The sequence below is a fragment of the Micromonospora sp. WMMC273 genome (assembly GCF_027460285.1).
Lineage (GTDB): Bacteria > Actinomycetota > Actinomycetes > Mycobacteriales > Micromonosporaceae > Micromonospora > Micromonospora aurantiaca.
On sequence record NZ_JAPZBE010000001.1, the window covers coordinates 1076408 to 1134078 of the forward strand.

Here is a 57671-nt window from a genome sequence, read left to right on the forward strand (position 1 = left end):
AGCGGCGTCGACCGGCGTACGGCGCATCTCCATCTCGCGTACCTGATCGGGAGGGCGGCGCGGGCCGCCGGCCGGTGGGGCTGCCGGTCCGTCAACCTGGTCTCCGCTGACGACCTGTTCATTCCCGATCTGGCGGTGCTGCGACACCCGGCCGGTGGTCTCCGCGCCGTCACAATCGAGGACGCGCTGCTGGTGGGGGAGATCGCGCCGTCAGGCGTGATCGACAGGCCGCGGGAGTACGCGACCGCCGGTGTGCCGTACTTCCTCCGGGTCGACCTGCGTAACCGGGTGCCGGCGCTTGCCCTCTACGAACTGGTCGACGGCGAGTACCGGCCGCTTGCGGCCGCGGCCGCCGGTACGACGTTCGTGATGCGGCAGCCGTTCGAGTTCAGCGTCGACCCGGCCGACCTGCTCGACGAGGAGGCGCCGCAGGCGTGATTGACACCAGTTCGCCGAAGTGGTGGCATCGCGGCGCCTGGGATGCCGCCACCTCGGCGAAGTGGAGTCGATCATGTCGCCGGGCACTCCGGGACGAACCGGGGTGAGGCGCTGGGGAACAATGGTCCGGTGACCACTCCCCGAGATCTCGTGCTGCTCGGCTCGACCGGCTCGATCGGCACCCAGGCCATCGACATCGTCAAGCGCAACCCGGACCGCTTCCGGGTGGTGGCCCTCGGCGCGGGTGGCGGCAACGTGGAGTTGCTCGCCGCGCAGGCGCTGGAGCTGGGCGTGGAGGCGGTCGGTGTGGCCCGCGCGTCCGCCGCGCAGGATCTTCAGCTCGCGTTCTACGCCGAGGCGAGCCGGCGCGGCTGGGCCACCGGCGACTTCAAGCTGCCGAAGATCGTGGCCGGGCCGGACGCGATGACCGAGCTGGCGCAGTGGCCGTGTGACGTGGTGCTCAACGGCGTTGTCGGCTCGCTGGGCCTGCCGCCGACGCTGGCCGCGCTGCACGCCGGTCGTACCCTCGCCCTGGCCAACAAGGAGTCCCTCGTCGCCGGCGGCCCGCTGGTCAAGGCCGCCGTCTCGCGACCGGGGCAGATCGTCCCGGTGGACTCCGAGCACTCGGCGCTGGCGCAGTGCCTGCGCGGCGGCGTCCGGGGCGAGGTACGGCGGCTGGTGGTCACCGCCAGCGGCGGCCCGTTCCGGGGGCGGCGGCGTGACGAGCTGACCGCCGTGACGCCGGAGCAGGCGCTGGCACACCCGACCTGGAACATGGGCCCGGTCGTCACGATCAACTCCGCCACGATGGTCAACAAGGCGCTGGAGGTGATCGAGGCGCACGAGTTGTTCGACGTGCCGTACGCCGACATCGAGGTGATGGTCCACCCGCAGTCGGTGATCCACTCGATGGTCGAGTTCACCGACGGCTCCACCCTGGCCCAGGCCAGCCCGCCGGACATGAGGCTGCCCATCGCGCTCGGTATCGGCTGGCCGGACCGCGTGCCCGGCGCCGCCGCGGCTGTCGACTGGACCACTGCCCACACCTGGGAGTTCTTCCCGCTCGACGACGCGGCGTTCCCGGCTGTCGCGCTGGCCAAGGCGGCGGGCGAGGCCGGGCGCTGCCGCCCGGCGATCTACAACGCGGCGAACGAGGAGTGCGTGGCCGCGTTCGTCGCGGGCCGGCTGCCGTTCCTCGGCATCGTCGACACCCTCCAGCGGGTGCTGGAGGACGCACCCGATTTCGACGAACCAGGTACCGTCGAGGACGTGCTCGCCGCCGAGTCGTGGGCACGGGCGCACGCCCAGGAGATCATCGTCGGGTCGGTGGAAGGAGCTCGATGAGCTATCTGCTCGGGGTGGTGCTGTTCGCCCTGGCGATCCTCATCTCGGTGAGCCTGCACGAGGCGGGGCACATGCTGACCGCCAAGGCGTTCGGGATGAAGGTCACCCGCTACTTCGTCGGCTTCGGCCCGACCCTGTGGTCGTTCAAGCGGGGCGAGACCGAGTACGGCGTCAAGGGCATCCCGCTCGGCGGCTTCTGCAAGATCGTCGGAATGACGCCGCAGGACGACGACGTCGAGCCGGGGGACGAGAAGCGCGCCATGTGGCGCTACCCGGTGTGGAAGCGGACGATCGTGATGTCCGCGGGCTCGATCACCCACTTCGCCCTGGCCCTGATCGCGCTCTGGATCATCGCGGTGTCGGTGGGGCTGCCGAATCCGAAGTTCCCCAGCACCGAGGCCGGCTTCCGGGCCGAGCCGGCGGTGATCGCCATCGCGCCGTGCGTGGTGGTGGAGAACGCGGCCCGCGCCTGCGAGTCCGGCGACCCGGCCAGCCCGGCCGAGAAGGCCCAGCTCAAGGACGGCGACCGGATCACCGCGGTGAACGGCAAGCCGGTCTCGACCTGGGGCGACATGCTCGACGTGGTCCGGGCCACTCCGCCCGGCACGGCCACCGTCGCCTTCGTGCGCGACGGCAAGCCGGACGAGGCGCGGGTCGACCTGGCCTCGGTGCAGCGTCCGCCGCTGGACGACCCGAAGGGCGCCGCCTCGGCGGTCTCCGCGCTCGGCGTGGCGCTCTCGCCCACCACCCCGACCCGGGTCGAGTACGGCCCGGTCGCCGCGTTCGGCGCCACCGCCGACTTCACCGGCACGATGGCCGTGCAGACCGCGCACGCCATGCAGCGCATCCCGCAGAAGGTGCCGGCGTTGTGGAACGCGATCACCGGCGGCGAGCGCGACGTGGACACCCCGATCAGCGTGGTCGGCGCCAGCCGGCTCGGCGGCGAGGCCGTGGAGAACAACGCCTGGCTGGTGTTCTTCATGCTGTTCGTGTCGCTGAACTTCTTCATCGGCGTGTTCAACCTGCTGCCGCTGCTCCCGCTGGACGGCGGCCACATCGCCATCGCCTGGTTCGAACGGGCGCGGTCCTGGCTCTACGCGCGCATCGGCCGTGCCGATCCGGGGCGCGTCGACTACCTCAAACTCATGCCGTTCACGTACGCGGTGATCCTGATCGGTGGCGCGTTCACGCTGCTGACGGTCACCGCCGATGTCATCAACCCCATCACGCTCTTCTCAAGGTGAGTGCCTGAAGTGACCGCTGTCAGTCTCGGTATGCCCCCCGTACCGCCGCCGCCGCTGGCCCCGCGCCGGGCCAGCCGCCAGATCATGGTCGGTTCGGTGCCGGTCGGTGGTGGCGCGCCGGTCTCGGTGCAGTCCATGACCACCACCCTCACCGCCGACGTCAACGCCACGCTTCAGCAGATCGCCGAGCTGACCGCGTCCGGCTGCCAGATCGTCCGGGTCGCCGTGCCGTCGCAGGACGACGTGGAGGCGCTGCCGGCGATCGCCAAGAAGTCGCAGATCCCGGTGATCGCCGACATCCACTTCCAGCCGAAGTACGTCTTCGCGGCGATCGACGCCGGCTGTGCCGCGGTGCGGGTGAACCCGGGCAACATCCGGCAGTTCGACGACAAGGTCAAGGAGATCGCGCGGGCCGCCGGCGACGCGGGCGTGCCGATCCGGATCGGCGTGAACGCGGGCTCGCTGGACAAGCGCCTGCTGGCCAAGTACGGCAAGGCCACCGCCGAGGCGCTGGTGGAGTCGGCGCTGTGGGAGTGCTCGCTGTTCGAGGAGCACGGCTTCCGGGACATCAAGATCTCGGTGAAGCACAACGACCCGGTGGTGATGATCCGCGCCTACCGGCTGCTGGCCGAGAAGTGCGACTACCCGCTGCACCTCGGCGTCACCGAGGCGGGCCCGGCGTTCCAGGGGACGATCAAGTCGGCGGTGGCGTTCGGCGCGCTGCTGGCCGAGGGGATCGGCGACACCATCCGGGTCTCGCTGTCCGCCCCGCCGGTCGAGGAGATCAAGGTCGGCAACGCGATCCTGGAGTCGCTGGGCCTGCGCGAGCGTGGCCTGGAGATCGTCTCCTGCCCGTCCTGCGGCCGGGCGCAGGTCGACGTCTACAAGCTGGCCGAGGAGGTCACCGCCGGGCTGGAGGGCCTGCCGGTGCCGCTGCGCGTCGCGGTCATGGGTTGCGTGGTGAACGGTCCGGGTGAGGCCCGCGAGGCCGACCTGGGTGTGGCCTCGGGCAACGGCAAGGGCCAGATCTTCGTCAAGGGCAAGGTCGTCAAGACCGTGCCGGAGGCGCAGATCGTGGAGACGCTGATCGAGGAGGCGCTGCGGATCGCCGACGAGATGGGCGCCGAGATCCCCGAGGAGCTGCGCGACCTGGTGCCGGGCGGTGCCACCGTCACCGTGCACTGATCCACTTCCGCGTTGTCGTGCGGCCGTCCCCGGCAGGGGGCGGTCGCACGCGGCGTCTCAGGGCCGGGGCACGGCGGCGAAGGGGGAGAGGGTGAACCAGCCGGGCGCGGCGCGCCGCAACGTCTCCGGTCCGGTGACCTCCACCGTGCCGCCGCGCAGCGCCGCGGCCCACTCCAGGTCGCCCATCCAGACCTGGACCAGGGCGCGCAGGTCCGCCGTGACGGTCACCGTCACGTCGTGCCCCGGGTCGATGTCGCAGACGTCGGCTTCGCCCCCGGCGATCACCATCCACCAGTCGCGCTGCGCCGTGGGCACGTCCCGGAAGCGGAACCGTACGACGGTACGCCCCGGCGGGACCGCGTCGTGGTCGACGTGCCGGTGCATGTCCCACAGCAGCAGCTTCGGGTCCAGGTCGGCGTCGCCCAGTTCGCCGATCCAGCGCACGCCCCAGGCACCGAGTGCCTCCAGCACGGGCCGCAGCTCGCGCCCGGCGGCGGTCGGGACGTAGCGCACGTCGACGCCATCGACCCGCCGCTCCACCACCCCGGCGCGGACGAGCTGGTGCAGCCGGCGGGACAGCAGCGTGGGTGACATCCGGGGCAGGCCCCGGCGCAGCTCGTTGAAGCGTTCCGAGCCGCTGACCAACTCCCGGACCACGAGCAGCGTCCACCGCTCGTCGAGCAGTTCCATGGCCTTCGCCACGGGGCAGAACTGGTGGTAGGAGGCCCCCATGGCGGGCACGCTACGCCCGGCCCGGCGGCCCGGCCAGGCGCCTGTCGGGAGCGGTACAGATCTCGTACTGGGGGCCGGGTCGTCCGCTGCCTAGCGTCCTGTGCAGGGACGACTGTGAGGAGCGACAGATGATCGAGGAACGGGAACAGGACGCCGCGGTGAAGGCCCGGCACCGCGCGATGTGGGCGATGGGCGACTACGCCGCCGTGGCCGCGCAGGTGATCCCGGAGCTGGGGGCGACGCTGGTCCGGGCCGCCGGGGTGGCGCCGGGCATGCGGGTGCTGGACGTGGCGGCCGGGACCGGCAACGCGGCTCTGCCGGCGGCCCGGGCCGGCGCGGAGGTGGTGGCGGGCGACCTCACCCCGGAGTTGCTGGCGATCGGGCGGGCGGAGGCTGAGCGGGAGGGCTTGGCGCTGACCTGGGAGGAGGCGGACGCGGAGGCGCTGCCGTACGCGGACGGCGCGTTCGACGCGGTGCTGTCCTGTGTGGGTGTGATGTTCGCGCCCCGGCACCGGGCCGCCGCCGACGAGGTGCTGCGGGTGTGCCGGCCGGGCGGGACGATCGGCCTGGTCAACTGGACCCCGGAGGGCTTCGTGGGCCAGTTGTTCGCGGCCATGCGGCCGTTCGCGCCGCCACCGCCGCCGGGCGCGCAGCCGCCCCCGCTCTGGGGCGACGAGGACCATGTCCGGGAGTTGTTCGGCGACCGTGTCGACGCGCTCCGGCTGGGGCGCGACGACGTGGTGGTGAACCGGTTCGCCACGCCGGAACAGTTCCGGGACTTCTTCGCCACCCACTACGGGCCCACAGTGGCGGTCTACCGGGCGAACGCGGGCGATCCGGAGCGTACGGCGGGGCTCGACCGCGCGCTGACCGACCTGGCGGCCCGGCACCTGGACGGCGGCGTGATGCGCTGGGAGTACCTGCTCGTCACCGCTCGCCGCGCCTGACGGCACGCCGGTCGTCGTCCGGCCGGCGTGCCGTCGCGGCGGCGGTGCTCACTCGGACTCGGCGAGGATGGCGTAGAGCTTGCGCCGGGTCTCGTCGAGCACCTGGGCGGCCCGGGCGCGCTGGTCGTCGGTGCCGGTGGTCATGACCTGCCGCAGCGCCTGCATGGCCTGCGCTCCGGCGTCGCGGATGTCGTGCCAGCTGTTGACTGTCTGCTCGGCGAACTCCGCCCAGGGCGGGGTCTGCGCCGCGTCGGCCGCCTCGGCCTGCCCCGCCTCGGTCAGCGCGAACCGCTTGCGCCCGCCCTCGGAGTCGGCGGCCGTGGCGATGACGCCCTCGTCCTCCAGCAGTTGCAGTGTCGGGTAGATCGAGCCGGGGCTGGGCCGCCAGGCCCCGCCGGTGCGGGAGTCGATCTCCTGGATCATCTCGTAGCCGTGCATCGGCCGCTCGGTGAGCAGGGCCAGCACGGCGCCGCGGACGTTCGGCCGCCGTCCGCGTCCCCGGCCGCCGCGCCCTCGCCCGCGACCGTGCGGTCCGGGGGAGAAGGGCGGCGGACCCGGGGGTACGGGCGGGAAGCCGAAGCCGCCGTGGCGGCGCATCTCGTCGTGCATGGCGTGCATGCGTCGATGGAAACCCATCAGTGGTTCTCCTTCTGTAGTCGCATCACTGATGCATCAACGATATATCGGCAATGCATCGCCGACAAGACGTCGCGAAAACCGGACTGAAAACCGTACGTACGTATTGTTAGGCTGCCGGTGTGCGCCTGCTTCCCGAACCGGGCCCGTCCCGGACCCTCGCCCTCTCCACGCTCGTCAACACCGTCGGGCGGGGCACCTGGCTCACCGCCAGCGCGCTGTTCCTCACCCGGTCGGTCGGGCTCACGGTGGCCCAGGTCGGCGTGGCGCTCACGCTCACCGCGCTGGTCAGCCTGGTGGCGAGCACCCCGATGGGCTATCTCGCCGACCGCCTCGGCCCGCGCGGGCTCCAGATGGCCGCGCTGCTCGCCTCGGCCGCGTGCACGACCGCCCTGGTCTCGGTGCGCTCGTTCACCGGCTTCCTGGTCGTCGGCATGCTGATGGCGGTCGCGGACGCGGGCACCCGGGGCGCCCGCGGGGCGCTGATCGCCGGCGCCGTACCGCCCGACCAGCGGGTCCGCACCCGCGCCTACCTGCGCGCCGTCACCAACGTCGGGATCTCGGTGGGCACCGTGCTGGCCGGGTTCGCGCTCGCCGCCGACACCCGCAGCGCGTACGTCACGCTGATCCTGCTCGACGCCGCCACGTACGTGCTGGCGGCGGCGGTGCTGCTGCGGCTCCCGCCGGTGCCGCCGATGCCCGCCCCGGCGCACGGGCCACGGCTGATCGCGCTACGGGACCGCCCGTTCCTCGCCTTCACCGTGCTGGACGGGCTCATGTCCATGCACTTCTCGCTGATCAACATCGCCCTGCCGCTGTGGATCGCCGGGCACACCAGCGCACCGAACTGGCTGATCTCCGTCTGCCTGCTCGTCAACACGGTGGTGGTGATCCTGTTCCAGGTCCGCGCCTCGCGGGGCACCGAAGACCTGACCGGCGCGGGCCGGGCCGCCCGCCGGGCCGGTGTCCTGCTCGCCGCCGCCTGCGCGCTGTTCGCCGCGGGTGGCGGCGTCCCGGTGGCGGTTGCGGTGCCGCTGCTGCTGGCCGGCGCGCTGGTGCACGTCGTGGGCGAGCTGTGGCACGCCGCGGCCGGCTGGGGCATCTCCTTCGGCCTGGCTCCGGCGCACGCGCACGGGCAGTACCAGGGCGCGTACGGGATGGGCATGCAACTCGGCTCGATGGTCGCCCCGGTGGTGGTGACCACGCTCGCGATCGGCTGGGGCGTACCCGGCTGGCTGGTGCTCGGCGTGGTGTTCCTGCTGCTCGGCGCGTTGGTGCCGCCTGTGGTGCGGTGGGCCGCCCGGACCCGGCCGCCCGCGCCCGAACCGGTGCCGGCGGCGGCCGGCTGAGGGCCGTGCGGCAGGTGCCCGGTCGGCCCGCGCGCGCCGGGGTGGATCTGGCAGGCTGGTAGTCGTGCTCACGGTGCCGGTACGCCAACTCGGGGAGTCGGAGCGCCGCGCGGTCGAGCGGCTGCTCGACCTCGACCCGTACGCCGGCGCGCAGGTCGCCGAGCGGGTGGCGGCACGCGGTCTGGCCTGGTGGCGGGCCGAGGCGCGGATCCTCGGGTACGGCTCCCGCCGGCACCTGGAGTCGATCTGCTGGCTGGGCGGCAATCTGACCCCGGTGCTCGCGTCCGAGTCGGCGGTGACCGCGTTCGCCGACCAGTTGAGCGCCGAGGAGCGGCTCTGTTCCTCGATCGTGGGCCGGGCCGACGCGGTGCTCGGGCTCTGGGACCGCCTCTCCGCGCACTGGGGGCCGGCTCGGGACGTACGCCCGAACCAGCCGTTGCTGGCGACGGACGCGCTGCCCGCCGTGGCGCCCGACCCGCACGTGCGGCGGGTGCGCGGTAACGAGGTCGACCGGCTGTTCCCGGCGGCGGTGGCGATGTACACCGAGGAGGTCGGGGTGTCGCCGCTGGCCGAGGACGGCGGGCGCGGCTACCGGCGGCGGGTGACCGAGCTGGTGCGCGCCGGCCGTGCCTACGCCCGCTTCGTCGACGGGCGGGTGGTCTTCAAGGCGGAGCTGGCAGTGGTGACCCGCCGGACCGCGCAGGTGCAGGGCGTCTGGGTGGCGCCCGAGTGGCGCGGCCGGGGCATCGCCACCGCCGCGATGGCCGCAGTGGTCCGCGACGCGCTGGAACGGGTCGCGCCCACTGTGAGCCTCTACGTAAACGACTTCAACCTGCCCGCCCGCCGGGTCTACGAGCGCTGCGGCTTCCGCCCGGTCGGCACGCTCGCCACAGTGCTGTTCTGAGGATCACTCCCGCCAGGCGTCCCGAACCGGACACCCGGCGCTATGCTGGGCATGTTTTTATACTGACTAGTCAGTTCGGAATTCGGGAGCGGAATGAACATCGTCGAGGCCGTCGGCCTGGGCCTGCGCACCCGCCGCGGCTGGGTCTACCGGGACGTCGACCTCACCGCCGCGAGCGGTGAGCTGCACGCCGTGACCGGCCCGCCCGGCAGCGGGCGCACCTCGCTGCTGCTCGCCCTGGCCGGGCGCTTCCCGCACAACCACGGCGAGCTACGCCGCCGCGGACCGGCCGCGCTCGGCCAGGTGGCGGGCGTGCACGAACCCGACCCGACGCTCACCGTCGCCGAGCACATCACCGAACGCCTGCTGCTGCTCGGCCCGGTGCCCCGCCGCCGGCGCCGCCTCGTGCCGGTGGCAGCGGTCCGAGCCCGCCGGGCCTACCGCCGCGACGCCTACGCCGCCGCCGTCGCCGGCGCCGGACTCACCGACGCGCCCCTGGACCCCGACCGGTACGGCCGCGACCTCACCCCGGTCGAACGGCAGGTGCTCGGGCTGGTGCTCGCCAGCCTCGGCGGCCCCAGCCTGATCGTCGCCGACGACGTGGACGCCGGCGCCGACCGCCCCGAGCGGGAGTGGATGTGGGGCGCGCTGGAACGCCTCGCCGACCAGGGGTACGCCGTGGTCGCCAGCGCCCGCGCCGTCGAACCCGGCGTGGCCGCCACCGTGCACCGCATCGGCGACCCGGTCCCGCCCGTCCCCGCCCTCACCGTTCCCGCCGAGCCCGCCGAGGTGCCCGCATGAGCGTCCTGCGACTGGCCCTGTTCGAGCTGCGCCGGATGACCCGGGGCCGGCTGCCGCGCGCCGCCCTCGCCGTGCTCACCATCGTCCCGCTGCTCTATGGCGCCCTCTACCTGTACGCGTTCTGGGATCCCTACGGGAAGATGGACCGGATCCCGGTCGCCGTGGTCAACGCCGACCGTCCGGCCACCGCCGGTGACGGCAGCGAGGTGCACGCCGGCCGTGACCTCACCGACAAGCTGCTCGATCGCAAGGTGTTCGGCTGGACCGTCACCGACCAGGCCGACGCCACGAAAGGGCTGCGCGACGGGCGCTACCACCTCGTCTTCTCCATCCCGGAGGACTTCTCCGCCACCCTCGCCGCCGGCCCGGAACCGGACCGCCCGGCCCGGCAGGGCGAGCTGAAGGTCGTCAACGACGACGCCACCAACTACCTCTCCGGCCTGCTCGCCCGGTCGGCGTTCAGCGAGATCCGGGCCGCAGCCGCGCAGAGCACCGCCGCCACGTACTTCGACAAGATGCTGATCGGCTTCACCGACGCCAAGGCCGAGACCGGACGCGCCGCCGACGGCGCCGGGAGGATCGCCGACGGGCTCGGCAGCTCCCAGCAGGGCGCGGGAAAGATCGCCGACGGGCTCGGTGACGCCGAGGACGGTGCCGGGCAGCTCGCCGGCGGGCTCAACCAGTCGGTCCAGGGCGCGGACAAGCTCGCCAAGGGCCTCGACCAGCTGCGGACCGGCGCCGCCCAGCTCGCCGACGGCGCCGGCCGCGCCGCCACCGAGACCAAGGCCGCAGCGGCCACCGTGAACGCCGCCGCCGACAAGTACGAGCCGGTGCTGCGCCGCAACGCCGACAAGATCGAGAAGGCGGCCACGCTCGTCGCCGACGGCGCGCAGCAGCTCGCCGCCGGGCTGGACGCGCTGCCGGGCAAGGCCGCCGAGGTGGTCGCTACCGCCGAGGAGATCCGCGACCGGCTCGACGCGGTCGCGAAGGAACACCCCGAGCTGGCCGACAACAGGGACTTCGCCGCCGCCCGCAAGGCCGCCGACCAGGCCGTCACGCAGGCCCGTTCCGTGGTGGCCGCGCTGGACAAGACCGACATGGCCACGCTGCGCAAGCAGATGACAGACGTGTCGAAGACCGCCCGCGAGGTGGCCGCCGCCGCGCCGCACCTGGCCGACGACGTCGCCTCCGCCCGCGCGAAGGTCAACGAGCTGGCCGGCGGGCTCGCCACGCTGGCCCAGGGCAGCGCCAAGCTCCGCGACGGGCTGGGCGACGCGTCGACCGGCGCGAACGAGCTGCGCGGCGGCCTCTACCGGCTCGCCTCGGGCGCCCGCCAGCTCGACGGCGGCCTGGCCCAGCTCGGCAGCGGCAGCAACCGCCTGGTCGACGGGCTGACCCGGCTGGAGGGCGGTGCCGGCGACCTCGCCGACGGGCTCGCCGCCGGGGAGCGGAAACTGCCCGGGTACGACGACGCGGCCACTCGCGCCGGCGTGCTCGGTGACCCGGTCGGCCTGATCCGCGACTCGCAGAACCCGGCCGGCTCGTACGGCGTCGGCTTCGCCCCGTACTTCCTCTCGCTGGCGCTCTGGGTCGGCGCGATGATCACGTACATGCTGTTGCGGCCGGTCAACCGGCGGCACGTGATGTCCGGCGCGCCCGGCTGGCGGGTCGTGCTCGCCGGGTGGCTCCCGGCCGCCGGTATCGGCCTGGCCCAGGTCACTGTGCTCTACACGGTGGTGACGCTCGGGCTCGGGCTCGACCCGAGGCACGGGGCGGCCACGTTCGGGCTGCTCGCGCTCACCTCGCTGGCGTTCACCGCGATCATGCAACTGCTCGGCGTGGCGCTCGGCCCGGCCGGCCGGCTGGCCGCGCTGGCGCTGCTGATGCTCCAGCTCACCTCGTCCGGCGGCACCTACCCGGTGCAGACCTCGCCCGGCTTCTTCCAGGCCGTCCACCCCTGGCTGCCGATGACGTACGTGGTGGACGGCCTGCGGCACAGCATCAACGGCGGTACGACCGCCCCGGTGGTCACCGCCGCGCTGGTGCTGCTCGCGTTCGGGCTGGGCGCGACGGCGCTCACCGTCGGCGCGGCCCGCCGGTCCCGCCGGCTCACCCCGTCGAAGCTGCACCCCGAACTGACCATGTGAGGATGAGCCGGTGACGGACGGACGGACACGCCGGCGCGAGGACACCCGCCAGCGCCTCTTCGTGGCGGCGGTGGACCTCATCGCCGAGCAGGGCTTCTCGGCCACCACTGTGGACGACATCGCGGCCCGCGCCGGTGTGGCGAAGGGGACCGTCTACTACAACTTCGAGTCCAAGACCGTCCTGTTCGAGGAACTGCTGCGGCACGGCATCGGCCTGCTCACCGCCGAGTTCCGGGCCGCCGTCGACGGGCTGCCGCCGCTGGAGGCGCTCGGCGCGCTGGTCCGCGCCCAGCTGGAGTACATCCGCCGCTACCGCGCCTTCGCCCAGCTCCTGCTCTCGGAGATGTGGCGGACCAACAGGGAGTGGCAGCAGACGCTGCGGCTGCTGCGCGGCGAGGCCATCGCGGTGATCGCCGACACCGTGCAGGCCGGCGTGGACAGCGGCGACCTCCCGGCCGACCTGGACGTGCGTACCGCGAGTTCGGCGCTGTTCGGCGTCGGTCTGGTGGTGGCAGTGGACTGGCTGGTCTTCTCGCCGGAGCGGCCGATCGACGAGGTGCAGGAGTCGCTGCTCGGCATCGTCCGGCGGGTCGCCCGGACCTGACCAAGGGCCGGTAATTCGGTTGAATCCGGGCCGCCGTGAGGACGAGGCTGGGGACACCGCCCCCACCGAGCCGAGTCCGGAGGACCTTCCATGCGCCTGCTCCGAGATCTCTGGGCCACGGCGCCCCGGCGGATGACGGCGGTCCTGCTGCTGATCGTGCTCGGCGCCGCCGGCCAGGCGGCCGCCGCCGCGCTGGCCGGGCCGGTGCTTGTGCACCGCTCGTCCGGCTGGTTCGTCGCGCTCGCGGTGGCACTCGTCGCCGCTGTCGTCACCGACCTGCTGATCGGCCTGATCATGGCCCGGCTCACCGCCGACTGGTCGGCCGACGTGCGGCGACGGCTCTGCCGGGTCGCGCTCGGCCAGGACCTGCCCACCCTGGAGACCACACCGGTCGGCGAACTGCTCGACCGGATCGACAACGACGTCTACCAGGTCGCCGCCGAGATGCGGAACACCGGCGTACGGCTGGCGCAGGGCCTCGCGGTCTGCGTACTCGCGACGGTGAGCGCGCTGATCGTCTGGTGGCCCGCGGGCATCGGCATGATCCTGCTCATCGCGCTGCTCGTGGTGACGCTGCGCCGTCCGACCGCCCGGATCGCCCCGGCCCGGATGGCCGAGGAGGAGGCGTGGTCCGACCTCGCGGCGGTGATGGAGGAGGCGGTGCACGGGCAGGACGACGTGCGCACCAGCCTCGCCCGGCCGTACGTGCTGCGCCTCTACGCGCGCCGCGCGGCCGAGGTGATCGCCCGGTGCGTCCGGGTGTTCCGGCTCTCCGCGCGGGTCACCGCCACCGCCGCGGGCGCGGTCGGGCTCGGCGTCGCGGGCGTGGTGCTGGGCGGCGCGTGGGCGCTGGCCACCGGCCGGGTGGACGCCGCCCGGCTCACCGCGATCTGGCTGCTGGTGATCGCGTTCGGCGCGACCGTCGAGCAGATCGCGCGCTGGGTGCCGCACCTGCAACAGGCGTTCGGCGCGTGGGGCCGGGTGCAGCTGCTCGCCGGGTCGCCGCAGGAGCCGGACGGCGGCGCCACCCCGGTCGACGGCGACCTGACCGTGCGCGGTCTCACCTACCGCTATCCGGCCGGCGGGGACGACCGCGGTCCGGCGCTGCGCGACGTGCACCTGGACTTCGTCCGCGGGCGCTCGTACGCGCTCGTCGGGCGTACCGGCTCGGGCAAGTCGACGCTGGCGAAGGTGCTCACCCGGGCGGTGGACGTGCCGCGCGGCACGGTGTTCCTCGGCGGCACCGACCTGGCCGACCTGGACGTGGAGGAGTTGCGCCGGTGGATCGCCGTGGTGCCGCAGCGCACCGAGATCCTGGCCGGCACGCTGGCCGAGAACGTGGCGCTGTTCGACCCGGAGCTGCTGGACGCCGCCGAGCGGGCGCTGGCCGAGCTGGGCCTGGCCGGCTGGATCGCCGAGCTGCCCGACGGCGTGCACACCCGGCTCGGCGACGGCGGGTACGTGCTCTCCGCCGGGCAGGAACAGCTCGTCGCGTTCGCCCGCATCCTGGTCCGGGACCCGCACGTGGTGATCCTCGACGAGGCCACCGCACGGCTCGACCCGGTCACCGAGAACCGGGTACGCGAGGCCACCGAACGGCTGCTCACCGACCGGATCGGCATCGTCATCGCGCACCGGCTCTCCTCGGTGCGCCGCTGCGACGAGGTGGTGGTGATGGCCGACGGCGCGGTACTGGAGGCCGGTCCGCTGCGCGAGTCGGCCCGCTTCGCCGAACTGCTCGCCACCAGCCACGCCGGGGCGTACGCCGGAGTGGGCGCCCGGGGCGGCGGCGTGAACCTGCTCGACGCGCCCGCCTGGGACGACGCCCCGGCCACGCCGACCGCACCCGCGACCCGGCCGGCCGCCGTGCCGCGCGCCGACCCACCACCCGCGCCGCCCTTGCCGCCCGCGCGGACCATGCGGGAGATCTTCCGGCTGGGCACCAACGACACCCGGTACGGCCTGCTCTCGGTCGGCCTGTTCATCGTGATGACGGTGCTCGGCATGGACGGCGCGGTGCTGCCCTGGCTCTGGGCCGACCTGATCGGCGGAGGCGACCCGTGGCTGCCGGCGCTGGGCATCGTGGCCGCGCTGCTCGTGGTGCTGCCGCTGCCGTACCTGACCAATTTGTGGTTCCCGCAGTGGTGGATCCGGCAGATGCTGCGGATCAGCGCCCGGCTGGTGCACGGGCAGACCGGCGCGCGCCGGGTCAGCGGGCACACCCCGGCCGAGGTGGTGGCCCAGGGCGGCGACACCGACCGGGTGGTGCACCTGGCCGACAACCTGATGGACCAGTTCATCTCGCTGGTCATCGTGGTCGCCATGACGCTGGTGACGGGCAGTCTCGTACCGGCGATGTTCTTCGTCGGCACGATGGTGGTCTCCGGGCTGGCGGCGACGCTGTTCGCGCCCCGGCTGGAACGCACCGCGGCCGGCACGGTGAAGGCGCGCGCCGCGTTCGCCACCGCGCTGGTCTCCGCGCTGTCCGCCGCCCGTACGGTCAAGCTGGCCGGCGCGACCCGCCCGGTGCTGCGCCACCTCGCCCGGCTGGACGAGGTGCGCAGCGAGCGGCAGCGACGCGAGATCGCCATGCAGGTGTGGGCCCGGTCCACTCCGTCGGTCGCCAGCGGCCTGCTGCCGATCGGCGCGTGGGCGCTCTACCTGGCCGGGGAGCTGTCGGCGGGTGCCACGCTGGTGGCCGTGTCCACCCTGGCCGCGGCCCGCTGGTTCGCGTGGACCACCGCGTCGCTGGTCTCGCAGTACCCGTCGGCGCGGGTGTGGACGAAGCGGACGGTGGCGATGACCGGCGAGGCCGTGTACGCGGCGCCGGTGCCCGGCCTGGACCTGGTCGCCGGCACCGCGCCCGCGCCCGAGCCGCCGCCCCGGCACCCGCTGCGCCGCCTGGAGCTGGCCGGCTTCGGTGCGCTGCACTCCGACGGCACGCTCGCCGTCCGCGACGTGGACCTGGTGGTCGAGCGCGGGCAGTTGGTGCTGGTCGTCGGCCCGGTCGGGTCCGGCAAGTCGTCGCTGCTGCGCGCGCTCGCCGGGATCGTGCACCACGTCGGCGAGCTGCGCTGGAACGGTGACCCGGTGACCGAGCCGGAGATGTTCCTGCGTCCCAACCAGGTCGGGTACGTGGGCCAGATGCCCCGGGTGCTCTCCGGCACGGTGGCCGACAACATCGCGCTCGGCCACCAGGTGGACGCCGCCGGGGCGGTCACCACCGCCCAGCTCGAACACGACCTGGCCGCGGCCGGGGGCGGGCTCGGGTTGCTGATCGGGCACAAGGGCACCCGGCTGTCCGGCGGTCAGCTCCAGCGGCTGGCGCTGGCCCGGGCGCTCGCCCCGCGTACCGAGCTGCTGGTGGCCGATGACGTGTCGTCGGCGCTGGACGTGAGCACGGAGCTGGCTCTGTGGGCGGCGTTGCGCGAGCACGGGGTCACTGTGGTCGGCTCGACCGCGAAGCGGGCCGCGCTGGTCCGGGCGGACCACGTGGTGGTGCTGATCGACGGCACGGTGGCCGACCAGGGCACCTGGACCGACCTGGAACCCCGCTGGAACCACCTGGCCGGCTGACCGCGTTTTCCCGGGCTTCCCCGCCCCGTTGATCATGAAGTTGGCGGCGACAAATCGGACGCAGAACGCCGCCAACTTCATGATCGACGCGCACGGGCGGGGCGGATGGTCAGAAGGCTCGGGTGTACTGGTTGGGCCAAGTTGGGGTGGCGTCCAGCTTGGCGGCGGCGCGGTGCGGCCAGTACGGGTCGCGCAGCAGCTCCCGGCCCAGCAGCACCAGGTCCGCCTCGCCGCCGGCCACGATCTGCTCGGCCTGCTCGGGCTCGACGATCAGGCCCACCGCGCCGGTCGGCACCCCGGCTTCGCGGCGGATCCGGGCGGCCAGCGGCACCTGGTAGCCGGGTCCGACCGGGATGGACGCCCGGACCGCCGCGCCGCCGGAGGACGTGTCGACCAGGTCGACTCCGGCGGCGGCCAGCTCACCGGCGAGCACCACGCTGTCCTCGACGGTCCAGCCGCCGTCGGCCCAGTCGGTGGCGGAGATCCGGGTCAGCACCGGCACCGACTCGCCGACGGCGGCGCGTACCGCGCGGGCCACGTCGAGGGTGAGCCGCATCCGGGCGGCCCGGTCACCGCCCCAGCCGTCGGTGCGCCGGTTGGTCAGCGGGGACAGGAACTCGTGCAGCAGGTAGCCGTGCGCGGCGTGGATCTCCACGGCGGCGAACCCGGCGTCCAGCGCCCGCCCGGCGGCGGTCGCGAAGGCGTCCACCACCGCCGCGATGCCCGACTCGTCCAGCGCGGTCGGCGTGCGGTACTCCGGAACGAACGGCTGGTCACCGGGGCCGACCGGGGTCCAGCCGCCCTCGGCGTCCGGCACGCCGCCGCGCGCCGGCGCCCACGGCCGGTACGTGGACGCCTTGAACCCGGCGTGCGCGAGCTGCACGGCCGGCACCGCACCCTGACCGGCGACGAACGCGGTGATCGGCCGCCACGCGTCGACGTGCGCGCCGGACCACAGGCCGGTGTCCTGCGGGCTGATCCGGCCCTCGGGCACCACTGCCGTCGCCTCGGTGATGACGAGCCCGGCCCCGCCGACGGCGCGGGAACCGAGGTGGACGCGGTGCCAGTCGGTGGGCAGGCCGTCCGGTCCGGCGCTGTACTGGCACATGGGCGCCAGCGCGATCCGGTTGGGCACTGTGACGCCGCGCAGGGCGAGCGGGGTGAACAGGGCGCTCATTGGCGAGGATCCTCCGGTCATGACTTCGGGTGCGCCCCGTTGCGCGGGACGCACCCGAAGAGGTGTGGATCAGGCGGGTACGGGGTCGAGCCGCTCGGTCTCGACCGGCTCGATCAGGTCGCGCTTGCCGGCCGAGTCGTACGCGGCCCGGTCGAGCGTGCCCTCCCGGGCGGCCACGATGGTCGGCACCACGGCCTGCCCGGCCACGTTCGTGGCGGTACGGATCATGTCCAGGATCGGGTCGATGGCCAGCAGCAGACCGGCCCCGGCCAGCGGCAGGCCCAGCGTGCTCAGGGTCAGCGTGAGCATGACGATCGCACCGGTCAGGCCGGCGGTCGCGGCCGAACCGACCACCGAGACGAGCGCGATGAGCAGGTAGTCGGTGACGCCCAGGTTCACGCCGAACACCTGCGCCACGAAGATCGCGGCGAGCGCCGGGTAGATGGCGGCGCAGCCGTCCATCTTCGTGGTGGCGCCGAACGGCACCGCGAAGGAGGCGTACTCGCGGGGGACGCCGAGGCGCTCCACCGAGCGCTGGGTCACCGGCATGGTGCCCACCGAGGAGCGGGAGACGAAGGCCAGCTCGATGGCAGGCCAGGCGCCGGCGAAGAAGCGCAGCGGATTGAGCCTGCCGGCCACGGCGAGCAGCACCGGGTAGACCACGAACAGCACCAGCGCGCAGCCGACGTAGACGGCCGTGGTGAACTTCGCGAGCGGGGCGAGCAGGTCCCAGCCGTACGAGGCGACGGCGTTGCCGATCAGGCCGAGCGTGCCGATCGGGGCGAGCCGGATGACCCACCAGAGCGCCTTCTGCACGATCGACAGCAGCGAGCGGTTGAGCGACACGAACGGCTCGGCGGCGTCGCCGACGAGCAGCGCGGCGGCGCCCACCACCAGGGCGAGGAAGACGATCTGCAGGACGTTGCCCTCGACGAACGCGCCGACCGGGTTGGTCGGGACGATGCCGGTGAGGAAGTCGATCCAGGAGCCGGTGGTCTTCGGTGCGGTGGCGCCGGCCGGGTCCAGGTCGACGCCCCGCCCGGGGTCGGTGAGCAGGCCGATGCCGATGCCGATGCTCACCGCGATGAGGGCGGTGACGGCGAACCAGAGCAGTGTCTTGACGGCGAGCCGGGCGGCGTTGGCGACGCCGCGCAGGCTCACCACGCTGACCACGATGGCGGTGAAGACAAGCGGCGGCACGGCGAGCTTGAGCAGCTGGACGAAGAGGCCGCCGACGGTGTCGAGCGTGCTGGTCAGCCAGGCGAGGTCGGCGGCGCGGGCGAGGAAACCGAGCGCCATGCCGAGCACGAGGCCGAGCAGGATCTGGACGGAGAAGGGAATTCTGCGCAGGGCGGAAGTCATGGGGACGGATCCAAGGTCTGGAGAGGGAAGGCGGGCGTCGGGGGCGTGGAGCTACGCCGGACAGACGCCGCTGGCCTGCCGTCGGAGATCGACGTACAGGCGCTCGGTGAGGCACCAGACATTGGTCATCGTCGCGACACGTTACTCCCGTCCCGGGTCGGAACGGAAGGACCGTCGCCGGTGAGGCTCCTTACAGCCAGGTGGCCGGAGGTGATCAGTCCCCAGGCGGCCACCACGACCAGCAGCACCCGTTCCGACACCCCGAGCAGCGCGCTGCGGCCGACCAGCAGCAGCGCCGCCGCGACCACGACGGCCACCGGCAGCGCCAGTGCCGCGCCGACCGCCGCGATCCGCCGCAGCCCCCGGTCCGCGGCCGGGGAGAACAGCACCACGAGCATGGCGAGCACCACAGCGGCCGTCGCCGCGATGCTGGCCCCGCCGTGCACCAGGTCGGCCACCGTGGGCGCCTCGAACGGCGGCAGCGGGCAGCCCTCGCTGCACGTGACAGCGCCGGAGAGCACAGTGGCGACCGCGCCGACGCCGAGCAGCCCGGCCGCCCCGCGCAACCCCGGCGGCAGCGCCCCGGCGAGCAGCAGCAGCGACGCGGCCACCGAGAAGATCCCGATCCGGTACGCCCCGGCATACCCGCTGTCGGTGATGCCCGCCTCACTCACGTACCCGGCGGGGCCCGGACCGGGACCGGCGACCACCGCAACGGTCACCGCGGCGACGCCTGCGGCCAGGCAGACGCCGGCGAACGCGGCGGCGATCCGGCGGGCCGTGTCCTCAGCCACGTCCGTGCGGGGTGGTCCAGCCGGACAGATCGGGGCCGAGCGGCACGATCCGGGTCGGGTTGATCATGTCGTGGGTGGCGTAGTAGTGCCGCTTGATGTGGTCGAAGTCCACCGTCTCGCCGAAGCCCGGCGTCTGGAACAGGTCCCGCGCGTACGCCCACAGCACCGGCATCTCGGTGAGCTTGCGCTCGTTGCACTTGAAGTGGCCGTGGTACGCCACGTCGAAGCGCACCAGCGTGGTGAACAGGCGCACGTCCGCCTCGGTGATCGCGTCGCCCATCAGGTAGCGCCGACCGGACAGCCGCTCGCTCAGCGCGTCCAGGCGGGCGAACAGCGCGGTGAACGCCTCGTCGTACGCCTCCTGGGAGGTGGCGAAGCCGCACCGGTAGACGCCGTTGTTGACGTCCCGGTGGATCTCCGCCATCAGCGCGTCCATCTCCGGGCGCAGCTCGACCGGGTAGAGATCGGGCGCGTCCGGCGCGTGGAACCGCCGCCACTCGGTCGAGAAGTCCAGCGTGAGCTGCGGATAGTCGTTCGTCACCACCCGCCCGGTGAGCGTGTCCACGAGCGCCGGCACGGTGACCCGGCCGGTGTAGTCCCTGTCGGTGGACAGGTACGCCTCGGACAGGAAACCGATGCCGAGCACCGGGTCGAAGCCGTCCGGGTCGAGCGCGAACCGCCAGCCCCGCTCGTCCCGGATCGGGTCGACGGTGCCCAGCGAGATCACCTCGTCCAGGCCGAGCAGGCCGCGCACGATCCGGGCCCGGTGCGCCCACGGGCAGGCCCGGCACCAGATCAGCCGGTAGCGGCCCGCCTCCAGCGGCCAGCGCCCCGCCTCGTCCGGCCCGCCGCCCTCGGGTGACGTGGAGTGCGGGGTGACCCGGCCGGTGAACCGGTTGGGCTGGCGGACGAACGCGCCGCCGCCGCTTGTCTCTGCGCTGAACTGGGCCCCGGACATGCGGCAAACCTATCCGCTCCGGTCACGGATATCCTGGCGCCGGGTACCCCCACCGACCCCTTCCCACCCCCGAAGGACGTACGCGCGATGACAGTGGCCTATCTCGTTGCCGGAGTCCGTACCCCGATCGGCCGGTACGCCGGCGCCCTGGCCGGGGTCCGCCCGGACGACCTGGCCGCGCACGTCGTCCGCGAGCTGGTGGCCCGCCACCCGTCTGTCGACTGGGCCCGCACCGACGACGTGATCCTGGGCTGCGCCAACCAGGCCGGTGAGGACAACCGCAACGTGGCCCGGATGGCGGCGCTGCTCGGCGGCCTGCCGGAGGAGGTGCCGGGCAGCACCGTCAACCGGCTCTGCGGCTCCGGCCTCGACGCGCTCGCCTCCGCCGCCCGCGCGATCGTCGCCGGGGAGGCCGACCTGGTGGTGGCCGGTGGCGTGGAGAGCATGAGCCGGGCGCCGTTCGTCATGCCGAAGGCGGCCACGCCGTTCGCCCGCACCGCCGAGGTGTACGACACCACGATCGGCTGGCGGCTGGTCAACCCGCTGATGCGCAAGGGCTGGGGCGTCGACTCGATGCCGGAGACGGCGGAGAACGTGGCGGCCGAGTTCGGCGTGGACCGGGCCGCGCAGGACGCCTTCGCGTACCGGTCGCAGCAGCGGGCCGCCAAGGCGCAGGCCGACGGTCGGCTGGCCGAGGAGATCGTCCCGGTGACGGTGCCCGCCGGCAAGCGGGAGTCGAAGCTGGTCGAGGCCGACGAGCACCCGCGCGAGACGACGCTTGCGAAGCTCGCCACGCTGCCCACCCCGTTCCGCGAGGGCGGCACCGTCACCGCAGGCAACTCCTCCGGCGTCAACGACGGCGCCGTCGCGCTGCTCGTCGCCTCCGCGGCCGCCGTCGAACGCTATGGCCTCACCCCGCTGGCCCGGGTACGCGGCGCCGCGTCCGCCGGCGTACCGCCGCGGATCATGGGCATCGGCCCGGTCCCGGCGACCCGCAAGCTGCTCGACCGGACGGGCCTGTCGCTCGTCGACGTGGACGTGATCGAGCTGAACGAGGCGTTCGCCGCGCAGTCCGTGGCGGTGCTGCGTGAGCTGGGCCTGCCGGAGGACGCCGAGCACGTCAACCCCGGCGGCGGTGCCATCGCGTTGGGTCACCCGCTCGGTGCCAGCGGCGCCCGGCTGGCGTTGACCGCCGCGCTGGAACTACGCCGGCGGGGCGGCCGGCGGGCGCTCGCCACCATGTGCATCGGCGTCGGCCAGGGCATCTCGCTGCTGCTGGAATCGGCCGGCTGAACCGGGCCGCCGGCATCGCCCGCTGTGGATCTCCCGAACCCCGCCGTACCGGCCTAGAGTGGTCTGGACCACATGATCCGCCATCGACGGCGGACGACGACCTGGGGGACCGAGCGATGCAGACGCCGGAGAGCCTGCCCACCGAGATCGACCTGAGCCGGCCGAGCGCCGCTCGGGTCTACGACTACTTCCTCGGTGGGGCGCACAACTTCGAGATCGACCGGCAGCTCGCCGAACAGATCGCGGCCATGACGCCGAACCTGGCCGCCACCATGCGCGCCGGGCGGGAGTTCCTGCGCCGGGCCGTACGGGTGCTGCTCGACGCCGGCATCGACCAGTTCCTCGACATCGGCTCCGGCATCCCCACCGTCGGCAACGTGCACGAGGTCGCCCAGGCCGCCAACGCGGACGCCCGGATCGTGTACGTCGACATCGACCCGGTCGCCGTGGCGCACAGCCACGAACTGCTCGCCGGCAACGACCGGGCCACCGCGGTCCTGGCCGACCTGCGCGAGCCGAAGCTGATCCTGGACCACGCCGCCGCCAGCGGCCTGATCGACTTCGACCGGCCGCTGGGCATCCTGCTCGCCGGCGTGGTGCACTTCGTACCCGACGCCGACCGCCCGGCCGACATCCTGGCCACCCTGCGCGCCGCCGCCGCGCCCGGCAGCTACCTGGTCATCTCCCACTCCACGTTCGAGGACCAGCCGCAGGAGATGCTGGACGCGCAGCGGCTGTCGGCGCGTACCGCCACCGAGATCACGCTGCGCTCGCGGGCCGAGATCACCGGCTTCTTCGGCGACTGGACGATCCTCGAACCGGGCGTGGTGCACATGCCGCTGTGGCGGCCCGACTCCCCGTCGGACGTGGACGAGCACCCGGAGCGGTTCGGGGCCTTCGGCGGCGTCGCCCGGCACGACCGCGCCGCCGGCTGAACCCCATGCGCGCCCCGGACAGCGACGGGGGAGACGTCAGCCGGCCCGGCGCCGCCGCGTACGCCGCCGAGTGGGCTCGCGCGGTGCGTCGCATCGGGTTCGTGCCGCTGAGCGCGGCCGAGACCGAGCGCCTGCTGGTGCCGCTCACCGAGCGGCTCGGCGAGGCCCTGCTCGCCCCCACCTTCTCCGCCGGCCCGGCGGAGGAGGTGGGGCGTGCCCTGGTCCAGGCGCACCTCACCGAGCCGGGCGTGCTCGACTGGTCGGTGCAGGCGCTCGGTGACCGGTTCCTGCCCTGGGTGCTGCCGTCACGCACCGAGTCGCCGGAGCTGCGCGAGCGGGTGGCGCTGCTGCAGGGCGCGTTCGCTGCCGGGTTCGCCCGCGCGCTGCGCGACCGGGTCTTCAGCCAGCAGGAGCGGATCGCCCGGTCGGCGTGGCAGGCCCGGGACACCGTCGAGCAGGCGCTGCGCGACAGCGAGGCCCGCTTCCGGGCGGTCTTCACCGGCGCCGTCATCGGCATCGGCATCGCCGGGGTGGACGGGCAGATCATCGAGGTCAACCAGGCGTTCGCGGACATGCTCGGCTACACCGTCGCGGAGATGCGGCGGATGAACGTGTCGGCGCTGGCCTATGCCGACGACGCGGCCGGGATGTGGGAGCTGTACAAGGAGCTGATCGAGGGCAAGCGGGACAGCGCCCGGGTGGAGAAGCGCTACTACCGCAAGGACGGCAGCGTGGTCTGGACCGACCTCGCGGTCTCGCTGATCCGGCACGACGACGGCCGGCCCCGGTTCACCGTCGCGATGGTGGAGGACATCACCCAGCGGTACGAGCTGCAGCAGCGGCTGCGCTTCCAGGCGCTGCACGACCCGCTGACCGGCCTGCCCAACCGGACGCTGTTCTTCGAACAACTCGGCGAGGTCTTCGACGGCGCCGGCCCGGACCAGCGCGTCGGCCTCTGCTTCATCGACCTGGACGGCTTCAAGGCGGTGAACGACAGCCTCGGCCACGACCTGGGCGACCGGCTGCTCAAGGTGATCGCCCGCCGGCTCAGCGACTGCGTGGCCGGGCGCGGTCACCTGGTGGCCCGGATGGGCGGCGACGAGTTCGTCATCCTGGTCGACTCCGACGGCGGCATCGACGACGCGGTGGAGGTCGCCGAACTGGCCCTGGCCGCGGTGTCCGCGCCGGTGCACGTCGGCGACCAGCAGCTGGCCGTATCGGCGAGCATCGGCATCGTGGAGTGCCCGGCGGCGGAGACGAGCGTCGGTGACCTGATGAAGGCCGCCGACACCACGCTCTACTGGGCCAAGGCGGAGGGCCGGGGCCGCTGGGCGGTGTACGACCCGGAGCGCAGCGCCGCCGACATCGCCCGTTCCGCGCTGGCCGCGAACCTGCCCGCCGCGCTGGACCGGGGCGAGTTCGTGCTGCACTACCAGCCGATCGTGTCGCTGCTGGACGGCACGATGGTGGCGGTCGAGGCGCTGGTGCGCTGGCAGCACCCGGAGCTGGGACTGATCGGGCCGGACCGCTTCATCGGGCTGGCCGAGGAGACCGGCCTGATCGTCCGGCTCGGCGCCTGGGTGCTGCGTCAGGCGTGCCGCGACGCCGAGTCGTGGCGGCGTGCGTACCCGGACACCACGCCGGTGGTCAGCGTCAACCTGGCCGCCCGGCAGGCCGACGACCCGGCCATCGTGGAGACGGTGGCCGAGGCGTTGCAGCACACCGGCCTGCCGGCCGAGCTGTTGCAGCTGGAGCTGACCGAGAGCGCCGTCATGGGCAGCGCCGGTGAGCCGCTGCGGACGCTGCACCAGCTCGCCGGCCTCGGGCTGCGGCTGGCTATCGACGACTTCGGCACCGGCTACTCGAACCTGGCGTACCTGCGGCGGCTGCCGATCCACTGCGTGAAGCTGGCCGGCCCGTTCGTCGAGGGGATAAAGGGTGACGGCGGGGACGTGGCCGCCGACCACCGGGACGAGCGGATCGTGGACGCGCTGGTCCGGCTGGCGCACGCGCTGGAGCTGTCGGTGACGGCCGAGGCGGTGGAGACCGAGGTACAGGCCGAACGGCTGCGCGCGCTGCGCTGCGACACCGGGCAGGGCCGGCTGTTCGGCGCACCCGTGCCCGCCGACGGCATCCGCGCCCGCCTGGGCGGGTAGGAGAGAACTGTGAGCCTTACCGATTCGCAGGCCGTGGTGTCGGTGGTCGCCGCGCTGGCGATCGTCGCCGGCCTGGCCGGAGTGATCGTGCCGGGGCTGCCGGCTCTGCCGCTGTGCTGGGGCGGGGTGCTGGTGTGGACGCTGTTCGGCGACGCCGGGCCGGGCCGCTGGGCGGTGCTCGCCGCCGCCACCGCGATCGCCGCCGGCGGCACCGTGCTCAAGTACCTCTGGCCGGGGCGCAACCTGAAGCGGACCGGCGTGCCCACCACGTCGCTGCTGGCCGGCGGACTGCTCGGCGTGGTCGGGTTCTTCGTGATCCCGGTGATCGGGCTGCCGATCGGCTTCGTCGGCGGGATCTTCGGCGCGGAACGGCTGCGGCTGGGCGATACCCGCCTCGCCTGGCCGGCCACGGTGCAGGCACTCAAGGCGGCCGGGCTGTCGATGGTCCTGGAGTTCACCGCCGGCCTGATGATCGCCGCGCTGTGGGTCGCGGGGCTGCTGTTCGTCTAGAGGTGCGGCGGCGCGGGGCGTCCGGAGGGTACGGCAGTTCGCCGTACATCAGTGAGAGAGAGGTGGACGCCGCGCGCCGCCGCGGACCGGGCGTTGCCGAGCGCCCGGTGCCGGCCCGTCGGGTCGGGCCTGGTCACGCCCACAATGATGCCCCGGGTGGGATCGGGCGACAACGCAATTACCGGGGTACGTATTGACCACCTTGATCGGCCGGGAGCACACTGCGAGCACTCGCACGAGCATCGCCTCGAGGAGGTGTGCAGTGGCCACGACGCCCGCGCCGACCGCCGAGCAGCCGATGGACGACGACGCCCGACGACTCGCCGAACTCGGCTACAAACAGGAGCTGCGCCGCAAGTGGAGCGGCTTCTCCAACTTCGCGATCTCGTTCTCCATCATCTCGATCCTGGCCGGCTGCTTCACCACGTTCGGTCAGGCGTGGAACAACGGCGGCCCGGTGGCGATCTCCTGGGGCTGGCCGCTGATCTCGCTGTTCATCCTGATCATCGGCTTCTGCCTGGCCGAACTGGTGTCCGCGTACCCGACAGCGGGCGGGATCTACTGGTGGGCGGCGACGATGGGCCGGCCGGTGCACGGCTGGTTCACCGGCTGGCTCAACCTGATCGGGCTGGTCGCGGTGACCGCGTCGGTCGACTACGGCTGCGCCACGTTCCTCAACTTGACGCTGTCGGCGTTGTTCGACGGCTGGGCCGGCACCGGGCACCAGACGTTCGGGCTGTTCGTGGTGATCCTCGCGCTGCACGGGCTGATCAACATCTACGGGCACCGGATCATCGACGTACTCCAGAACGTCTCGGTCTGGTGGCACGTGGCCGGCGCGGCCGCCGTGGTGCTGATCCTGGTCCTGGTCCCGGACAACCACCAGAGCTTCCAGTTCGTGTTCACCGAGCGGTTCAACAACTCCGGCTTCGGGGACGGCGACACCGGCGGGCTGGCGTTCTGGTTCTACGTGCTGCCACTGGGTTTCCTGCTCACGCAGTACACGATCACCGGCTTCGACGCCTGCGCGCACGTCTCCGAGGAGACCCGGGGCGCGTCCAAGGCCGCCGCGCAGGGGCTGTGGCGGTCGATCTTCTACTCGGCGGTGGGTGGCTGGATCCTGCTGCTGGCGTTCCTGTTCGCGGCCACCGACGTGGACGCCATAAACGAGGCGGGCGGCTTCTCCGGGGCGATCTTCGAGAGCGCGCTGACGCCGTTCTTCTTCAAGGCCGTCATCATCATCTCCACCATCGGGCAGTTCTTCTGCGGCATGAGCTGCGTGACGTCGATGTCGCGGATGGCGTACGCGTTCAGCCGGGACCGCGCGGTGCCCGGCTGGAGACTCTGGTCGAAGGTGAACCGCAACGGCACGCCCGTCAACGCCATCATCGGCGCGACGCTGGCCGGGCTGGTGCTCACGCTGCCCGCGCTCTACCAGCGTGGCGGCATCCCGGTCGCGTTCTACGCGGTGGTGTCTGTCGCGGTGATCGGGCTGTACCTGTCCTTCATCATCCCGATCTTCCTGCGGCTGCGGATGGGCGACCGGTTCACCCCGGGCCCGTGGACGCTCGGCCGCCGCTACAAGCTGCTCGGCTGGATCGCGGTGGTCGAGATCGCGGTCATCTCGGTCTACTTCGTGCTGCCGATCGTCCCGGCGGGTGTACCAGGCAACCCCGACTTCAGCTGGACGGCGGTGAACTACGCGCCCATCGCCATCGGTGGCGTACTGCTCGGCGTCGCCATCTGGTGGTACGCCTCGGCCCGCAAGTGGTTCACCGGCCCGCGCCGCACCGTCGACCAGGCCGAACCCGAACCCGAGCCCGCCGAGCCGTCGTAGCTGTCGGTGGGTCCTGCCATCATCCGGTAATGGACTCGGAAGCGGTGGTACGCGCGTTGTGGGAGCGCATGCAGGCCCGGGACTGGGCCGGCGTCGGCGAGCTGCTGGCCGACGACGTGGTGGTGGAGTGGCCGGCCAGCGCCGAGCGGATCGTGGGCCGCGACAACTACGTGAAGATCAACGCCGAGTACCCGGAGGGCTGGTCGATCCGGGTACTGCGGGTGGTGGCGGCGGGCGAGACGGTCGTGTCCGAAGTGGAGGTGCCGCACGAGGGGATGGGCGTGCACCGGGTCGCGTCGTTCTGGACCGTGCGCGACGGGCGGATCGTCGACGGTCGGGAGTACTGGACGAGCCTCGGTGCGGACCCGTCCCCGCAGTGGCGGTCCGCCTGGGTCCGGCCGATGTGACGCGTCAGCGTCGGCACCTCGGATCGCGGCGAGTCAGTCGCGATCCGTGGAGGCGTTCGCGCGGGCTTCCAACCGCCGGAACTCCGGCGAGCTGACCGTACGCAACGTCACCGCGATCACCAGGGCACACAGCGCTGCCCCGCCCCAGAAGACCGCTCTGACGCCGATCAGTTCCGCGGTGAAGCCGGCGAGCAGAGCCCCGAGCGGCATCGATCCCCAGCTGGTCAGGCGACTCACCCCGCTGTAGCGCCCCATCATCGCATCGGGGACGACGAGCGCGCGCAGTGAGCTGTAGGTGACGTTCCAGGCGCCGCTGCCGGCGCCGCCCAGGAGGGTGGTCACGGCGATCAGCGGGGGTGACGAGGAGATCGCCGGTGCCGCCAGCAGCACGGCGAAACAGGCCATCGACGCGGTGAGGACGACCGGCCTTCCCAGCCGGCGGGTGAGCGCCGGCGCGACACCGGCGCCCAGCACGCCGCCCACTCCCAGGGCGCCGATCAGCAGTCCGTACTCCGAGCGGCTGAGGTCCAGCGGTCCGGGCGCGACCGCATAGACGACGATGACCGACATCCACGCCGCCCAGCAGCCACTCGCCGCGCCGGCTACCAGCAGCAGCGTCCGCAACACCCGCTCCCGCCACACGTACCGGACGCCCTCCCGGATGTCGGCACGAAGGCCGGACGCGCTCGGCGTCGAGCCGGGGTGGCGGTTGCTGCGATAGGGACCGGTCATGAGCGCCAAGGCGAGCAGCGCGCCGGCGTAGCCGACGCCTCCGGCGCCGAGCGCGACGGCCAGCCCGGCGGCAGCCAGCAGCCCGCCCAGAGGAGGCCCGATGAACTCGTTGGCGACGGTCTCGGTCGCGGTCAACTTGGCGTACGCGGACTCCATGCGGTTCCGGGGGACGACCATCGGCACCACCGACATCCGGGTGGTGTCGGTGAACACCTCGGCGATGCCGAGTGCCAGTGCTCCCGCGTACAGGCCGGCCAGCGGCAGCGCGTCCGCGAGGAAGCCGGCGACGAGCACGGCCAGGATCAGGGCGCGCACGACGGTCGAGGCCATGATCAGGCGTCGGCGGTCGACCCGGTCGGCGAGGACGCCGGCGGGCAGCGAGAACAACAGCCAGGGCAGGGTGTTGGCCAGAGTGGTGCCGGCGACCAGTGCGGGGGAGTCCGTCATCGACACGGCCACCAGGGGCAGGGTCAGCTTGACGACGCCGTCGGCCAGGTTGGTGATCCCGACACCGGCCCACAACGCCCTGAAGTTCCGCCCGCCCACGGTCCGCGGTTCGGTCGACTGAATGACGCTCTGCATGGCCGGCAGCTTGAGGTATCGCGCGGTGCGACCCTAGAGTTTCGACTGGAGGCGAAACGTGGCGGTGTTCCTGGTCGACGCAGAAGTGATGGCGCAGGCACGTTTCGGCACGTCACAACTCACCGAGACGTTGGGGGCGCTCAACATCCTGCGCCGAGGTCAGCCGCTTCCGTGGCACCGGGCCTGGCGGGACCAGCACGCCGACGCATTCCGAGGTTTCCTCGACGGCGACCCCGTGACCGCGGCCATCGTGGCGCACGCCATGTCGCCCTCCTGGATGGCCGACTTCATGACGGTGCCTCCCGCCCGTCCGAACATGACGCTCGACGACGAGATCGTGGCGCTGGAATCGCTGCCGGACGAGCGGATCCGAGCGGATCTGGCCCGCGTACGCTCCCCGCTGCCCCCCGAGTTGCGCGGTCCAGGGTTGGCGGGCCGGGCTGCTGCTCTGCTGCGCTGGGTCTGGCACCACACGATCGAGGCGGACTGGCCGCGCCGGCAATCGGTACTGCGCGCCGACGTGGTGTCCCGGATCTCCCGCCTGGGCAGGGACGGATGGGCCGGGGTCATCGACGACATGCGGCCGGGCATGTGCTGGCTCGGCGACGGCCGGTTGCAGGTCGAGGAACGGCCCTACCCGCCGTTCGACGTACGGGGCGGGGAGCTGACCTTCTTCGCGGCCCACTGCCGGGGAGGCTGGGTCTCCTGGAGGTTGCCCGACCGGTTCGGGATCGTCTATCCGGTGACGGGGATCTTCGCCGGGGCGCCTCTCGGCACGCCGGATCCTCTGCGGCGTCTGCTCGGTGACGCACGGAGCCGGATCCTGGTGCAGGCGGCCGAACCGATCAGCACCACCGCATTGGTCGCCGCGACCGAACTGCCACTGGGCACTGTCGGGGGTCACCTGCGCGTGCTGACGGAGGCCGGCCTGCTTCAGAAGCGCCGGTCGGGCCGCGAGGTCTTCTACTGGTGGACCGACGCGGCCCGGGCGCTCGTGGCCGGTGCCTCATCGTTCTGACGTGACTGATCCCGGGCCGCGCTGTCCGCGTACCCCCGGGTCAGCTCGTGGGGCGACGGTGGGTGAGCGGTAAACGGAGGACGCGGTCGTCGGCCGCCGTCGTGCCGCGACCGTCGAGGTTGCTCGTCGCCACCCACAGCGGGCCGCCCTGCGGCGGCTGAGCTGGGCCCCGCCTACCGCAGAAATGGGCCCGACCCGCGTGCTCGCCGGTCGGGCTCTCGTTCACGGCACGCGGCTTGGTCCGGTCACAACCGGCCGCACAGCGCGTTCTGGATCAGCGTGTCGGCGCCGCGTTGCTGCCCGAGCATGTGGTCCAGCGAGTCGCCGAGCGAGGCGGACATGGACACGACGGCGCTGCGCCGGCCGTCGTCGCTGACGCCGGTGACGGTGATGTAGCCGCCGTCGCCGCCGTCGTGGCCCCAGTAGACGCCCCCGCAGGGCAGCGGGCGGCTGACCAGGCCGAGCCCGTAGCGGCCGCCCGGCCAGATCGCGCCGATGTCCTCGTTGATCTCGACCGTGCGTCTCATCTCGGCCAGTTGTGCGGGGCGCAACAGCCGGCCGCCCAGCAGGGCCCGGAAGAACCGGTCGAGGTCTCGGGTGCTGGAGACGATGGAGTCCGGGTCGACCAGAACCTGCTCGGTGACGTCCACCAGCTCACCGGTCTCGAACAGTTGGTATGCCCGGGCGTGCGGGCGGGGCAGGGACGGCGAGGTGCCGGGCCAGGTGGTGTCGTGCAGGCCGAGCGGACTGACGATCCGGTCGGTGGCCTCCTGTCGCAGCGACCGGCCGGTGACCCGCTCGATGATCATGCCAGCCAGGACGAAGCCGGTGTTGGAGTAGTTCCAGCTCGCTCCGGGTTCGAAGTCCGGCCGGTGGTTCATCGCCCGCGCCACGAGTTGCTCGCGTGTGTAGACGTCGTACCGCTGCTGGAGGTATTCCTCGGGTGTGGTGTAGCCGGGCAGGTCGTCGTGGATGCCGCTGGTGTTCTGCAGGAGGTGACGCACGGTGATCCGGTGGCCGTCGTTGCCGTTGCCGCGGACCACGCCCGGTAGCCACCGCTCGACTGTGTCGTCGAGGGACAGCCGGTGCTCCTCGACCAGTTGTAGGAGGACGGCGGCTTCGAACGCCTTGCGGGTACTCGCGATCCGGAAGCGCCCGGTCGGTGGCACCGGGCGTCCGGTGGCCCGGTCGGCGACGCCGCTGGTGGCGACGAGGTGCCGGCCGTCGGCGGTGGTCACCCGGGCTTGGACGCCGGTCACCCCGAGGGCGTGGATCGCGTCGGTGTCCCGTTGCAGCCGCCTGTCCGGGTGACCCGGACGGGTCGCCGATCCTTCCGCGGGGCCGAGCCCGGTGACCGCGACTCCGAGGGCGACAAGTCCGGCCGCCGCACCCGACGCGACTCGTCGTAGCGAGGGAATTCTGCTGTTCGATCTCATGCCGTCGACGCTAGGAGCGGCTTCGGCGCGGGCCGATACCTCGTACCACCGCATTTCAGGTACAGCTGCCTGTAGTGCCCCGGGCGGCAGTCGCCGGGCAGACTTGGCGCCGGGCCGGGACACCGCCCCGCCGGTACGCGGAAAGGCATGCTGTGACGTCAGGACGACGATGGGTGCAGGTGTGGCGTGCTGGCGTGTTCCTGCTGGCGGCACTGGCCACCGGAATCGCGACGTTGTGTGCGCTGCCGCTGCTGTGCCATCCGAGGCTCGCCCGGCGGTGGGCGAACTGGCACCGGAGCCGAGCCGGCCGCCTGCTCGGGACGCCCTTGGCGGCACGTCCCGCCCTGCCCGTGCCGGGCCGCCGGGCCTGGGCCGATCCGGCCACGCTCCGCGACCTGCTCTGGCTGCCGGTGAACGCCCTCACCGGGACGGTGTTCGGTCTGCTCACGCTGTTGTGCGTAGGCAACCTCGTGCCCGCCGCGGTCGCCACACCGCTGTGGTGGGCGTTCGCGCCGGAAGAACGGCCCCGGCTGTTCATCGACATCCCGGTTACCGGCTGGACGTCGGCTCTCACCCTCGGCCCCCTGCAGATGCTCCTGCTCGCGGCGCTGGCGTACCTGGCCCTGCCGCCGATCGCCCGCGCGCACGCCCGGATCTGTCTGGCGGTGCTGTCGCACTCCACGACCGAACAGCTCGCCGACCGGGTCGCCGTGCTGACCCGTACCCGGGCGGACGTGCTCGACGCGCACGGCGCGGAGCTGCGCCGGATCGAGCGCGACCTGCACGACGGCACCCAGGCCCGGCTGGTGGCCATCGCCATGCGGTTGGCCGTGGCCCGACGGGCGCTGTACGACAACCCCCGGAACGAGCAGCTCCTGGAGGATCTTCTCCGGGACGCCCACGAAGGAACCGAGGAGGCGATGACCGAACTCCGTGAGGTGATCCGCACCGTCTACCCGCCGATCCTCGCCGACCGCGGCCTGACCGGGGCGTTGACCGCGGTGACGGCCCGCTGCGGCGTGCCGACCCGGCTGGACGTCGGCGACCTCGACACCGTGCCGGCGGCGGTGGAGGCCGTCGTCTACTTCGCCGTTGCCGAGGCGCTCACCAACGTCACCAAGCACAGCCGGGCGACAGCGGCCGGCATCACGGTGACCCGCAGGGCCGACCGGTTGTCGGTGGCGATCACCGACAACGGCGTCGGCGGCGCCGACGATCGGGTCGGCACCGGCCTGGCTGGAATCCGTCGCCGCGTGCTCGCGCTCGACGGGGCCGTCGACGTCGACAGCCCGGCCGGCGGGCCGACGACGATCACCTTGGAGCTGCCGTGCAGGTTGTGATCGCCGAAGACAACGTGCTGCTGGCCACCGGGCTGAAACTGCTGCTCAACAGCGTCGGATTCGACACCGTCGCCATCGCGGGCGACGCGGCGGGCTTCCTCACCGCCGTGCGGGACCACCGGCCGGACATTGTCATTGTCGATGTCCGGTTGCCGCCGTCGTTCCGCGACGAGGGCATCCGGGCCGCACTGAAGGCCCGTCGACAGCATCCCGACCTGCCGGTCCTGGTGCTGTCGCAGTACGTCGAGCAGCAGTACGCCGCAGAACTCCTCGCCACCACCGGCGGCGGTGTCGGCTACCTCCTCAAGGATCGGGTCAGCCGGGTGGACGAGTTCGTCGACGCGCTGCGCCGGGTGGCCGCCGGTGGCACCGCCATGGACACCGAGGTCGTCGCCCAACTCCTGGCCCGCCGCCGGGACCCCATCTCCGTCCTCACGCCCCGCGAACGCGAGGTGCTCGCGCTGATGGCCCAGGGACACGACAACACCGCCATCGCCGACCGGCTCGTCATCACCGACAACGGCGTACACAAGCACATCGGCAACATCTTCACCAAGCTGGGCCTCGCCGTGACCGACAGCGGCCACCGCCGCGTCCTGGCCGTTCTCACCTACCTCAACGGGGCGGGCGGGCCTCCGCCCTCGACCGATCGCGTTTGCGACGGTGGCCGCAGGGGGCATTGACGGTGATCCGGTTCTGCCAGTAGACCTTGGTGATGGAGGCGCGTCGATGAGGAAAACTCCGTTCTCGCTGGAGCAGCTGCGGGTCGCCGTCGCCGAGGGTGAGATCGACACGGTGGTGCTCGCGCTCACCGACATGCAGGGGCGCTTGCAGGGCAAGCGGTTCCACGCGCCCTACTTCCTCGACCAGGTGGTCTCGCACGGCAGCGAGGGCTGCAACTACCTGCTCGCCGTGGACGTCGACATGAACACCGTCGACGGGTACGCGATGTCGAGCTGGGAACGCGGCTACGGCGACTTCGCCATGCGCCCCGACCTGGATACGCTGCGCCGGATGCCCTGGCAGCCCGGCTCCGCGCTGCTGCTGGCCGACCTGGAGTGGCTGGACGGCTCCGGCCCGGTGGTCGCCTCGCCCCGGCAGATCCTGCGCCGCCAGCTCGACCGGCTGGCCGCGCACGGGCTGACCGCGTACGCCGGCACCGAGCTGGAGTTCGTGCTCTACCGCGACTCGTACGAGGAGGCGTGGCGGCGCGGCTACCGCGACCTGACCCCGGCCAACCAGTACAACGTGGACTACTCGCTGCTCGGCACCGCCCGGGTCGAGCCGCTGCTGCGCCGCATCCGCACCGAGATGGCCGGCGCCGGGCTCACCCCGGAGAGCGCGAAGGGCGAGTGCAACCTCGGCCAGCACGAGATCGCCTTCCGGTACGACGAGGCGGTGCGCTGCGCCGACCACCACGTCATCTACAAGAACGGCGCGAAGGAGATCGCCGCCCAGGAGGGCATGGCGATCACGTTCATGGCCAAGCCGAACGAGCGGGAGGGCAACTCCTGCCACATCCACTTCTCGCTGCGCGACGCCTCCGGCTCGTCGGCGATGCTGGGGGACGGGCCGGCGCACCTGAGCGTCACCGGGCAGCGGGTGCTGGCCGGGTTGCTCGCCACCATGCGCGAGTTCAGCCTGTTCTTCGCGCCGAACATCAACTCCTACAAGCGCTACCAGCCCGGCTCGTTCGCGCCGACCGCGTTGCGCTGGGGCACCGACAACCGCACCTGTGCGTTGCGGCTGGTCGGGCACGGGCAGGGGATGCGGGTGGAGAACCGGGTGCCGGGGGCCGACGTCAACCCGTACCTGGCGATCGCCGCGCTGGTGGCCGGCGCGGTGCACGGGATCGAGAACGAGCTGGAACTGGGCGACGAGTGCACCGGGAACGCGTACGACGACCCGGACGCCGAGCGGGTGCCCACCACGTTGCGTGACGCGCTGGACCTGTGGCAGCGCTCCGAGGTGGCCCGGGAGGCGTTCGGCGACGAGGTGGCCGCCCACTACGCCAACCAGGCGAAGGTCGAGCTGACCGCCTTCGACGCTGCGGTGACGGACTGGGAGCTGACTCGTGGCTTCGAACGCCTCTGACCCGCCGTCGCGCCCCGCTGTCCACGTCGATCTTGCACTTGCGGCCCCCGGCCGGGGTGTTGTGCGGCTTTTGCCGGGGCAGCAACTGCAAGATCGGCGGGGAGAAGGGGAGGGGCGCGCGTGGGTAAGGTGATTTCGCCTGTCGACGGGGCGGGGATCGGGGTCGTTCCGGGGTGCTCCGTCGAGGACGTGGATGCGGCGGTCGCGCGGGCTTCCGCGGCGTTCGAGACGTGGCGTCGGGTGGCGCCGGGGGATCGGGGGCGGCTGCTGCGGCGGTTCGCCGCCCGGGTCGACGCGCATCTGGATGAGCTGGCGCTCCTGGAGGTGCGCAACGCCGGGCACACCATCGGCAACGCGCGCTGGGAGGCGGGCAACGTCCGCGACGTGCTCGACTACTACGCGGGCGCGCCGGAACGGCTGACCGGGCACCAGATCCCGGTGCCCGGCGGGCTCGACGTGACCTTCCACGAGCCGCTGGGCGTGGTCGGCGTGATCGTGCCGTGGAACTTCCCCATGCCGATCGCCGGCTGGGGGTTCGCCCCGGCACTGGCCGCCGGCAACACGGTGGTGCTGAAACCGGCCGAGCTGACCCCGCTCACCGCGCTGCGCCTGGCCGAACTGGCCCGCGACGCCGGCCTGCCCGACGGCGTGTTCACCGTGCTGCCCGGTCGGGGCAGTGTGGTCGGCGAGCGGTTCGTCACCCACCCGGCGGTCCGCAAGATCTGCTTCACCGGCTCGACCGAGGTCGGCACCCGGATCATGGCCGGCTGCGCGGCCCAGGTGAAGCGGGTGACGCTGGAGCTGGGTGGCAAGTCGGCGAACATCGTCTTCGCCGACGCGGACCTGGAGAAGGCGGCGGCGACAGCGCCGTACGCCGTCTTCGACAACGCGGGCCAGGACTGCTGCGCCCGCTCCCGGATCCTGGTCCAGCGCCGGGTGTACGACAGGTTCCTGGAACTGCTCGAACCGGCCGTACGGGCGGTGCGGGTGGAGGACCCGGCCCGGGACACGGCCGAGATGGGCCCGCTGATCTCCGCCGCGCACCGGGACCGGGTCGCCGGGTACGTCGACGGGGCGGACGTCGCATTCACCGGCTCGTGCCCCGACGGTCCCGGCTTCTGGTACGCCCCGACGGTGCTGCTCGCCGGCTCCCCGGCCGATCGGCACTGGCGGGAGGAGGTGTTCGGCCCGGTCGTCTCGGTGCTGCCGTTCGACGACGAGGCGGACGCGATCCGGCTCGCCAACGACACCGAGTACGGGCTCTCCGGCTCGATCTGGACCCGGGACGTCGGGCGGGCGGTGCGGGTGGCCCGCGCCGTCGAATCGGGCAACCTCAGCGTCAACTCGCACTCCTCGGTGCGCTACTGGACCCCGTTCGGCGGGATGAAGCGTTCCGGCCTGGGCCGGGAGCTGGGTCCGGACGCGCTGCACGCCTTCACCGACGTCAAGAACGTGTTCATCGGCACCGAGGAGTGATCACAGTGCAGGGACGGCTTTCCGACCGGGTGGCGGTCGTGACCGGCGCGGGCAGCGGCATCGGGCTGGCCACCGTACGGCGTTTCGCCGCCGAGGGCGCCCGGGTGGTGTGCGTGGACATCGACGCCGACGCCGGTACCCGGGCCGCCCAGGAGGTGGGCGGCGAGTTCGTCGCCGCCGACGTGGCCGACGAGACGGCCGTGCATGACCTGTTCGACGGGGTGGTGCAGCGGCACGGCCGGGTGGACGTGTCGTTCCACAACGCGGGCATCTCGCCGCCGGACGACGACTCGATCCTGGAGACCGGCCTGGACGCCTGGGAGCGGGTGCTGCGGGTCAACACCACGAGCGTCTACCTGTGCTGCAAGTACGTCATCCCGCACATGCGGCGGCAGGGCAAGGGCTCGATCATCAACACCGCGTCGTTCGTGGCGCTGATGGGCGCGGCCACCTCGCAGATCGCGTACACGGCGAGCAAGGGCGGGGTGCTGGCGATGACCCGGGAGCTGGGCGTGCAGTTCGCCCGCGAGGGCATCCGGGTCAACGCGCTGTGTCCCGGGCCGGTGGCGACGCCGCTGCTGCTGGAGTTGTTCGCCAAGGACCCGGAGCGGGCTGCCCGGCGGCTGGTGCACGTGCCGATGGGCCGGTTCGGCGACCCGACCGAGATCGCCGCCGCGGTGGCGTTCCTCGCCAGCGACGACGCCTCGTTCATGACCGCCGCGCAGTTCGTCGTCGACGGCGGCATCACCGGCGCGTACGTCACTCCGCTATGACGCGACCTGTCATCGGCATCACCGCATACGTCGAGCCGGCCGGCTGGGCGGTGTGGCGGGACGTGCCGGCGACGCTCGTGCCGCACGCGTACGTCCGGGCGGTCACCGCGGCGGGCGGCCGGGCCGTGGTGCTGCCCCCGGACGACGCCGACGCGGACGTGCTGGGGCTGCTGGACGGGCTGCTGCTGGCCGGCGGCGCGGACGTCGGCCCGGAGCGGTACGGCGAGCCGCCGGACCCGCGCACCGAGAGCCGGCCGGAGCGCGACGCGGGGGAGACGACGCTGTTGACCGCCGCGCTCGCCGCCGACCTGCCGGTGCTGGGCGTGTGCCGGGGGATGCAGCTGCTCGCGGTGGCGTACGGCGGTCTGCTGCACCAGCACCTGCCGGACGTGGTCGGGCACGACGGGCACCGGCCCGCGCCGGGCGTGTACGGGTCGCATCCGGTGCGCTTCGCCACCGGCAGCCGGGCCGCCGAGGTGATGACCGGGGTGGACCGGGTCAACTCGTACCACCATCAGGCGGTGGCCGACCCCGGCGGCCTGGCGGTGACCGGCTGGGCCGACGACGGGGTGGTCGAGGCGGTGGAGGATCCGGCGCGGCGCTTCGTGCTCGGGGTGCAGTGGCATCCGGAGAACGAGGCCGATCCGCGGCCGGTGGCCGCGCTGGTCCGGGCCGCGATGTCGGCCAGATCACACACCCGCGTTTCGTAGGTGCGCGGACAGCCGAATCGGCGGTCCCGCCGACCCTGCGAGGTCGCCCGAGTCGCCCCGGAGCGTCGGTTACGCCAGGATGACACGGAGGTAAGCAGCGTCGAACGGTGCGGGTGCGTTACGTTGCTCGACCGTCGGGGTAGTAGGCGGGGACGGTCGGCGTGACAGCGCCGACCGTCGTGATCATGGCCGGAGCGGGAGGCTGCATGAGCTCGGCCCAGGGGGGCGGGGGCGACAGTCGTTCGTCCCCGGCGGCCGGCGAGGCGTCACTGTCGCCGCTGCTCGCCGCGGCGTTCGCGGCCGGCGGCGAGATGGGCGAGCGGCTGCGCGCCTTCGACTGGCGCGCCACCCCGCTCGGCAGCCCGGACCGCTGGCCCGCCGCGCTCAGCCACGCGATGAGCACCATGCTGTCGTCCCGCGCCCAGATGGTGGTGTTCTGGGGCGAGGAGCATCTCGCCTTCTACAACGACGCCTACCGGCCCACCATCGGCGACAAGCACCCCGCCGTGATCGGGCAGGCCGCGCACCGGCACTGGGCCGAGACCTGGGACGTGCTCGGCCCGCTGCTGGACGGGGTGCGCCGCACGGGCGTGCCCTACCGGGGTGAGAACCACCCCTTCGTGCTGAACCGGCACGGCTTCCTGGAGGACGTCTACTTCGACGTCTCGTACGACCCGATCCGCGACGTCGACGGCAGCGTCAGCGGGATCTTCTGCTTCGTCAACGAGACCACCGGGCGGGTGCTCGGCGAGCGCCGGCTGCGCGCCCTGGCCGAGCTGGGCAACGAGCTGGGCGACGTGCCGAGCATGCTCGAACTGGGCCGGGCCGTCACCCGTGTGCTCGACGCCCACCGCGCCGACGTGCCGTTCAGTGCGCTGTGGTTCCCCGACGAGCGCGGCACGCTCGTGCCGGGCGGCTGCTCCGGCGTGGATCCGGCCACCGTCGCCGATCCGCCGCCCGGCCTGCCCGAGGGCGAGCCGTTCACCGAGCCGCGCTGGATCGCCACCGCCGACCTGCCGGGCGCGATGCCGCCGGACGCCGCCGGCCAGGCGCTCCTGCTGCCGCTGACCGCGACGAACGAACCGGCCGGTGTGCTGCTGCTCGGGGTGTCCCGGCGGCTGCCGTTCACCGACGACTACCGGGACTTCGTCGACCTGGTCGCCGCGCAGGTGTCCCGGGCCGTGGGCAAGCAGCGGGCGTACGAGCAGGAACGCGCCCGCGCCGCCGAGCTGGCCGCGCTGGACCGCGCCAAGACCAGCTTCTTCGCCAACGTCAGCCACGAGTTCCGGACTCCGCTGACGCTGGTCCTCGGGCCGATGGAGGAGATGCTCGCCGACCGGGAGCTGCCCGAGCGGTACCTCGACCTGCTCACCGTCATGCACCGCAACGGGCTGCGTCTGCTCAAGCTGGTCAACACGGTGCTCGACTTCTCCCGGCTGGAGTCCGGCCGGTTGGCCGCCCGCTACCAGCCCACCGACCTGTCCGACTACACCTCCAGGCTGGCCAGCACGTTCCGCTCGGCCACCGAGCGGGCCGGGCTACGCCTGGTGGTGGACTGCCCGCCGCTGCCCGCGCCGGTCTACGTCGACCGGGACATGTGGGAGAAGATCGTCCTCAACCTGGTGTCGAACGCGGTCAAGTTCACCTTCGACGGCGAGATCCGGGTCCGGGTCCGTGCCACCGACGGCGCCGCCGTCCTGGAGGTGACAGACACCGGCGTCGGCATCGCCCCGGAGGAACTGCCGCAGGTCTTCGAGCGGTTCCACCGGGTGGCCGGTGCCCGCTCCCGTACCCACGAGGGCACCGGGATCGGGCTCGCCCTGGTCCGCGAGCTGGTCGAGATGCACGGCGGCACTGTCACCGCGCACAGCGTCGTCGACCGGGGCACCACCTTCACCGTGACCATGCCCTTCGGGTACGCGCACCTGCCCGCCGACCGGGTGGCCGCCCTGTCGCCGGTGCCGCTGAGCGAACCGGAGCAGGCCCGCCTGTACGTCGCCGAGACGGCGCTGTGGACCGACGAGGTGGCCCGCCCCACCGGGCTGCCGGAGCCGTCCGGCTCACCCGGCGGGTCCGGCCGAATCCTGTTCGCCGACGACAACCCCGACCTGCGCGAGCACGTCGTCCGGCTGCTCTCCCCGGCGTACGAGGTGGTGGCCGTGCCGGACGGCGTGGAGGCGCTGCGGCTGGCCGTGGAGACCCCGTTCGACCTGGTGCTGACCGACGTGATGATGCCCCGGCTGGACGGCTTCGGGCTGGTCGCCGCGCTGCGCGCCGAACCGGCGACCCGGCACGTGCCGATCGTGCTGCTCTCCGCGCGGGCCGGCGCCGCCGAGGAGGTCGCCGGCCTGTCCACCGGCGCGGACGACTACCTGACCAAGCCGTTCTCCAGCCAGGAGCTGGTGGCCCGGGTGCGGGCCAACGTCGAGCTGGGCCAGTTGCGCGGGCAGATCATCCGCCGCCTGCGGGCCCTCGCCGACGCCGCCGTGGAGATCAACACTGCCCGGTCCACCGCCGAGGTGGTGCGGGTGGCCGCCCGGCACGCGCTGCGCCTGGCCGAGGCCGGACGCGTCCGGGTCACCGCCACCGGGGCGCGCCACGAGGAGGACGCCGGCGGCGACCTGCCCGTCGAGCCGACAGTGGTGCTGCCGCTCACCGGCACCGCCGGCGAGCAACTCGGCGAGCTGCGGGTGTGGCGCCGCGAGGGCGGCGGCACCGAGGAGGCGGCGCTGGCCCAACTGGCCCGGCTGATCGGCGTACGGCTGGAGAACGCCCAGCTCTACGAGGCCGAGCACCACATCGCCACCACGCTCCAGCACAGCCTGCTGCCGCGTACGCTGCCGCAGTTGCCCGGCGCGGTGGTGGCCAGCCGCTACCTGCCCGGCAGCGCGGACGTGGAGGTCGGCGGCGACTGGTACGACGTGATGGCCACCGCCGACGACGACCTGGTGCTGGTCATCGGTGACGTGGTCGGCAAGGGCGTGCGGGCCGCCGCGGCGATGGGCCAGCTCCGCAACGCGCTGCGGGCGTACGTCCTGGAGGGCTACGACCCGGGTGAGGCGCTGACCCGGCTCAACCGGCTGGTCCACTCCGCCGGCAGCGGCTCCTTCGCCACTGTGGTCTGCCTCGGCTTCTCGCCGCGCACGGGCCGGATCCGGTACGCCAGCGCGGGTCATCCGTCACCCCTGCTGATCCGAGGAGACGACGTGGCGTTCCTGCACGATCGGGCCCTCGGACCGCCGATCGGGGCGATCCCCGGCGCCGTCTACCCGGCCGCCGAGGGCGAACTCGCACCGGGCAACCGGCTCCTGCTCTACACCGACGGCCTGATCGAGGACCGGTCCGCGGGCATCGACGCCGGGCTGGGCCAGTTGCGGGCCGACGCGACGGCGCGCGCCGGGCACGTGGCGGACCTGGTCGACGCCGTCATGGCCCGGGTGGCCGAGCGGTCCCGGCACGACGACGTGGCGGTGCTCGCGCTGGAGGCGGCCGAGCTGAACCGGTTCGCGCTGCGCCTGCCCGCCGACCCGACCCGGCTCAGCGTGCTCCGCAAGCGGCTGGAGGACTTCCTCGTCGCCCACCACGTCGGCGAGACCGACCTGTTCGACCTGACCGTGGCGGTCTCCGAGGCGGCGGCGAACGCGATCGAGCACCCGGTCGACCCGGTGGACCCGACGATCGAGGTCGAGGTGACTATCGCCGACCGCACGGTCACCGCGACCATCCGGGACAGCGGACGCTGGCGGGAGTCGAGCGGGTCGAGCTTCCGGGGACGCGGGCTGGCGCTGATCCAGGCGCTGGGGGAGATGGACGTGACGCGTACGGAGGCGGGCACCGAGTTGACGCTGCGCCGCCGGCTGACCGACCGGAACTGAGGGCTGTTGTCGCGTAAAGCGGATCAAATACGGCGAAGTCCCTAGGATCGCCTCATGGGGCGTGAGTCGTTCCGTCCTTCCCGCGGCAGCGGGGACGACCCGGTAGGTGCGGCGTGGACGGCGATTCGCCGCACCGGCCGGGCCACTGCGCGGGATCGGCTGCGGCGGGTGCGGTTGAGCCTGCTCGTGGCGGTGCAGTGCGGAGTGGCCGCCGCAGTCGCGTGGTGGGTCGCGAAGGATCTGATCCACAACCCGCAACCGCTGTTCGCGCCCGCCGTCGCGGTCGGCACCATCGCCAGCTCGGTGAGCCAGCGCTTCCGCCGTACGCTGCTGCTCATCGCCGGCGTGGCGGTGGGCATCGCGCTGGGCGACCTGCTGGTCTCCTGGATCGGGCAGGGATACGTCCAGATCGGCGTCATCGTCGCCGCCGCGATCCTCGTCGCCGTCCTGCTCAGCGACGAGGGGGCGTTCGTCACCCAGGTCGGCGGCAGCGCGATGGTGATCGCCGTGCTGTTCCCGGCCCGGACCGACATCGCGCTGCCCCGCTTCGTCGACGGCGTCGTCGGTGGGGCGGTCGGCATCCTGGTCGCGGTCGTGGTGCTGCCCCTGCACCCGATCCACCGGATCCGGCGGGCCGGCCGGCCCCTGCTCGACCAGATGGCCGCCGAGCTGGACCGTCTCGCCGACGCGGCCCTGGCCCGGGACGCCGAGCTGGCCCGTCAGGGTCTCGACAGGCTGCGCCGGCTCGACACCTCGGAGGTGGAGGCCGCAATGTCGGGCGCCGACGAGGTCGTCCGCATCTCGCCGTTACGGTGGCACAACCAGAGCGCGCTGCAGGGATGGCGGCACGGCGCCATCCTCATGATCCGCTCCCTGCTGCACAGCCGCGACGTCGCGCTCAACCTCGAACGCGCGATCCGTGACGACGAGCCCGTCCCGCCGTCGCTCGCCGAGGCCGCGCGGTGCCTGGCCGAGGCCGCGCGCACCGTCGGTGCGGGCTGGTCCCCGTCCGCCGGCCGGCCCTCCCGTTCCCAGCGGGCCGCGATGTCGGCCCTCCGCCTGGTTCAGGAGGCATTGCGCAGCGGCCTGCGCGTCAGCGGCATCAACGTGGCGAACGAACTCACCATCATCGCGGTGAACACGATCCGGGCGAGCGGGGTGCGCAAGCGCGACGCCGAGTCGCTGCGTCGTGATCTCGCCCCGGACACCGCGGGGGAGACGGGAGAGCGGCACCCCGCGTCGGATCGCGGGCGGCCGGAACCGGGGCCGGGCCTGTCGCCCGGGATGGGAGAGGCCTCCTAGCCGGAGGGCGCCCGAGTCGGTCAGGGCCGGGCGAGCCAGTCCTGGTCGCCGAGGCCGGAGATGTCCAGCACGCGCCGGACCTGCGGGGACGGCAGCACGGTGAGCGCGGCCGGGAACCGCTGGGCGAGCCGGACCACGGCGTGGATGGCGGCCGAATCGAAGAAGGTGACCGCCCGCAGGTCGAGCGTGAGCTGCTTGGCGGGCTCGCGGAGCGCGGTCTGGAACATGGTGTCGGCGGTCGCCATGTCGACCTCGCCGGTCACCTGGACGCGCAGTCGGTCGCCGTCGACCTGCGCCGTCACGGAGAACACGGGCGCCGCGCCCCCTTGATCCACGGAGCAACAATGGCACAGCGTTTGCGGCACGGCAACAACCTGCCCGGCGGGCCTGTGGCGGGGGGCACACCACCCCCGGCGATAGGCTTGGGCCATGACCGTCCGTGCGCCGCTGACCCCCGGCACGCTCTCCCCGTGGCGAGCGGTCCCCGCCCACATCCCGCGCCCGGAGTACGTGGGTAAGAAGCGTCCCCAGGAGTGGCGCGGATCGCACGTGCAGACGCCGGAGACCATCGAGAAGATGCGCGTGGCGGGGCGTCTCGCCGCCCAGGCCACCCAGCTCGCCGGTGAGCACTGCAAGCCCGGGGTGACCACCGACGAGATCGACAGGGTGGTGCACGAGTTCCTCTGCGACCACGGCGCCTACCCGTCGACGCTCGGCTACCGGGGCTTCCCCAAGTCGTGCTGCACGAGCCTCAACGAGGTCATCTGCCACGGCATCCCGGACACCACGGTGCTCCAGGACGGCGACATCATCAACGTCGACGTCACCGCCTTCCTGAACGGCGTGCACGGCGACACCGACGCCACGTTCTGCGTGGGCGAGGTGAGCGAGGAGGCCCGCCTGCTGGTCGAGCGGACCCACACGGCGATGATGCGCGGCATCAAGGCCATCGCGCCGGGCCGGCAGATCAACGTCATCGGCCGGGTGATCGAGTCGTACGCGAAGCGCTTCGGCTACGGCGTGGTCCGCGACTTCACCGGACACGGCATCGGCGAGGCGTTCCACAGTGGCCTCTACGTGCCGCACTACGACAGCCCGCGCCCCACCGACGTGATGGAGCCCGGCATGACGTTCACCGTCGAGCCGATGATCACGCTCGGCACCTACCAGTACGACATGTGGGACGACGGCTGGACCGTGGTCACCAAGGACCGCCGGTGGACGGCCCAGTTCGAGCACACCATCGTCGTCACCGACGACGGCTACGAGATCCTGACGCTGCCGTGACCGACACCCCTGCGGCACTGCGCGAGGCGCACCACGCGGACGTCTCCGGCGGCTGGCTGCGCCCGGCCGTCTTCGGCGCGATGGACGGACTGGTCACCAACATCGCGCTGATCGCCGGTGTGGGCGGCGGCGGGGTGTCGCCGCGCAGCGTGGTGCTCACCGGCACGGCCGGCCTGGTGGCCGGCGCCATCTCGATGGGTCTCGGCGAGTACACGAGCGTCCGGTCCGCGAACGAGCAGGTCGCCGCCGAGGTGGCCAAGGAGCGGCGCGAGCTGGAACGCCACCCGGAGGCCGAGGCCCGGGAACTCGCAGACGCCTGGGTCGCCCGTGGACTGCCCCGCGAGCTGGCGACGCAGGTCGCCGAGGCGGTACGCGCCAACCCGGAGGAGGCGCTGCGGGTACACGTACGGGAGGAGCTGGGCGTCGACCCCGACGACCAGCCGAGCCCGTGGGCCGCCGCGATCTCGTCGTTCATCTGTTTCTCGATCGGCGCGCTGGTGCCGCTGCTGCCGTACCTGCTCGGCTTCACCAGCCTCTGGCTGGCGCTCGCCGTCGGCGGCGTCGGCCTCTTCGTCGCCGGCGCGGTCGTGGCCAGGTTCACCAACCGCGCCTGGTGGCGCAGCGGTCTGCGGCAGTTGCTGCTCGGCGCGCTGGCGGCCGGCGCGACCTACCTGATCGGCGCGCTGATCGGCGTCGGCGGCGGCATCGGCTGACGGTCGGCCGTCCAGCCGGCCGTCAGCCGGACAGCAGGTCGTCGATGGTGCCGTCGACCGGCCGGCCCCGGGCGGCCAGTTCCTCGGCCTGGCGGGTCAGCGCCGCGCCCACCTCGGTCATGTCCGCACCGGCCAGCCCGGTACGCCGCACCGCGTCCCCCGGGTCGCGGAAGTAGGTGCGGCTGAACAGCCCCTGCACGGTTGCGGCAGCCAGCCGTGCCTCGCCGAGCATGAGCAGCGCCTGGTCCGTCTCGTACCACTCGGCCAGCCGCAACGCGCGGGCGTGCGCCGCGCTGCCCCGGTACCACGCCTGCCGCGCCGCGCTCGTGAACTCCGCCGGCCGGGCGCGTGCCAGGCGCGCCAGGTGCTCGTCGCGCAGCTTCCGCAGCCAGCCGGTCGGATCGTGCAGGGCGCGGGTGGTGACGTACCGGTCCGCGGCCAGCGGCCAGCGGGACGTGATCGTCGTCGCCCGGCGCAGGTAGTCGTCCGCCCCGGCCACCGTGAGGTCGACGAGTACGCCGTCCACCCGCCGGGTGGCGGGCGGCGGTCCGGCGCCGGGCCGGTAGGTGACGACCAGCAGGCCGACCTCGCGGTCCCCGCCGCCGTCGTCTTCGCCGTGCGCGAGCGGACCGTGTACGGCGACCGCCAGCACGTCGGCCGGGAACCGCCGCAGGACGGCGTCACCGACCCGCTCGGCCACCTGCCACCGTGGATCGTCCAGACGCCGCTCGGCGTCCACGTCGAGCGCCACGGTCCACCTCCGACAGATCGCCTGCGGCAACCCTAGCCAGATCGGGACCGGCAGCCCCGGTGGCACGGATGTCGGATTGTGCGCGTCTGCGGCGGGGCGCTCAGGCGTTCGGGGCCAGGCGGAACACGCGGATCTCGCGGCCACCGGCCCGCTCGACGTACGTGCGGTACGCGGGCCACTCCTGCACCAGCCGCTGGAACAGCCGTTCCCGTTCCTCGCCGGTGACCTGCTGGGCGGTGACCGGGATCCGGCGTCCCTTGACGTCCACCTCGGCGGCCGGGTTCGCCATCAGGTTGAACGTCCAGGACGGCTGGTGCTGCTGCCCCCAGTTCGAGCCGATCACCACGTAGGCGTCGCCGTCGGGGACGTACACCAGGGGGTTGCTGCGGGGCTTGCCGGAGCGGCGGCCGGTGGAGGTGAGCACCAGCGTGGGCACGAGCCCGAAGGCGACCACGCGGCCCTTCGTCATCCGGCCGACCAGCCGGTCGGCCGGGACGAGCAGGCGCATGGTGGCGCCGAACCAACGCTGGTGACCGAGACGGCGGGTGAGGGTTCCCAGGGCTGACATCCGACAAGTGTGCCGCCCACACCGCGCCCCGTCACCCCCTCGGACGGTCAGTCCGCCCCAAGGTCGACTCCATCTCCCCGAAGTGGTGGCATCCACCCCGCCGCGATGCCGCCACTCCGGCGGAATGGTGTGGATCATGCATGGGCGGCCGGCTCAGTCGAGCCGGCGTTCGATCGGCAGGCGGGACCGGGTGAGCAGCGCCGCGCCGCCCATCGCCACCAGCGGCACCACGACCAGCACGGCGAGCGTCACGCCGGGCACCGTCACCGGGTACGGCGGCTGCACCGGCCATGATTCGGCGTACCGCTGGTTGAGCGAGGCCAGGACGACCACGGCGGAGCCGAGCCCGGCGACGATGCCCAGCGCCGAACCGAGCACCGCGATCACCCCGGCCTGGCAGAGCGACAGCAGGCGGCGTACCCGGGGATCGGCGCCGACCGCCGCGAGCGTGGACAGGTCCCGGCGGCCCTCGGCCGCGGCGAGGCCGGTGGCGACCGCGGCGGCGCCGAGCGTGATCACACCGGAGGCCACCGCGAGCAGGAGCAGCATCGGGCGCTGGTCCGACGGCGGGTCGGCGGTCGCCAGCTGCGCCGACATGGGCCCGATGTCGAACAGCTCGTCGGCCAGCATCTCCATCTGCCGGTCGGTGGGGGAGCCGGCGGTGTCCAGCAGGTAGCCCATCGGCACGGCGGTCAGGCCGAGCGCGTCCGCGGCGGCGGAAGAGAGCACCAGCCGGTCGACTGTGAGACCGCCGCGCAGCGCGTACGCGGGCAGGAGACGCCCGGTGGGCGGACCGCCGGAGTTGTCGTTCACCTCCACCCGGACCTGCCCGTCCACCACCCGCCGGGCGTCGGTGACCACCACGCCACCTGCGGCGAGCGTCCGCCGCGCGGCGGCCAGTTCGTCCGCCGGCGCCCCGGTGAGCGCGGCCAGCGCGCCGCCGTCGTCCACGAGCGCCGGCAGGTAGACGTCGACCGGGTCCTGGAAGGGGCTCACGCAGCGCGGATCCCGCCGGGCCGCGTCGGGGACCGGGCCGGCGGCGTCGTACGGGCAGCGCTGCTCGGGCGGAACGAGCGCGTACGCGGTGCAGTCGTTCTTGTCCCGGACGTCGCCGACGCATCCGGGGGTCGCGACGGACACCACTGTGGCGTCGGGCAGGACCACGCGGGCCCGGCCGGCGACGACCTCGGCCGACGGCGGGTCCGCCGGGGTCTCACCGGAGTGGGTGAGCAGCACGTTCCCCGGCGGCAGGCCGGGTTGCCAGAGCTCTCGCGACCGCGTCTCGTCGCTGGCCACGTAGACGCCGAGCGCGACGCTTCCGGCCACCGCCGCCATCACCGCCGAGATGGCGGGCGCGGCCGAGGACCGGTTGCGGCTGGCGTCACGCAACGCGAGCCGGGGGGTCAGCGGCAGCAGCCGGCCGGCCCGGCCCAGCACGCCGACCAGCGACGGGGTGCAGAACACCAGCCCCAGCTCGCCCAGCGCGACACCGGCCAGCACTCCGGTCTGCGAGGTGCGGCCGGCGGCGAACGCGGCGATCGCGGTCCCGGCGACGGTGAGCGCCACCCCGACCAGCAGCCAGCGGCGGCGTGGCCGGGTCGCGTCGCGCCGGCCGGCCAGGCCGGTCGCCACGTCCTGCCGGGCCGCCGCCCAGGCCGGCGCCATCGCCGCGAGCACCCCGGCCAGCACCGCCGTCGCGGCGATCGCCACCAGCGCGGCCGGGAAGATCCGGTACGCCCCGAGGCGTTCCCCGAGCAGGTACTGCTCGACGATCGGCCGGCCCGCGAACGCCGCCCCGATGCCGAGCAGCATGCCCAGGGCGGCCCCGCCGGCACCGAGCACCACCCCGTCGGCGAGCACGATCCGGCGCAGGTGGGAGGCGTCGCCACCGGCCACCGCGACGAGTGCGAGGTCCCGCCGCCGGCGCCGGACGCTCACCGCGAAGGCCGGGCCGACAAGCAGCACCACCTCCAGCAGGCCCAGCCCGCCGACCACTCCGACGACGCCCGCCTCGTCGGCGTCCGGTACGGACATGCCGCGGCTGAACTCCTGCCGTCCCGGCAGCGGGCTGCGGACGACGACCTGGACGCCCTGCGCGTTCAGCCGGTCGGCGAGCCCCGGTTCCAGCGGGCCGGGCAGGTCCACCAACCAGGTGTCGCTGCCGGCCGTGCCGTCCGGAGTCACCCCGGGCAGCGTGATGACGTCCCGGAGGTTGTCCGGATACTCCACCACCCCGACCACCCGGTATGTGGTGCCGTCGATGGTGCGTACCGGGTCGCCGATGCGGGTCTCCAGCCGGCGCAGCGCCGTCGGGCTGACCGCGATCTCGTCGGGGCGTACCGGCGGCCGGCCGTCGCGTACCCGGGCCAGCGGCCGGGTGAGCGGGTCGGTCAGGTCGACGGCGCGCGCCTCGATCGACTCGACGTGCCGGTCCACCCGTGTCGAGAACGTCATCCACCAGCGGGTGCGAGCCAGCCGGCTGCCCTCGGGCAGCAGCGCGCGCACCTCCTCGGCGGTCGCCGGACGGGTCCGGCCGACCCACTCGCCCTCGACCGGCCAGGCCGACTCGCCCCAGGCGTCCTGCGTCACCGGCGTCAGGCTGTCCCAGCGCAGGGCGACGTCGGCGCCGCCGAGCTGGCGCTCGATGCGCTCGGCGCGGGTCAGATCACCCATGTCGTAGCTGACCGCGGCGAAGCTGAGGCCGAGAACCGGCAGCGCGATCATCACCAGCACCAGCAGCGTGCGCCGCCGGGACCGCCGGGCCTCCCGGCGGGCGATCCGCAACGCGGTCCGCCACGATCCGCGTACGGCGGCGAGGCGGCCGCCGGTCACCGGCTGCTGCCGCTGAGCAGGTGGTCGACGCCGATCAGCGGGGCGGTCGAGTCGACCATCACCCCGTCGCGCAGGAAGACCACCCGGTCCGCCCAGCCGGCGTGCCGGGCCTCGTGGGTGACGAGCACCCCGGCCGCGCCGGCGTCCACCCGGCGGCGCAGCAGGTGCAGCACCGCCTCGCCGGTCTGCGAGTCCAGCGCGCCGGTCGGCTCGTCGGCGAGGACCAGGCGGCGTTCGCCGACGAGGGCCCGGGCGATCGCCACCCGCTGCTGCTGGCCGCCGGACATCTGGTCCGGGAAGCGGTCGGCCAGGTCCTCCAGGTCGACCTCGCGCAGCGCGGCCAGCGCCGACTGGCGGGCCGCCCGTACGCCGGTGCCGTCCAGTTCCAGCGGGAGCGCCACGTTCTCCACGGCGGTCAGGCTGCCGAGCAGGTTCAGGTCCTGGAAGACGTAACCGATCCGGCGGCGCCGCAGCCGGGCCAGCTCGCGGGCGGACAGCCCGACCAGCGCCTCACCCTCGACCACCACCTCGCCGCCGGTGGGCCGGTCCAGGCCACCGGCGAGCGCCAGCAGCGTGGACTTGCCGGACCCGGAGGGGCCCATCACGGCCACGAGTTCGCCGGCCCGCACGGTCAGGCTCACGCCGCGCAGCGCGTGCACGGCGGCCTCACCGGCGCCGTGGGTCCGGCGGACGTCCCGCAGTTCCAGCACCCCGTCGATCGGGTCCATCAGCGCCTCCCGTGCCGGGTCACCGGCGGGCTTCGTCGCCGGCCCGGTCCACCGCCTCGGGGTGGTCGACCGCCCGGATCGGCGCCGGGCGGTGCCGGACCAGGCTCGTCTCGCAGTGGTCGAGCCACCGCACCTCGGCCTCGGTCTGGAAGATCATCGCGTCCAGCACCAGCCGCCAGGGTAGATCCTCCGGCTTGTCGCTCGTGTACTTCAACCGGGTGAACTCCTGGAGCGCGCGCATGGTGGCGGTGCGCTGGGTCTGCACCACCGACCGCACGTCGACGCCGGGGGTGGTCAGCGCCAGCGCCAGTTTGATGGACAGCTCGTCCCGGGGCCGGTCGGCGCGGCTGATCGGCGTGGCGAACCACAGCGCCAGGTCCGCCCGTCCGGCGTCGGTGATCTCGTACGGCCGCTGCCCGCTCTCGTTCTCCGGCAGCGGGCGGACCAGTCCGTCACGTTCCAGCCGGGCCAGCGTCGTGTAGACCTGTCCGATGTTCAGCGGCCACGTCGACCCGGTCGACTCCTCGAACGCGGCGCGCAGCTGGTAGCCGTACATCTGGCCGCGTTCGAGCAGGGCGAGCAGGCCGTGACGGATGGACATGACCGCGAGTATGCATACCTGGTATGCGCAACGCAACCGGAGGGTTCCGCCGGGTGACCGGCGCCGCGCTCAGGCCGGGCGGCCCGGGAACGGAACGGTGACCGGCGTCACTCCAGCCGTACGCCGCCAGCGGGTGGCGCGCAGCGCGCAGTCGGTGAGCGCGGCGAGCGCGGTGTTCCGGTCCGCGCCGGTGGTGTGCGGCAGCGCGGCCCGCCAGTGCCCGGCCGTCCGCTCCTCGATCTCCACCGCCAGGCGCAGCGCGCTCGCCCGGTCCGTCACCGGGTAGGGCAGCGCGTATCCGGCCCGGTCGGCGGGCACCTGCCCGGAGCCCTCGGCGAGCTGGAGCAGCAGCGCGTCGCGGCGGGACCGGTGGGCCGCCTCGGCGGCACGGGCCGCGGTGCGCGCCGCCTCGGTCAGGTGCACGCCGATCACCCCGTACGCCCAGATCGCCGCGTACTCGGCGGCGAGCGCGTCGGCGAGGGCCTGGGCGGGGCTGGGGCTCTTGGTCGGGTTCACTTGAGCGCCTCCACGTGTGTGGCCCGCGCGGCCGCGATCGACCCGAGCAGCGCGGCCCGCTCGGCCGGCGCTGCCGCGCAGGCCTTGGCCGCGTTCGTCCGGCCCTCCTGCTCGGCCCGGCGCAGCTCGGTGAGCACGGCGTCGGGCGCGCTCGCCGAGCCGGCGGCCGCCGGTGTGCCGGAGGGTGCGGGCCGCCCGATCACGCGGCGTAGCTCCTCGGCGTGCGCCCGGTGCGCGTCGGCGATCGGGGTGAGCCGGTCGGCCAGCGCCGGGTCGGCGGTGGCGGCGGCCCGGTGGCGGGCCTCCAGCGCGAGCGCCTCGGCCACCAGCGGCTCCAGCGCGTCCGGCTCCGGTGGTTCCTCGTCGCGGTCGAAAAGATCACAGCCGGTCAGCGGCGCGGTCGCGCCGCCGAGCACCACGAGCCCGCCGGCGCGCAGCAGCCAGCGCCGGGAATGCCCCGCTCTGACCTGGTCGGATGGTGTTCTGCCGATCCCCACCTGACAGAGTCAACACCATTCGCGCCGTCTCGTGGGTCAGGGTCTCGGTGCGCCGCCGGGTCCGTCGGCGGTCGTTAGCGTTACGCTCTGCGCAACCACCGGGCGCGGACGCCCCGGTGGCGCGCCGGTATGGCGGGCCGATCGCCCGCACCGGCCAGGGACAACACGGCCCGCGGGTCGTGGCAACAGCAGGAGAGGTGCGCGCAATGACGCAGCGTGGCCGTGCCACCCGGTCGACGGGGCCCGCCGGGCGGCCCCGCCGCTCCGACGGCCCCCGCGGCACGGACCGGAGCGGCGCACCCCGCGGCGATCTCGCCGCCCGCCGCAACCGGCTGCGCGAGGTGATCGAACCGGTCGTCACGGCGGCCGGTTACGACCTGGAGGATCTCTCCGTCTCCCGCGCCGGCCGCCGGCACGTGGTCCGGGTGATCGTGGACGCCGACGGCGGGATCAACCTGGACGCCGTGGCGGACGTCTCCCGCGCGGTCTCGGCGGCGCTGGACGCGGCCGAGGAGGCCGGCGGCGACATCGTGGCCGGCGAGTACCAGCTGGAGGTCAGCTCGCCCGGCGTGGACCGCCCGCTCACCCTGCCCCGGCACTGGCGGCGCAACGCCGGGCGGCTGGTCAAGGTCACCGTCCGCGGCGACGCGGGGGACCGCCAGCTCACCGGCCGGATCACTGCTGCCGACGACGAACGCGTGGTGCTGGAGACCGACGCCGGCCCCGCCGAACACCCGTACGCCGAACTCGGGCCCGGCCGGGTTCAGGTGGAGTTCAACCGCCTGGACGACCTGGCCGACGAGGACTTCGGTGACGACACCGACGACGACGAAGATCTGGAGGACGAGGAGAGGTGAACATCGACCTCGCGGCGCTGCGCGCCCTGGAGCGCGAGCGGGAGATCCCGTTCGACACGATCCTCGCGGCGATCGAGACCGCGCTGCTGACCGCCTACCGGCACACCGACGGCGCCGAGCCGCACGCCCGGGTGGAGATCGACCGTAAGAGCGGGGCCGCCTCGGTCTACGCGCAGGAACTGGACGCCGATGGCTCGGTGACCCGGGAGTGGGACGACACCCCGCACGACTTCGGGCGGATCGCCGCCATGACCGCCAAGCAGGTGATCCTCCAGCGGCTGCGGGAGGCCACCGACGAGGTGCACTTCGGCGAGTACGTCGGCCGCGACGGTGACCTGGTCACCGGTGTGGTGCAGGCGCACGAGACCCGCCGGGAGAAGGGCATCGTCAGCGTCGACCTGGGCAAGCTGGAGGGCGTCCTGCCGCAGTCCGAGCAGGTCCCCGGCGAGCGGTACGAGCACGGCGAGCGGATCCGCTGCGTGGTCGTGCACGTCGCCAAGGGAATGCGCGGCCCGCAGATCACGCTGTCCCGGTCGCACCCCGCGCTGGTGAAGAAGCTGTTCGCGCTGGAGGTGCCGGAGATCGCCGACGGCACCGTGGAGATCGGCGCGATCGCGCGTGAGGCAGGTCACCGTACGAAGATCGCCGTGCGCTCGACCACCTCCGGCGTCAACGCCAAGGGCGCCTGCATCGGCCCGATGGGCCAGCGGGTCCGGGCCGTGATGAGCGAGCTGCACGGCGAGAAGATCGACATCATCGACTGGTCGGACGACCCGGCCACCTTCGTCGGAAACGCGTTGTCGCCGGCCAAGGCGCTGCGGGTCGAGGTGGTCGACCTGGCCTCCCGTACCGCCCGGGTGACAGTGCCGGACTTCCAGCTCTCGCTCGCGATCGGCCGGGAGGGGCAGAACGCCCGCCTCGCGGCCCGCCTGACCGGTTGGCGCATCGACATCCGGTCCGACGCGGAGACCGCCGCCCCGCAGAGCCGGGGCGGAGCTGATCACGTACCGGAGCCGGGCGGCGCGATCTCGGGAAGCTAGGGGTAGACTTTCTCAGTGGTACGACGCGCGCTGCCGGAGCGCACCTGTGTGGGCTGCCGGAAGCGAGCGCCGGCCAGCGAGTTGTTGCGGGTCGTCGCGATCGGTGACGAGGCTGGTCACACCAGTCTCCGGCCCGATCCGGCCCGCAGACTGCCGGGTCGGGGAGCGAACATGCACCCTGATCCGGCCTGCTTCGCGCAGGCGTTGCGGCGTCGCGCCTTCGGGCGAGCACTGCGCCTCACCGGGGTCCCCGACCACGGTGCGCTTGCGGAGCACGTCGACGCGCAACCCCCGACGACCGGTCAAGCCCGACCGGTCGAGGGTCGCTAGCAAGGTAGGACGACCGACATGAGCACACGATGAAGTCCCTGAAATGACCAGGCTTCAAGTGCACGAGTGAGGTCGCTGCGGGTGCTGCCCGCACGACCTCGGAGTGAGGAGTGCAGTGGCAGGAAAGGCCCGCGTACACGAGCTCGCCAAGGAGCTCGGGGTCGAAAGCAAGACCGTTCTCGCCAAGCTCAAGGAAATGGGCGAGTTCGTGAAGTCCGCGTCCAGCACCGTCGAGGCGCCCGTCGCCCGGCGGCTGCGTAGCGCGTTCGTAGCCGGTTCGTCGGCGCCAGCCGGCCCGCCGGCTGCCGCGCCCAGTGGCCCGGCACCGACCCCGACGCCCACCCCGACCCCGGGTGCCCCCCGGGTCTCGGCCAAGCCGATGCCGCCCCGGCGTCCGGCCGCGCCGACCCCTGGACCGAAGCCCAAGGGCCCGGTCCCCGGCCCGCCGCAGCCGGCGACTCCGGTCGCCAAGCCGGCGAGCGCGCACGACATCGAAGTGGCGGCCGCCGAGGCGCGTGCCGCCGCGCTCAAGGCTGAGCAGGAGGCCGCGGTCAAGGCCGCCCAGGCCGCCCGCCAGCAGCAGCGCGAGACCGTACGCCGGGAGCCCCCGGCCGAGGGCGGTCCCCGCCCGGGTCCGCGTCCCGGCCCGAACGCCATGCCGCCGCGTCCGGGTTCCCCGGCCGCCGGTCGTCCCGGCGGTCCGGGTCAGGGTCAGGGCCCCGGTGCCCGGCCCGGCGGTCGTCCGCCGGCGCGCGGCGCCGGTAACAACCCGTTCGGCATCCAGGGCGGCCAGCAGCAGCGGCCCCCGGCCGCCGGTGCGGGCGGTCCCCGTCCCAGCCCGGCCGGCATGCCGCCGCGGCCCAGCCCGGCGTCGATGCCGCCGCGGCCGAGCCCGGCCTCGATGCCGAGCCAGCGTCCGACCACCGGCCGTCCCGGCGGCCCCGGTGGCGGTCGTGGCGGACCCGGCGGTGGCGCCGGTCGTCCCGGTGGCGGTGGCGGTGGCTACCGCGGTGGACCCGGTGGTGGCGGCGGTGGCGGTGGCTACCGTGGCGGTCCCGGTGGTGGCGGCGGTGGCGGTGGCTACCGTGGCGGTCCCGGTGGTGGCGGCGGTGCTCCCGGCGGTGGTTTCCGTCCGGGTGGTCCCGTCGGCGGCGGTGGCCGTCCCGGCGGCGGCGGCCGTGGTCGTGGCGGTGGCGCGGCGGGTGCCTTCGGGCGTCCCGGCGGCCGGCCGACCCGCGGTCGCAAGTCCAAGAAGCAGCGCAGACAGGAGTTCGACAACCTGTCGGCCCCGACCATGTCCTCGGGCGCGCCCCGCGGTCAGGGTCAGGTCGTCCGGTTGTCCCGTGGCGCCTCGCTGTCGGACTTCGCCGACAAGATCAACGCCAACCCGGGTTCGCTGGTCCAGGAGATGTTCAACCTGGGCGAGATGGTGACGGCGACCCAGTCGTGCTCCGACGAGACCCTGCAGCTGCTGGGTGAGCACCTCGGCTTCGACGTGCAGATCGTCAGCCCGGAGGACGAGGACCGCGAGCTGCTCGCGCAGTTCAACATCGACCTCGACGCCGAGGTCGCGGCGGACCGCCTGGTCAGCCGTGCGCCGGTAGTGACCGTCATGGGTCACGTCGACCACGGTAAGACCAAGCTGCTCGACGCGATCCGTAAGGCGAACGTGGTGGCCGGCGAGGCGGGTGGCATCACCCAGCACATCGGCGCCTACCAGGTCCACGTCCCGCACGAGGGCGAGGACCGCGCGGTGACGTTCATCGACACCCCGGGTCACGAGGCGTTCACCGCCATGCGTGCCCGTGGTGCCCAGGTCACGGACATCGTGATCCTGGTGGTCGCGGCCGACGACGGCGTCATGCCGCAGACCATCGAGGCGCTCAACCACGCCAAGGCGGCGGACGTGCCGATCGTGGTCGCGGTCAACAAGGTCGACAAGCCCGAGGCGAACCCGGACAAGGTCCGCCAGCAGCTGACCGAGTACGGCCTGGTCGCCGAGGAGTACGGCGGCGACACCATGTTCGTCAACGTGGCGGCCAAGCCCGGTATCGGCATCGAGGAACTGCTCGAGGCCGTGCTGCTGACCGCCGACGCGTCGCTGGAGCTGACCGCTCCGATCGACGGGCCGGCGCAGGGTGTCGCGATCGAGGCGCACCTGGACAAGGGCCGTGGCGCGGTGGCGACCGTGCTGGTGCAGAAGGGCACCCTGCGTGCCGGTGACTCGATCGTCGCCGGTGGGGCGCACGGCCGGGTCCGGGCCATGCTGGACGAGAACGGCAAGCCGGTCGACGAGGCCGGTCCGGCCCGTCCGGTCATGGTGCTGGGTCTGACCACGGTGCCGGGTGCGGGTGACACCTTCCTGGCCGCCGAGGACGACCGCACCGTGCGGCAGATCGCCGAGCAGCGGCAGGCACGGCGGCGGGCGGCGTCGTTCGCCAACTCCCGTGGCCGGGCCACTCTCGAGACGCTCATGGAGCAGCTCAAGGAGGGCGAGAAGACCTCGCTCAACCTGGTGCTCAAGGGCGATGTCTCCGGTTCCGTGGAGGCGCTCGAGGACGCGCTGTTCAACCTCGACATCCCGGAGGAGGTCCAGCTTCGGATCATCCACCGGGGCGTGGGCGCGATCACCGAGAGCGACGTCATGCTCGCGAGCGCCTCGTCCGAGGCGGTCACGATCATCGGCTTCAACGTGCGGGCCTCGAACAAGGTCCGCGAGATGGCCGACCGCGAGGGCGTGGAGATCCGGTACTACACCGTCATCTACCAGGCCATCGAGGAGATCGACGCCGCGCTCAAGGGTCTGCTCAAGCCGGAGTACGAGGAGGTCGAGCTGGGCACCGCGGAGATCCGCGACGTCTTCCGCTCGTCCAAGATCGGCAACATCTCCGGCTGTATCGTCCGGTCCGGCCTCATCCGCCGCAACGCCAAGGCGCGGCTGCTGCGGGACGGCGCGGTCGTGGCGGACAACCTCACGATCAGCTCCTTGAAGCGGTTCAAGGACGACGCGACCGAGGTCCGCGAGGGCTTCGAGTGTGGTCTGACGCTGGGCGGTTACAACAACGTCCAGGTCGGCGACGTCATCGAGACGTTCGAGATGCGCGAGAAGCCGCGCGCCTGACGACCACGCGTACGACCGGCCGGCGGCCGGGGCCTTCGGGCCCCGGCCGTCGCCGTTTCCCCAGGCTGCGACAATTTCCGGCGTGATCCGGTACGCACTGCTCCTCGCCCCCTCCGCCAACCGCGTCTACGCCGACGCGGCGGCCCGGCTGGCCCGCGCCGAACTGGCCGTGTTCGCCGGATCGGGCGTGCTGGACGCCGTACCGGCCGACGCGGAGGTGACGCGGATCGGCGGGGTGGAGTACCTGACGTTCACCGCCCCCGAGCCCGGGCTCGGCGAGCGGGACCTGGCCCACCTGGCGAACCTGTCGGCCGCGTACGCGCTGTTCGAGCGCGTCGGCGACGACCTGCTGCGGCCGGTGCCGCTGCGCCCGCTGGCCCGGTACGACTCCGACCTGATCACCATCCCCAAGTACGCCGGCAAGACCAACGAGCAGTTCACCCGGCTGCTGCTCAACGTCACGGTGCTCGCCTCCGCCTCCGCGCCGCGGATGCTGGACGGGCCGGTGGTGGTGCTGGACCCGCTCTGCGGCCGGGGCACCACGCTCAACCAGGCGCTGATGTACGGCTACGACGGCATCGGCATCGAGCGTGACAGTCAGGACGTGGAGGCGTACGCGGCGTTCCTGCGTACCTGGCTGCGCCGCAAGCGGCTCAAGCACACCGCCGAGTCGACGTCGGTGCGCCGGGACCGCAAGCTGGTCGCCCGCCGCTTCGAGGCCGTCGTCGCACCGTCGCGGGACGAGCACCGGGCCGGGGCCACCCAGCGGGTCACCGTGCTGAACACCGACACCACCCGGGCCCGGGAGGCGTTGCGCGCCCGCTGCGCGGACGTGATCGTCACCGACGCGCCGTACGGGGTGGCGCACGGCAGCCGTACCGGCCAGGGGTTGTCCCGCAGCCCGCTGGAGCTGCTCACCGCGGCCGTGCCGGTGTGGCGGGAGCTGCTGCGCCCCGGCGGCGCGATCGGGCTGTCCTGGAACACCCACGTGGCGCCGCGGGCGCAGGCGGAGGCGGTGCTGGCCGCCGCCGGGCTGCGGGTGCTCGACGGCCCCGGCTTCGGTGACTTCGCCCACCGGGTCGACCAGGCGATCGAGCGGGACGTGCTGGTGGCCGTCGCGCCTTAATCGCGTGCCGGGCCGGGCCGCCCGGCGTAC

At 73.2% G+C, this 57671-nt stretch carries 48 protein-coding genes and 1 pseudogene (1 of these 49 cut by a window edge); 33 read left to right on the forward strand and 16 right to left on the reverse strand.

From position 1 onward, the window contains the following. From O7611_RS05250 to ispG, 4 genes are all read left to right on the forward strand, one after another. Positions 1-438: the 3' portion of a Uma2 family endonuclease gene (locus tag O7611_RS05250; RefSeq protein ID WP_194799747.1), read on the forward strand. 351 nt of this gene lie to the left of the window's left edge; only the last 438 of its 789 coding nucleotides appear in the window; its start codon lies beyond the left edge, outside the window; its stop codon occupies positions 436-438. Positions 439-567: 129 nt separating this feature from the next. Beyond that, positions 568-1782 carry a 1-deoxy-D-xylulose-5-phosphate reductoisomerase gene (gene dxr, locus O7611_RS05255; protein WP_269696296.1) on the forward strand — a complete coding sequence of 405 codons (1215 nt, stop codon included), beginning with the start codon at positions 568-570 and terminating at the stop codon, positions 1780-1782. After that, a complete protein-coding gene (locus O7611_RS05260) occupies positions 1779-3026 on the forward strand; it encodes a M50 family metallopeptidase (RefSeq protein WP_194799749.1) in 1248 nt (415 codons plus the stop codon). The genes dxr and O7611_RS05260 overlap by 4 nt, the downstream gene beginning before the upstream one ends. 9 nt (positions 3027-3035) lie before the next feature. Further along, positions 3036-4211 carry a flavodoxin-dependent (E)-4-hydroxy-3-methylbut-2-enyl-diphosphate synthase gene (gene ispG / locus O7611_RS05265; RefSeq protein WP_013474403.1) on the forward strand — a complete coding sequence of 392 codons (1176 nt, stop codon included), beginning with the start codon at positions 3036-3038 and terminating at the stop codon, positions 4209-4211. Between the two features lie 57 nt (positions 4212-4268). Here the strand turns inward: ispG and O7611_RS05270 are convergent, their stop codons facing one another. Further along, positions 4269-4943 carry a winged helix-turn-helix transcriptional regulator gene (locus O7611_RS05270; RefSeq protein WP_194799751.1) on the reverse strand — a complete coding sequence of 225 codons (675 nt, stop codon included), beginning with the start codon at positions 4941-4943 and terminating at the stop codon, positions 4269-4271. A gap of 128 nt (positions 4944-5071) precedes the next feature. On the opposite strand from O7611_RS05270, the gene O7611_RS05275 reads away from it, so the two are divergent. After that, positions 5072-5890 (forward strand): class I SAM-dependent methyltransferase, encoded by an 819-nt coding sequence (locus O7611_RS05275; protein ID WP_194799752.1) that lies wholly within the window; start codon positions 5072-5074, stop codon positions 5888-5890. 48 nt (positions 5891-5938) lie between these two features. Here O7611_RS05275 and O7611_RS05280 read toward each other — a convergent pair whose 3' ends face one another. After that, complete coding sequence (locus O7611_RS05280; protein ID WP_194799753.1) at positions 5939-6526, reverse strand: PadR family transcriptional regulator; 588 nt, start codon at positions 6524-6526, stop codon at positions 5939-5941. 122 nt (positions 6527-6648) lie between these two features. On the opposite strand from O7611_RS05280, the gene O7611_RS05285 reads away from it, so the two are divergent. The 6 genes from O7611_RS05285 (at position 6649) to O7611_RS05310 (ending at position 15907) form a co-directional block, all read left to right on the forward strand. Next, positions 6649-7875, forward strand: coding sequence for an MFS transporter (locus O7611_RS05285; protein WP_194799754.1), 1227 nt, complete (start codon positions 6649-6651; stop codon positions 7873-7875). Positions 7876-7939: 64 nt separating this feature from the next. Further along, positions 7940-8779 carry a GNAT family N-acetyltransferase gene (locus O7611_RS05290; RefSeq protein ID WP_194799755.1) on the forward strand — a complete coding sequence of 280 codons (840 nt, stop codon included), beginning with the start codon at positions 7940-7942 and terminating at the stop codon, positions 8777-8779. Between the two features lie 93 nt (positions 8780-8872). Then, a complete protein-coding gene (locus tag O7611_RS05295) occupies positions 8873-9580 on the forward strand; it encodes an ATP-binding cassette domain-containing protein (RefSeq protein ID WP_194799756.1) in 708 nt (235 codons plus the stop codon). Continuing rightward, positions 9577-11727 carry a YhgE/Pip family protein gene (locus O7611_RS05300; protein ID WP_269696297.1) on the forward strand — a complete coding sequence of 717 codons (2151 nt, stop codon included), beginning with the start codon at positions 9577-9579 and terminating at the stop codon, positions 11725-11727. The genes O7611_RS05295 and O7611_RS05300 overlap by 4 nt, the downstream gene beginning before the upstream one ends. A gap of 10 nt (positions 11728-11737) precedes the next feature. Then, entirely contained in the window at positions 11738-12331 is a 594-nt protein-coding gene (locus O7611_RS05305; protein WP_073830318.1) for a TetR/AcrR family transcriptional regulator, read from the forward strand. A 90-nt stretch (positions 12332-12421) separates the two neighbouring features. Continuing rightward, positions 12422-15907, forward strand: coding sequence for an ABC transporter ATP-binding protein (locus tag O7611_RS05310; protein ID WP_194799758.1), 3486 nt, complete (start codon positions 12422-12424; stop codon positions 15905-15907). 109 nt (positions 15908-16016) lie between these two features. Here O7611_RS05310 and O7611_RS05315 read toward each other — a convergent pair whose 3' ends face one another. The 4 genes from O7611_RS05315 to O7611_RS05330 form a co-directional block, all read right to left on the reverse strand. Continuing rightward, on the reverse strand, positions 16017-17084 hold the full coding sequence (locus tag O7611_RS05315; protein ID WP_269696298.1) for an NADH:flavin oxidoreductase/NADH oxidase: 1068 nt from the start codon (positions 17082-17084) through the stop codon (positions 16017-16019). 69 nt (positions 17085-17153) lie between these two features. Further along, positions 17154-18434 carry a dicarboxylate/amino acid:cation symporter gene (locus O7611_RS05320; RefSeq protein ID WP_269698050.1) on the reverse strand — a complete coding sequence of 427 codons (1281 nt, stop codon included), beginning with the start codon at positions 18432-18434 and terminating at the stop codon, positions 17154-17156. Between the two features lie 137 nt (positions 18435-18571). Then, a complete protein-coding gene (locus tag O7611_RS05325; RefSeq protein ID WP_269696299.1) occupies positions 18572-19240 on the reverse strand; it encodes a DUF998 domain-containing protein in 669 nt (222 codons plus the stop codon). Continuing rightward, positions 19233-20198: a glutathione S-transferase family protein gene (locus O7611_RS05330; protein ID WP_269696300.1), complete on the reverse strand. Its 966-nt coding sequence runs from the start codon at positions 20196-20198 to the stop codon at positions 19233-19235. The genes O7611_RS05325 and O7611_RS05330 overlap by 8 nt, the downstream gene beginning before the upstream one ends. Positions 20199-20285: 87 nt before the next feature. Between O7611_RS05330 and pcaF the strand changes: the two genes are divergently transcribed. The 6 genes from pcaF (at position 20286) to O7611_RS05360 (ending at position 27336) form a co-directional block, all read left to right on the forward strand. Further along, positions 20286-21491 (forward strand): 3-oxoadipyl-CoA thiolase, encoded by a 1206-nt coding sequence (gene pcaF, locus O7611_RS05335; RefSeq protein ID WP_194799762.1) that lies wholly within the window; start codon positions 20286-20288, stop codon positions 21489-21491. Positions 21492-21607: 116 nt separating this feature from the next. After that, on the forward strand, positions 21608-22426 hold the full coding sequence (locus O7611_RS05340; protein WP_194799763.1) for an SAM-dependent methyltransferase: 819 nt from the start codon (positions 21608-21610) through the stop codon (positions 22424-22426). 5 nt (positions 22427-22431) lie between these two features. Next, positions 22432-24582, forward strand: coding sequence for a putative bifunctional diguanylate cyclase/phosphodiesterase (locus O7611_RS05345; RefSeq protein ID WP_194799764.1), 2151 nt, complete (start codon positions 22432-22434; stop codon positions 24580-24582). A 9-nt stretch (positions 24583-24591) separates the two neighbouring features. Beyond that, the gene (locus O7611_RS05350) at positions 24592-25092 is read left to right on the forward strand and encodes a DUF456 domain-containing protein (RefSeq protein WP_194799765.1); all 501 of its coding nucleotides are present in this window, start codon (positions 24592-24594) and stop codon (positions 25090-25092) included. 262 nt (positions 25093-25354) lie between these two features. Beyond that, positions 25355-26929: an amino acid permease gene (locus tag O7611_RS05355; protein WP_194799766.1), complete on the forward strand. Its 1575-nt coding sequence runs from the start codon at positions 25355-25357 to the stop codon at positions 26927-26929. A 29-nt stretch (positions 26930-26958) separates the two neighbouring features. Further along, positions 26959-27336, forward strand: a complete 378-nt coding sequence (locus O7611_RS05360; RefSeq protein WP_194799767.1) for a nuclear transport factor 2 family protein — start codon at positions 26959-26961, stop codon at positions 27334-27336. A gap of 33 nt (positions 27337-27369) precedes the next feature. Here the strand turns inward: O7611_RS05360 and O7611_RS05365 are convergent, their stop codons facing one another. Continuing rightward, positions 27370-28650: an MFS transporter gene (locus O7611_RS05365; RefSeq protein WP_194799768.1), complete on the reverse strand. Its 1281-nt coding sequence runs from the start codon at positions 28648-28650 to the stop codon at positions 27370-27372. Between the two features lie 58 nt (positions 28651-28708). Between O7611_RS05365 and O7611_RS05370 the strand changes: the two genes are divergently transcribed. Beyond that, positions 28709-29668, forward strand: coding sequence for an ArsR/SmtB family transcription factor (locus O7611_RS05370; protein ID WP_269696301.1), 960 nt, complete (start codon positions 28709-28711; stop codon positions 29666-29668). Between the two features lie 245 nt (positions 29669-29913). Here the strand turns inward: O7611_RS05370 and O7611_RS05375 are convergent, their stop codons facing one another. Further along, entirely contained in the window at positions 29914-31104 is a 1191-nt protein-coding gene (locus O7611_RS05375) for a serine hydrolase domain-containing protein (RefSeq protein WP_194799770.1), read from the reverse strand. Positions 31105-31283: 179 nt separating this feature from the next. Between O7611_RS05375 and O7611_RS05380 the strand changes: the two genes are divergently transcribed. From O7611_RS05380 to O7611_RS05415, 8 genes are all read left to right on the forward strand, one after another. Then, the gene (locus O7611_RS05380; protein WP_269696302.1) at positions 31284-32444 is read left to right on the forward strand and encodes a sensor histidine kinase; all 1161 of its coding nucleotides are present in this window, start codon (positions 31284-31286) and stop codon (positions 32442-32444) included. Next, the gene (locus O7611_RS05385; RefSeq protein ID WP_194799772.1) at positions 32432-33127 is read left to right on the forward strand and encodes a response regulator; all 696 of its coding nucleotides are present in this window, start codon (positions 32432-32434) and stop codon (positions 33125-33127) included. Before O7611_RS05380 ends, O7611_RS05385 begins: the two co-directional genes overlap by 13 nt. 46 nt (positions 33128-33173) lie before the next feature. Next, on the forward strand, positions 33174-34538 hold the full coding sequence (locus O7611_RS05390) for a glutamine synthetase family protein (RefSeq protein WP_194799773.1): 1365 nt from the start codon (positions 33174-33176) through the stop codon (positions 34536-34538). 120 nt (positions 34539-34658) lie between these two features. Then, entirely contained in the window at positions 34659-36014 is a 1356-nt protein-coding gene (locus O7611_RS05395) for an aldehyde dehydrogenase family protein (RefSeq protein ID WP_269696303.1), read from the forward strand. Between the two features lie 5 nt (positions 36015-36019). Beyond that, the gene (locus O7611_RS05400; RefSeq protein ID WP_269696304.1) at positions 36020-36787 is read left to right on the forward strand and encodes a 3-oxoacyl-ACP reductase; all 768 of its coding nucleotides are present in this window, start codon (positions 36020-36022) and stop codon (positions 36785-36787) included. After that, positions 36784-37497, forward strand: coding sequence for a gamma-glutamyl-gamma-aminobutyrate hydrolase family protein (locus tag O7611_RS05405; RefSeq protein ID WP_194799775.1), 714 nt, complete (start codon positions 36784-36786; stop codon positions 37495-37497). The genes O7611_RS05400 and O7611_RS05405 overlap by 4 nt, the downstream gene beginning before the upstream one ends. 206 nt (positions 37498-37703) lie before the next feature. Further along, positions 37704-41372 carry a SpoIIE family protein phosphatase gene (locus O7611_RS05410; protein WP_194799776.1) on the forward strand — a complete coding sequence of 1223 codons (3669 nt, stop codon included), beginning with the start codon at positions 37704-37706 and terminating at the stop codon, positions 41370-41372. Between the two features lie 168 nt (positions 41373-41540). Then, positions 41541-42674: an FUSC family protein gene (locus tag O7611_RS05415; protein WP_269696305.1), complete on the forward strand. Its 1134-nt coding sequence runs from the start codon at positions 41541-41543 to the stop codon at positions 42672-42674. Between the two features lie 20 nt (positions 42675-42694). Here the strand turns inward: O7611_RS05415 and O7611_RS05420 are convergent, their stop codons facing one another. Continuing rightward, complete coding sequence (locus tag O7611_RS05420; RefSeq protein WP_194799778.1) at positions 42695-43039, reverse strand: STAS domain-containing protein; 345 nt, start codon at positions 43037-43039, stop codon at positions 42695-42697. A 64-nt stretch (positions 43040-43103) separates the two neighbouring features. Here O7611_RS05420 and map point away from each other — a divergent pair, with 64 nt between their 5' ends. After that, positions 43104-43961 carry a type I methionyl aminopeptidase gene (gene map / locus O7611_RS05425; RefSeq protein ID WP_073830294.1) on the forward strand — a complete coding sequence of 286 codons (858 nt, stop codon included), beginning with the start codon at positions 43104-43106 and terminating at the stop codon, positions 43959-43961. Beyond that, positions 43958-44674, forward strand: a complete 717-nt coding sequence (locus O7611_RS05430) for a VIT1/CCC1 transporter family protein (protein ID WP_269696306.1) — start codon at positions 43958-43960, stop codon at positions 44672-44674. The genes map and O7611_RS05430 overlap by 4 nt, the downstream gene beginning before the upstream one ends. A 22-nt stretch (positions 44675-44696) precedes the next feature. Here O7611_RS05430 and O7611_RS05435 read toward each other — a convergent pair whose 3' ends face one another. From O7611_RS05435 to O7611_RS05465, 7 genes are all read right to left on the reverse strand, one after another. Continuing rightward, complete coding sequence (locus O7611_RS05435; protein WP_194799780.1) at positions 44697-45425, reverse strand: nucleotidyltransferase domain-containing protein; 729 nt, start codon at positions 45423-45425, stop codon at positions 44697-44699. Positions 45426-45525: 100 nt separating this feature from the next. Continuing rightward, positions 45526-45993: a nitroreductase family deazaflavin-dependent oxidoreductase gene (locus O7611_RS05440; protein WP_269696307.1), complete on the reverse strand. Its 468-nt coding sequence runs from the start codon at positions 45991-45993 to the stop codon at positions 45526-45528. Positions 45994-46146: 153 nt separating this feature from the next. Continuing rightward, entirely contained in the window at positions 46147-48825 is a 2679-nt protein-coding gene (locus O7611_RS05445) for an FtsX-like permease family protein (protein WP_194799782.1), read from the reverse strand. Then, complete coding sequence (locus tag O7611_RS05450) at positions 48822-49553, reverse strand: ABC transporter ATP-binding protein (RefSeq protein ID WP_194799783.1); 732 nt, start codon at positions 49551-49553, stop codon at positions 48822-48824. Before O7611_RS05450 ends, O7611_RS05445 begins: the two co-directional genes overlap by 4 nt. A 19-nt stretch (positions 49554-49572) precedes the next feature. Then, a complete protein-coding gene (locus O7611_RS05455) occupies positions 49573-50154 on the reverse strand; it encodes a PadR family transcriptional regulator (protein WP_013284661.1) in 582 nt (193 codons plus the stop codon). A 69-nt stretch (positions 50155-50223) separates the two neighbouring features. Then, complete coding sequence (locus tag O7611_RS05460; protein WP_194799784.1) at positions 50224-50670, reverse strand: ferritin-like domain-containing protein; 447 nt, start codon at positions 50668-50670, stop codon at positions 50224-50226. Then, on the reverse strand, positions 50667-51110 hold the full coding sequence (locus O7611_RS05465; RefSeq protein WP_194799840.1) for a hypothetical protein: 444 nt from the start codon (positions 51108-51110) through the stop codon (positions 50667-50669). The genes O7611_RS05460 and O7611_RS05465 overlap by 4 nt, the downstream gene beginning before the upstream one ends. Before the next feature lie 263 nt (positions 51111-51373). Here O7611_RS05465 and rimP point away from each other — a divergent pair, with 263 nt between their 5' ends. The 5 genes and pseudogenes from rimP (at position 51374) to O7611_RS05490 (ending at position 57641) form a co-directional block, all read left to right on the forward strand. Then, positions 51374-52024 carry a ribosome maturation factor RimP gene (gene rimP / locus O7611_RS05470; protein WP_018785889.1) on the forward strand — a complete coding sequence of 217 codons (651 nt, stop codon included), beginning with the start codon at positions 51374-51376 and terminating at the stop codon, positions 52022-52024. Continuing rightward, on the forward strand, positions 52021-53064 hold the full coding sequence (gene nusA / locus O7611_RS05475; protein ID WP_194799785.1) for a transcription termination factor NusA: 1044 nt from the start codon (positions 52021-52023) through the stop codon (positions 53062-53064). Before rimP ends, nusA begins: the two co-directional genes overlap by 4 nt. A gap of 15 nt (positions 53065-53079) precedes the next feature. After that, positions 53080-53416 (forward strand): annotated as a pseudogene (locus O7611_RS05480) (YlxR family protein). 93 nt (positions 53417-53509) lie between these two features. After that, entirely contained in the window at positions 53510-56515 is a 3006-nt protein-coding gene (gene infB / locus O7611_RS05485) for a translation initiation factor IF-2 (protein WP_069089329.1), read from the forward strand. An 82-nt stretch (positions 56516-56597) separates the two neighbouring features. Next, positions 56598-57641, forward strand: coding sequence for a TRM11 family SAM-dependent methyltransferase (locus O7611_RS05490; protein WP_269696308.1), 1044 nt, complete (start codon positions 56598-56600; stop codon positions 57639-57641). Positions 57642-57671: the final 30 nt, after the last annotated feature.

Excerpts from the sequence above, each read along its gene's own strand:
- map (WP_073830294.1), top strand. The coding sequence starts at position 43,104 with ATGACCGTCCGTGCGCCGCTGACCCCCGGCACGCTCTCCCCGTGGCGA.
- O7611_RS05300 (WP_269696297.1), top strand. The coding sequence starts at position 9,577 with ATGAGCGTCCTGCGACTGGCCCTGTTCGAGCTGCGCCGGATGACCCGG.
- O7611_RS05315 (WP_269696298.1), bottom strand. The coding sequence starts at position 17,084 with ATGAGCGCCCTGTTCACCCCGCTCGCCCTGCGCGGCGTCACAGTGCCC.
- O7611_RS05365 (WP_194799768.1), bottom strand. The coding sequence starts at position 28,650 with ATGCAGAGCGTCATTCAGTCGACCGAACCGCGGACCGTGGGCGGGCGG.
- O7611_RS05360 (WP_194799767.1), top strand. The coding sequence starts at position 26,959 with ATGGACTCGGAAGCGGTGGTACGCGCGTTGTGGGAGCGCATGCAGGCC.
- O7611_RS05450 (WP_194799783.1), bottom strand. The coding sequence starts at position 49,553 with ATGGACCCGATCGACGGGGTGCTGGAACTGCGGGACGTCCGCCGGACC.
- O7611_RS05455 (WP_013284661.1), bottom strand. The coding sequence starts at position 50,154 with ATGTCCATCCGTCACGGCCTGCTCGCCCTGCTCGAACGCGGCCAGATG.
- O7611_RS05340 (WP_194799763.1), top strand. The coding sequence starts at position 21,608 with ATGCAGACGCCGGAGAGCCTGCCCACCGAGATCGACCTGAGCCGGCCG.
- O7611_RS05410 (WP_194799776.1), top strand. The coding sequence starts at position 37,704 with ATGAGCTCGGCCCAGGGGGGCGGGGGCGACAGTCGTTCGTCCCCGGCG.
- O7611_RS05330 (WP_269696300.1), bottom strand. The coding sequence starts at position 20,198 with ATGTCCGGGGCCCAGTTCAGCGCAGAGACAAGCGGCGGCGGCGCGTTC.
- O7611_RS05280 (WP_194799753.1), bottom strand. The coding sequence starts at position 6,526 with ATGGGTTTCCATCGACGCATGCACGCCATGCACGACGAGATGCGCCGC.
- O7611_RS05310 (WP_194799758.1), top strand. The coding sequence starts at position 12,422 with ATGCGCCTGCTCCGAGATCTCTGGGCCACGGCGCCCCGGCGGATGACG.
- O7611_RS05375 (WP_194799770.1), bottom strand. The coding sequence starts at position 31,104 with ATGAGATCGAACAGCAGAATTCCCTCGCTACGACGAGTCGCGTCGGGT.
- O7611_RS05390 (WP_194799773.1), top strand. The coding sequence starts at position 33,174 with ATGAGGAAAACTCCGTTCTCGCTGGAGCAGCTGCGGGTCGCCGTCGCC.
- O7611_RS05440 (WP_269696307.1), bottom strand. The coding sequence starts at position 45,993 with ATGTCAGCCCTGGGAACCCTCACCCGCCGTCTCGGTCACCAGCGTTGG.
- O7611_RS05405 (WP_194799775.1), top strand. The coding sequence starts at position 36,784 with ATGACGCGACCTGTCATCGGCATCACCGCATACGTCGAGCCGGCCGGC.
- O7611_RS05270 (WP_194799751.1), bottom strand. The coding sequence starts at position 4,943 with ATGGGGGCCTCCTACCACCAGTTCTGCCCCGTGGCGAAGGCCATGGAA.
- rimP (WP_018785889.1), top strand. The coding sequence starts at position 51,374 with ATGACGCAGCGTGGCCGTGCCACCCGGTCGACGGGGCCCGCCGGGCGG.
- O7611_RS05260 (WP_194799749.1), top strand. The coding sequence starts at position 1,779 with ATGAGCTATCTGCTCGGGGTGGTGCTGTTCGCCCTGGCGATCCTCATC.
- pcaF (WP_194799762.1), top strand. The coding sequence starts at position 20,286 with ATGACAGTGGCCTATCTCGTTGCCGGAGTCCGTACCCCGATCGGCCGG.
- O7611_RS05295 (WP_194799756.1), top strand. The coding sequence starts at position 8,873 with ATGAACATCGTCGAGGCCGTCGGCCTGGGCCTGCGCACCCGCCGCGGC.
- O7611_RS05345 (WP_194799764.1), top strand. The coding sequence starts at position 22,432 with ATGCGCGCCCCGGACAGCGACGGGGGAGACGTCAGCCGGCCCGGCGCC.
- O7611_RS05275 (WP_194799752.1), top strand. The coding sequence starts at position 5,072 with ATGATCGAGGAACGGGAACAGGACGCCGCGGTGAAGGCCCGGCACCGC.